General features: G+C 39.3%; 51 protein-coding genes, 3 pseudogenes and 1 other annotated feature (2 of these 55 cut by a window edge). Of the genes and pseudogenes, 38 read left to right on the plus strand and 16 right to left on the minus strand.

Features of this window, described 5'->3' with window-relative positions; all coding sequences use genetic code 11:
* Together hutG and F927_RS06095 are read left to right on the plus strand one after the other, a co-directional pair.
* Nucleotides 1–201, plus strand: the end of a protein-coding gene (hutG, locus tag F927_RS06090; protein WP_005082574.1) for a formimidoylglutamase. Its footprint begins 720 nt before the window's first position; 201 of the gene's 921 nt are visible here — the last part of the coding sequence; its start codon lies off the left edge, out of view; the stop codon is at nt 199–201.
* A 36-nt stretch (nt 202–237) separates the two neighbouring features.
* Nucleotides 238–1509 carry a Glu/Leu/Phe/Val family dehydrogenase gene (locus F927_RS06095; protein WP_004639559.1) on the plus strand — a complete coding sequence of 424 codons (1272 nt, stop codon included), beginning with the start codon at nt 238–240 and terminating at the stop codon, nt 1507–1509.
* A 68-nt stretch (nt 1510–1577) separates the two neighbouring features.
* Here the strand turns inward: F927_RS06095 and F927_RS06100 are convergent, their stop codons facing one another.
* Entirely contained in the window at nt 1578–2984 is a 1407-nt protein-coding gene (locus F927_RS06100) for an aminotransferase-like domain-containing protein (RefSeq protein WP_005082575.1), read from the minus strand.
* Between the two features lie 228 nt (nt 2985–3212).
* Here F927_RS06100 and F927_RS06105 point away from each other — a divergent pair.
* The 7 genes and pseudogenes from F927_RS06105 to F927_RS06135 form a co-directional block, all read left to right on the plus strand.
* Nucleotides 3213–3713: pseudogene (locus tag F927_RS06105) on the plus strand (hypothetical protein); the annotation flags it as partial.
* 50 nt (nt 3714–3763) lie between these two features.
* Nucleotides 3764–4983, plus strand: a protein-coding gene (locus tag F927_RS06115; protein WP_111841931.1) for an IS3 family transposase whose coding sequence is annotated in 2 segments (ribosomal slippage) — nt 3764–4040 and nt 4040–4983 — 1221 coding nt in all. Because the reading frame shifts where the segments join, the coding sequence is not laid out codon by codon here.
* Nucleotides 4039–4155: a sequence feature (AL1L pseudoknot), on the plus strand. (Overlaps the previous gene by 117 nt.)
* Nucleotides 4984–5021: 38 nt before the next feature.
* Nucleotides 5022–5360: pseudogene (locus tag F927_RS06120) on the plus strand (hypothetical protein); the annotation flags it as partial.
* Nucleotides 5361–5387: 27 nt separating this feature from the next.
* On the plus strand, nt 5388–5546 hold the full coding sequence (locus tag F927_RS17195) for a hypothetical protein (protein ID WP_005082583.1): 159 nt from the start codon (nt 5388–5390) through the stop codon (nt 5544–5546).
* An 88-nt stretch (nt 5547–5634) separates the two neighbouring features.
* Entirely contained in the window at nt 5635–8043 is a 2409-nt protein-coding gene (locus F927_RS06125) for an FdhF/YdeP family oxidoreductase (RefSeq protein ID WP_005082585.1), read from the plus strand.
* 48 nt (nt 8044–8091) lie between these two features.
* Nucleotides 8092–8883: a formate dehydrogenase accessory sulfurtransferase FdhD gene (gene fdhD / locus F927_RS06130; RefSeq protein WP_005082587.1), complete on the plus strand. Its 792-nt coding sequence runs from the start codon at nt 8092–8094 to the stop codon at nt 8881–8883.
* An 81-nt stretch (nt 8884–8964) separates the two neighbouring features.
* Nucleotides 8965–9906 (plus strand): Dyp-type peroxidase, encoded by a 942-nt coding sequence (locus tag F927_RS06135; protein WP_005082589.1) that lies wholly within the window; start codon nt 8965–8967, stop codon nt 9904–9906.
* 43 nt (nt 9907–9949) lie between these two features.
* Here F927_RS06135 and F927_RS06140 read toward each other — a convergent pair whose 3' ends face one another.
* The 4 genes from F927_RS06140 to F927_RS06155 form a co-directional block, all read right to left on the minus strand.
* Nucleotides 9950–10345 carry an acyl-CoA thioesterase gene (locus F927_RS06140; protein ID WP_005082591.1) on the minus strand — a complete coding sequence of 132 codons (396 nt, stop codon included), beginning with the start codon at nt 10343–10345 and terminating at the stop codon, nt 9950–9952.
* 85 nt (nt 10346–10430) lie between these two features.
* Nucleotides 10431–11834, minus strand: coding sequence for an AdeC/AdeK/OprM family multidrug efflux complex outer membrane factor (gene adeC / locus F927_RS06145; protein WP_005082594.1), 1404 nt, complete (start codon nt 11832–11834; stop codon nt 10431–10433).
* Between the two features lie 78 nt (nt 11835–11912).
* Complete coding sequence (locus tag F927_RS06150) at nt 11913–15038, minus strand: efflux RND transporter permease subunit (RefSeq protein WP_020846209.1); 3126 nt, start codon at nt 15036–15038, stop codon at nt 11913–11915.
* Complete coding sequence (locus F927_RS06155; RefSeq protein WP_005082598.1) at nt 15035–16177, minus strand: efflux RND transporter periplasmic adaptor subunit; 1143 nt, start codon at nt 16175–16177, stop codon at nt 15035–15037. Before F927_RS06155 ends, F927_RS06150 begins: the two co-directional genes overlap by 4 nt.
* Before the next feature lie 145 nt (nt 16178–16322).
* Between F927_RS06155 and adeR the strand changes: the two genes are divergently transcribed.
* From adeR to F927_RS06205, 10 genes are all read left to right on the plus strand, one after another.
* Nucleotides 16323–17054, plus strand: a complete 732-nt coding sequence (gene adeR, locus F927_RS06160) for an efflux system response regulator transcription factor AdeR (RefSeq protein WP_004639525.1) — start codon at nt 16323–16325, stop codon at nt 17052–17054.
* The gene (adeS, locus tag F927_RS06165; protein WP_005082600.1) at nt 17044–18129 is read left to right on the plus strand and encodes a two-component sensor histidine kinase AdeS; all 1086 of its coding nucleotides are present in this window, start codon (nt 17044–17046) and stop codon (nt 18127–18129) included. The genes adeR and adeS overlap by 11 nt, the downstream gene beginning before the upstream one ends.
* Before the next feature lie 92 nt (nt 18130–18221).
* Nucleotides 18222–18770 (plus strand): lipocalin family protein, encoded by a 549-nt coding sequence (locus F927_RS06170; RefSeq protein WP_005082602.1) that lies wholly within the window; start codon nt 18222–18224, stop codon nt 18768–18770.
* A gap of 195 nt (nt 18771–18965) precedes the next feature.
* Entirely contained in the window at nt 18966–19952 is a 987-nt protein-coding gene (locus F927_RS06175; RefSeq protein ID WP_005082604.1) for an acyl-CoA desaturase, read from the plus strand.
* Nucleotides 19949–21244 (plus strand): NAD(P)/FAD-dependent oxidoreductase, encoded by a 1296-nt coding sequence (locus F927_RS06180; RefSeq protein WP_005082606.1) that lies wholly within the window; start codon nt 19949–19951, stop codon nt 21242–21244. The genes F927_RS06175 and F927_RS06180 overlap by 4 nt, the downstream gene beginning before the upstream one ends.
* Complete coding sequence (locus F927_RS06185; RefSeq protein WP_005082608.1) at nt 21238–22053, plus strand: DUF1365 domain-containing protein; 816 nt, start codon at nt 21238–21240, stop codon at nt 22051–22053. Before F927_RS06180 ends, F927_RS06185 begins: the two co-directional genes overlap by 7 nt.
* Complete coding sequence (locus tag F927_RS06190) at nt 22031–23227, plus strand: SAM-dependent methyltransferase (protein WP_005082610.1); 1197 nt, start codon at nt 22031–22033, stop codon at nt 23225–23227. Before F927_RS06185 ends, F927_RS06190 begins: the two co-directional genes overlap by 23 nt.
* Before the next feature lie 30 nt (nt 23228–23257).
* Nucleotides 23258–24034: a DUF1295 domain-containing protein gene (locus F927_RS06195; RefSeq protein ID WP_005082613.1), complete on the plus strand. Its 777-nt coding sequence runs from the start codon at nt 23258–23260 to the stop codon at nt 24032–24034.
* Nucleotides 24035–24042: 8 nt separating this feature from the next.
* The gene (locus tag F927_RS06200) at nt 24043–25104 is read left to right on the plus strand and encodes an SAM-dependent methyltransferase (protein ID WP_005082615.1); all 1062 of its coding nucleotides are present in this window, start codon (nt 24043–24045) and stop codon (nt 25102–25104) included.
* A 22-nt stretch (nt 25105–25126) separates the two neighbouring features.
* Nucleotides 25127–26455 (plus strand): sensor histidine kinase, encoded by a 1329-nt coding sequence (locus F927_RS06205; protein WP_005082617.1) that lies wholly within the window; start codon nt 25127–25129, stop codon nt 26453–26455.
* Here the strand turns inward: F927_RS06205 and F927_RS06210 are convergent.
* The 4 genes from F927_RS06210 to F927_RS06225 all read right to left on the minus strand — a co-directional run bounded on the left by F927_RS06210 (nt 26452) and on the right by F927_RS06225 (nt 28947).
* On the minus strand, nt 26452–27147 hold the full coding sequence (locus F927_RS06210; RefSeq protein WP_017395079.1) for a response regulator transcription factor: 696 nt from the start codon (nt 27145–27147) through the stop codon (nt 26452–26454). The genes F927_RS06205 and F927_RS06210 overlap by 4 nt on opposite strands.
* A 10-nt stretch (nt 27148–27157) precedes the next feature.
* Nucleotides 27158–27658 (minus strand): chalcone isomerase family protein, encoded by a 501-nt coding sequence (locus F927_RS06215; protein WP_005082619.1) that lies wholly within the window; start codon nt 27656–27658, stop codon nt 27158–27160.
* A gap of 20 nt (nt 27659–27678) precedes the next feature.
* Nucleotides 27679–28251, minus strand: a complete 573-nt coding sequence (locus F927_RS06220) for a nuclear transport factor 2 family protein (protein ID WP_005082621.1) — start codon at nt 28249–28251, stop codon at nt 27679–27681.
* A gap of 78 nt (nt 28252–28329) precedes the next feature.
* Nucleotides 28330–28947 carry a TetR/AcrR family transcriptional regulator gene (locus F927_RS06225; RefSeq protein WP_005082622.1) on the minus strand — a complete coding sequence of 206 codons (618 nt, stop codon included), beginning with the start codon at nt 28945–28947 and terminating at the stop codon, nt 28330–28332.
* Nucleotides 28948–29414: 467 nt separating this feature from the next.
* Between F927_RS06225 and F927_RS06230 the strand changes: the two genes are divergently transcribed.
* From F927_RS06230 to F927_RS06270, 9 genes and pseudogenes are all read left to right on the plus strand, one after another.
* Nucleotides 29415–30374 carry a metal-dependent hydrolase gene (locus F927_RS06230; protein ID WP_004639504.1) on the plus strand — a complete coding sequence of 320 codons (960 nt, stop codon included), beginning with the start codon at nt 29415–29417 and terminating at the stop codon, nt 30372–30374.
* A 178-nt stretch (nt 30375–30552) separates the two neighbouring features.
* Nucleotides 30553–31527, plus strand: a complete 975-nt coding sequence (locus F927_RS06235; RefSeq protein ID WP_005082625.1) for a metal-dependent hydrolase — start codon at nt 30553–30555, stop codon at nt 31525–31527.
* A gap of 36 nt (nt 31528–31563) precedes the next feature.
* On the plus strand, nt 31564–32388 hold the full coding sequence (locus F927_RS06240) for an SDR family NAD(P)-dependent oxidoreductase (RefSeq protein WP_004639500.1): 825 nt from the start codon (nt 31564–31566) through the stop codon (nt 32386–32388).
* Between the two features lie 94 nt (nt 32389–32482).
* Entirely contained in the window at nt 32483–34003 is a 1521-nt protein-coding gene (locus F927_RS06245) for a flavin-containing monooxygenase (protein ID WP_005082627.1), read from the plus strand.
* Nucleotides 34004–34098: 95 nt separating this feature from the next.
* Complete coding sequence (locus F927_RS06250; RefSeq protein ID WP_005082629.1) at nt 34099–34971, plus strand: class I SAM-dependent methyltransferase; 873 nt, start codon at nt 34099–34101, stop codon at nt 34969–34971.
* 79 nt (nt 34972–35050) lie between these two features.
* Complete coding sequence (locus F927_RS06255; protein ID WP_005082631.1) at nt 35051–35980, plus strand: LpxL/LpxP family acyltransferase; 930 nt, start codon at nt 35051–35053, stop codon at nt 35978–35980.
* Nucleotides 35981–36064: 84 nt separating this feature from the next.
* Nucleotides 36065–36826: a LamB/YcsF family protein gene (locus tag F927_RS06260; protein ID WP_005082634.1), complete on the plus strand. Its 762-nt coding sequence runs from the start codon at nt 36065–36067 to the stop codon at nt 36824–36826.
* A gap of 32 nt (nt 36827–36858) precedes the next feature.
* The gene (locus F927_RS06265) at nt 36859–38451 is read left to right on the plus strand and encodes a 5-oxoprolinase subunit B/C family protein (RefSeq protein WP_005082636.1); all 1593 of its coding nucleotides are present in this window, start codon (nt 36859–36861) and stop codon (nt 38449–38451) included.
* Nucleotides 38435–40163: pseudogene (locus F927_RS06270) on the plus strand (ATP-binding protein). The gene F927_RS06265 and the pseudogene F927_RS06270 overlap by 17 nt, the downstream one beginning before the upstream one ends.
* Nucleotides 40164–40218: 55 nt before the next feature.
* On the opposite strand, the gene F927_RS06275 reads toward F927_RS06270, so the two are convergent.
* Nucleotides 40219–40998, minus strand: coding sequence for a M48 family metallopeptidase (locus F927_RS06275; protein WP_005082643.1), 780 nt, complete (start codon nt 40996–40998; stop codon nt 40219–40221).
* A 202-nt stretch (nt 40999–41200) separates the two neighbouring features.
* A complete protein-coding gene (gene crp, locus F927_RS06280; RefSeq protein WP_005082645.1) occupies nt 41201–41908 on the minus strand; it encodes a cAMP-activated global transcriptional regulator CRP in 708 nt (235 codons plus the stop codon).
* Between the two features lie 146 nt (nt 41909–42054).
* Between crp and F927_RS06285 the strand changes: the two genes are divergently transcribed.
* Nucleotides 42055–42477 (plus strand): OsmC family protein, encoded by a 423-nt coding sequence (locus F927_RS06285; RefSeq protein ID WP_005082647.1) that lies wholly within the window; start codon nt 42055–42057, stop codon nt 42475–42477.
* A 64-nt stretch (nt 42478–42541) separates the two neighbouring features.
* Here F927_RS06285 and F927_RS06290 read toward each other — a convergent pair whose 3' ends face one another.
* A complete protein-coding gene (locus tag F927_RS06290; RefSeq protein WP_020846212.1) occupies nt 42542–43342 on the minus strand; it encodes a peptidoglycan DD-metalloendopeptidase family protein in 801 nt (266 codons plus the stop codon).
* 263 nt (nt 43343–43605) lie between these two features.
* On the opposite strand from F927_RS06290, the gene clpB reads away from it, so the two are divergent.
* Together clpB and F927_RS06300 are read left to right on the plus strand one after the other, a co-directional pair.
* Nucleotides 43606–46185 carry an ATP-dependent chaperone ClpB gene (gene clpB / locus F927_RS06295; protein WP_004639477.1) on the plus strand — a complete coding sequence of 860 codons (2580 nt, stop codon included), beginning with the start codon at nt 43606–43608 and terminating at the stop codon, nt 46183–46185.
* 169 nt (nt 46186–46354) lie between these two features.
* Entirely contained in the window at nt 46355–46780 is a 426-nt protein-coding gene (locus tag F927_RS06300; protein ID WP_004639475.1) for a hypothetical protein, read from the plus strand.
* A gap of 31 nt (nt 46781–46811) precedes the next feature.
* On the opposite strand, the gene rlmKL is transcribed toward F927_RS06300, so the two are convergent.
* On the minus strand, nt 46812–49019 hold the full coding sequence (rlmKL, locus tag F927_RS06305) for a bifunctional 23S rRNA (guanine(2069)-N(7))-methyltransferase RlmK/23S rRNA (guanine(2445)-N(2))-methyltransferase RlmL (protein ID WP_004639473.1): 2208 nt from the start codon (nt 49017–49019) through the stop codon (nt 46812–46814).
* Nucleotides 49020–49283: 264 nt separating this feature from the next.
* Between rlmKL and F927_RS06310 the strand changes: the two genes are divergently transcribed.
* The 5 genes from F927_RS06310 (at nt 49284) to F927_RS06330 (ending at nt 53636) form a co-directional block, all read left to right on the plus strand.
* The gene (locus F927_RS06310) at nt 49284–49649 is read left to right on the plus strand and encodes a hypothetical protein (protein WP_017394579.1); all 366 of its coding nucleotides are present in this window, start codon (nt 49284–49286) and stop codon (nt 49647–49649) included.
* 120 nt (nt 49650–49769) lie between these two features.
* On the plus strand, nt 49770–50786 hold the full coding sequence (locus tag F927_RS06315; RefSeq protein ID WP_004639468.1) for an aspartate carbamoyltransferase catalytic subunit: 1017 nt from the start codon (nt 49770–49772) through the stop codon (nt 50784–50786).
* A 12-nt stretch (nt 50787–50798) separates the two neighbouring features.
* The gene (locus F927_RS06320) at nt 50799–52031 is read left to right on the plus strand and encodes a dihydroorotase (protein ID WP_004639467.1); all 1233 of its coding nucleotides are present in this window, start codon (nt 50799–50801) and stop codon (nt 52029–52031) included.
* A 206-nt stretch (nt 52032–52237) separates the two neighbouring features.
* On the plus strand, nt 52238–52804 hold the full coding sequence (locus F927_RS06325) for a hypothetical protein (protein ID WP_005082655.1): 567 nt from the start codon (nt 52238–52240) through the stop codon (nt 52802–52804).
* Between the two features lie 58 nt (nt 52805–52862).
* Nucleotides 52863–53636, plus strand: coding sequence for a Rossmann-like and DUF2520 domain-containing protein (locus F927_RS06330; RefSeq protein WP_005082657.1), 774 nt, complete (start codon nt 52863–52865; stop codon nt 53634–53636).
* Between the two features lie 16 nt (nt 53637–53652).
* Here F927_RS06330 and F927_RS06335 read toward each other — a convergent pair whose 3' ends face one another.
* Genes F927_RS06335 through F927_RS06345 form a run of 3 tightly spaced genes read right to left on the minus strand, consistent with a single transcriptional unit; the run spans nt 53653 to nt 56419 of the window.
* Nucleotides 53653–54375 (minus strand): AAA family ATPase, encoded by a 723-nt coding sequence (locus tag F927_RS06335; RefSeq protein WP_005082659.1) that lies wholly within the window; start codon nt 54373–54375, stop codon nt 53653–53655.
* A 49-nt stretch (nt 54376–54424) separates the two neighbouring features.
* The gene (gene thiM / locus F927_RS06340; RefSeq protein ID WP_005082661.1) at nt 54425–55240 is read right to left on the minus strand and encodes a hydroxyethylthiazole kinase; all 816 of its coding nucleotides are present in this window, start codon (nt 55238–55240) and stop codon (nt 54425–54427) included.
* Nucleotides 55241–55258: 18 nt separating this feature from the next.
* Nucleotides 55259–56419: a hypothetical protein gene (locus tag F927_RS06345; RefSeq protein WP_004639458.1), complete on the minus strand. Its 1161-nt coding sequence runs from the start codon at nt 56417–56419 to the stop codon at nt 55259–55261.
* A gap of 265 nt (nt 56420–56684) precedes the next feature.
* Between F927_RS06345 and F927_RS06350 the strand changes: the two genes are divergently transcribed.
* The gene (locus F927_RS06350; protein ID WP_005082663.1) at nt 56685–57161 is read left to right on the plus strand and encodes a DUF2147 domain-containing protein; all 477 of its coding nucleotides are present in this window, start codon (nt 56685–56687) and stop codon (nt 57159–57161) included.
* Between the two features lie 160 nt (nt 57162–57321).
* Nucleotides 57322–57671, plus strand: partial view of a DUF2147 domain-containing protein gene (locus tag F927_RS06355; RefSeq protein WP_004639455.1) — the 5' portion only. Its footprint extends 124 nt past the window's final position; the window shows 350 of its 474 coding nt (coding positions 1–350); it begins with the start codon at nt 57322–57324; the stop codon falls past the right edge of the window.

Consider the following 57671-nt stretch of genomic DNA (forward strand, 5'->3'; position numbering starts at 1 on the left):
AGTGCTAGCATTGCGCCGGGTGTAAGCGCACCAGCGGTAAAAGGAGTTGATTTATCGGTATTTGATCCATTATTAGAAGCCATAAAGGAAACTGGCAAAATTAAAGTTTTTGATGTGGCTGAATGTAATCCACGGTTCGATTTGGATAGCAGAACTGCCAAATTAGCCGCTTATATAATTTTTAACTATATATTTGATTGATGGTTCACGTGAACCTTTCAAAAGGATAAGGCAAAAATGTCTAATTTATCTTATGTCTCTCAAAATGACGGTCCATGGGCAACTTATCTCGAACAGATCGAGCGTGTTGCTCCATATCTAGAAGGTCTAGAAGGTTATGTGGATACATTGAAGCGCCCAAAACGTGCTTTGATCGTTGACGTGCCAATTGTTATGGACGATGGCACAATTCGTCATTTTGAGGGTTATCGTGTACAACACAACTTGTCACGTGGTCCGGGTAAAGGCGGTATTCGCTATCACCCAGATGTAGATTTAAATGAAGTAATGGCACTTTCAGCATGGATGACAATTAAGACTGCGGTGGTAAATCTACCATTTGGCGGTGCAAAAGGCGGTATCCGTGTTGACCCACGTCAACTTTCTCCACGGGAATTAGAACGCTTAACACGCCGTTATACCAGTGAAATCAGCCATATTATTGGTCCACAAAAAGATATTCCTGCACCAGACGTGGGAACTAATCCAAACGTTATGGGCTGGATCATGGATACTTATTCATCGGGTCAAGGTCATACCGTAACGGGTGTGGTAACAGGTAAACCTGTACATTTGGGCGGTTCTTTGGGGCGTATCAAAGCAACAGGTCGAGGTGTATTTATTACTGGTCAGCAAGTTGCTGAAAAAATCAAATTGCCTTTAGATGGCGCTAAAGTTGCGGTGCAAGGTTTTGGTAACGTAGGTAGTGAAGCTGCGTATTTATTTGTTGAATCAAAATCTAAAATCGTAACAATCCAGGACCATACAGGTACGATTTACAATCCTGACGGGATTGATCTTGCGGCATTAAAAACTCACATGGAAACTCATCAAGGTGTGGGTGGTTTTGCTGGTGCGCAAGCGATCAGCGATGAAGCGTTCTGGACTGTAGACATGGATATCTTGATCCCTGCTGCATTAGAAAGTCAGATCACGGTTGAACGTGCGAAAAATTTATCAGCAAAACTGGTACTTGAAGGCGCGAACGGCCCAACATATCCAGAAGCGGATGACATCCTCGTTGAACGTGGTATCACTGTTGTTCCAGACGTAATCTGTAATGCGGGTGGTGTAACCGTATCTTATTTCGAATGGGTTCAGGATATGTCGAGCTATTTCTGGTCAGAAGAAGAAATCAATGAACGTCTTGATAAACTCATGATTCAAGCGATTAATGATGTATGGCACAAATCAAGTGAGAAAGAATGTACTTTACGTACAGCTGCCTTCATTTTGGGTTGTGAGCGCATTTTAAAAGCACGTAAAGAGCGTGGTATTTTCCCTGGTTAGTTTATAACTCGGTGAATCAAAACGCTCTTAAGCTAAATGGCTTAAGGGCGTTTTTTTATGGGATTGAGCTAGATTGCATCCTGAACAGCTTGAATAAATTGATCTACTGCATATTGAATATGCATTGTCCATTCAAAAGAGCAATTCATTCGAATAAAGTGTTGATGTGAAGGTAGTACATTAAAGAGCGGACTTGGCGCGATTCCAATCTGTTGTTGGATCAGTTGTTCATAGATTTGCATACTGTTGACTTTGTCAGGCAGTTGAATCCATAGAAAATAGCCACTTGGATAGTTAAAGACTTTGCAGCCTTTGGGTAAATGTTGTTTGAGATATTGAAAAAATTGCTTTTTATTCTTTTCTAGAGCACGTCTAAGCGTTCTCAAATGTTTTTCATAATGATGATGTGATAAGAACTCAACCAATGCATTTTGAATCAGTGCATTCGCAGAAATGGTGCTCATCAATTGTAAATGTTGGATGTGTTCTGAGAACCTACCTGCATAAACCCAGCCTATACGAAAGCCAGAGCCTAGGGTCTTGGAGAAAGATGAACAGTGTAAGACAAAGTTTTGTTGATCAAAATATTTCATGGGCAGTGGTTTTTGAGCACCATAGAACAACTCTTCATAGACATCATCTTCGATTAAATGAATTTGGTGCTCGTGTAAAAGCTTGGCAATTTTATACTTAGTGTCCTTGCTGACTGTAAAGCCAATCGGGTTATGAGCATTGAGCATGAACCAACAGACTTTAATTGGATAATCTCGAATCACTTGCTCAAAAGCCTCAAGGTCAAAGCCATGTAGGGGATGTTCAGGCAGGGTGATGACCTTCAAACCTAAACGTTCAGCCGCTTGCCATGCACCATAGAAAATTGTCTGCTGCAACAAAATATAATCACCAGGTTGCGTGATGGTCTGTAGTGATAAATTTAAAGCTTCCAAGCCCCCAGATGTGATAACGATATCATCAGCATCGGTTGGTATGCCTTGCATACAATAGCGCTGAGCAATCAGTTTTCTTAAGGCAAAATTTCCCGGTGGTAGATTGGAGGTTTGATCATAACTTTGCCGATTGCGAGAAAGTTGTCCCATGATCTGAATTAACTTGGGTGGATAGAGCAATTGGCTGTCTGGAAACGCTGATCCTAAGGGGCAGATTTGATCCGACTGAATCGACTTTAAATATTTAAATACTAGCGAGTTGATTTCAATTTTGGAATTTAATGATACCACAGTGGAGGCTTGTGGAATATGTTGATGACTTTGTTCAGCAACGAAATAACCCGATTTTTCTTTTGAATAAATTAAGCCCTGTGCTTCTAGTTCTTGATAAGCATTCATTACTGTAATGAGACTAAAACCAGATCGTTGGACTTGTTCTCGTAAGGACGGCAATTTGCTATGGGGTTCCCATGATCCATTTTCGATGAGAAGTTTCAGCTGATGTGCTAACTGTTCTGATTTATACATAAAATACCCAGATCAAACTTTTCTGTTTATGAGTAATGCCTTTTATATAAATAATTTTATAACAGATAAATGAAAAAGAAATGATCTGTTATATTTTTTTAATAAAACTCTGTAGCTACTTATCAATTTGTATTCATTGCACAATAAAGCTATCAACCAAGCAGCTTGTTAGATTACTCAAAAATAAGTTGCTGGATCTTAAGCTACTGATTCGGCTGGATGGCATCAATGACGTTTGTAACCCCAGAACTCAATGCAATAACTCGGCTTTTTCCAGAGCAGCAACCTTCTGAATGGATACAGCACAAGTTATGTCTAGAATATGTCAATTTAGAAGCGACGCTACTCAGAGCGAAAGTACTAAGAAACTTTTCTAAAGCGCGTGTCGTGTATATTGCGCAAGCCCAAATTGTTAAAAATGACAATAATCTTGCGTACTTATTTGCGCCATTGATCATTGCCAACTTAAATCAATCTGTGATTTATACCACTTCATACTCACTGCCTGTATTTAAGATTCTGAATCAATATTATCAATCAGATCGAAGTATTCATTTAAAAATTGAAGAGGTTATACAAAGCCTCAACTTATATGTTGATCTGGTTGATCAGCCGAGAAATGAAGAAGATTTCTTGTATCGGAGTTTGATTAAGGCCTTGTGTAGAACCGACGTTTCAGAAGTGTTTTTAATTACATATTTGCGTATCGATGAAGTACAGCTTTGCATCTGAACCGTACCGGGTTTGTCGGAGACCAAGCTTTCTGAGAGAATGTCCCGATGAAAAAAGTAAAATATACCCCTGAAATCAGAGAAAGAGCGGTTCAATTATTGATTGAATCCGAGAAAGATTATCCATCGAATTGGGCTGCGATCACCGCTATTGCTCCCAAGATAGGTTGTACTCCTGAAACTCTACGTGTTTGGTATCAAAAATATTTAGATAAACAAAACCCAATTAAAGTACAGCAACTTTCAGATCAAGAACGTATTAAACAACTCGAACGTGAAAATAAAGAACTGCAACGTGCTAACGAAATTCTACGTAAAGCAGCCGCTTTTTTCGCCCAGGCGGAGCTCGACCGCCCACACAAATAATGGTAGATTTCATCCATAACAATAAGGCGTTATATGGTGTTGAGGCGATTTGCAGGATTTTACCGATCGCGGCTTCTACCTATTATCGAACACTAGATTTCGTTGAAAACCCAGAACATCGAGCAAAGCGAGATCTACATGACTTGCATCATGCTGAACAAATTAAACGAATTTGGAAGGAAAGTTCAGGTCGATATGGTGTGCGTAAAGTTTGGCAAAAATTGAAACGTGAAGGCTATGTTATTGCTCGCTGTACAGTTGCTCGATTGATGCAAAAACTAGGTATACAAGGTGTTTGGCGTGGTAAGAATAAACAAACTACCCGTAGCCGAGAGGATCAAAAACGAGCAGATGACTTGGTGAAACGCAATTTTAGTGCTGATCATCCTGACCAGCTATGGGTCGCTGACTTCACGTATATTCAAACAAATTCAGGCTGGGTTTATACTGCATTTATTATTGATGTCTTCTCACGAGCAATTGTTGGATGGAAAGTATCGACACGGATGAATACAGATATGGTGCTCGATGCACTTGAGCAAGCGTTACATGCTCGAGACATGCCAAAGAATGTGATTCACCATAGTGACAGAGGGGTTCAATATCTTTCCATTCGCTATACCAATCGTTTAGAAGCAGCAAATTTACGAGCATCAGTCGGTACGACCGGTGATTCATACGATAATGCTTTGGCTGAAACAGTGAATGGCTTATACAAAACAGAGGTGATTGAATATTTAAAAGCAGATTGGCAAGGTTTAGCGGATGTACAACTTGCGACATTAAATTGGGTAGATTGGTTCAATAAAGAGCGTGTACATAGTGCACTAGGTTATGTGCCACCTTTTGATTTTGAAGCAATGTACTATGATAAAATTAATCCGTTAGGTCAGGTGGCCTAACTTAAATAAAAAGTCTCCGACAAACCCGGTACGGTTCAATCTTACAAGATTATTTTGAAATTAAAATTCATGTGATCTATGCGGATAAACAGCGATCAGTTGTAAATGATGATTTGATTAATACTCGGAAATTATTGTTTAAACCCAAAGATGAGTTTCATCGAAATCTTTGTGTATTGTTTTCTCAATTAAATACGCCGCTGATTGCTCAGACTGGTCAATTTAGCCAGCAGCAAGCAATGCATCTCATTGAGGATATGTTTTATTCGGAACATATCTTTGAAAAATTATCAGTTTATGGCGAATACATGCAAACACGTATTCAAAATGGTGCCAACTTTAAAGTTTTATCTACAAATGAGTTGTCACATCGTTGAGTTTAGGATTTAAAGAGGAGAGATTATATGTCTCAAGCACAATCAAAATTTCCGTATCTTACTGTTGGAATTAGTATTTTTCTAGGTTGCTTATTCCTACTGTTCTTCTTTTTAGCAGTAAGCCATCAACCTGATTATATGCCTTCACAGCAGCAAAAAAATGTTGAAGTTCAACAGTTAAAATAATCAGACAAAACTTGAATAGTCAAGCAAGCTGCTTTCATGTTAATTCTACTTGTGTAGAAATGACAAAAGCTCACATGAGGGCAGCTAGATGGATAATTCAGAACAAACCATTCATAAGCAAGAAAATAATGGCTTTGCCAGAATTGAGCCGTATAACCAACCTGCGGGTGGTTGGGGAGCATTGCTCAGTGTTGCCCGTAACCTCAAAAGGCAAGATATTCTAAAGAAAGGTTCAATCACACTACTCAACATTAATCAACCAACGGGGTTTGATTGTCCGGGTTGTGCATGGCCTGAAAAAAAAGATGCACATGCATTTAATTTTTGCGAAAACGGTGCCAAAGCAGTTGCTTTTGAAGCAACCAGTAAAACAGTAACACCTGAGTTTTTTGCAGAGCATACGGTCAGTTGGTTGGCAGAGCAGAGTGATTTCTATCTAGAAGATCTTGGGCGTTTAACTGATCCGATGCGCTACGATCCTAGCTCAGATAAATATGTCCCAATTTCTTGGGATGAAGCTTTCCAGCTCATCGCCAAACATTTACAAGCTTTAGATCACCCAGACCAAGCCGCATTTTATACCTCTGGTCGTGCCAGTAACGAAGCCGCTTTTTTGTACCAACTTTTTGTAAGAAGTTTTGGAACCAATAATTTTCCTGATTGTTCCAATATGTGCCATGAGACGACGAGCGTTGGTTTAAAAGATTCAATTGGTTTGGGAAAAGGTACGGTTATCTTAGATGACTTTGATCAAGCAGATGCGATCTTTAGTTTTGGTCATAATCCGGGCACCAATCATCCACGAATGTTGGCAACACTGAGAGAGGTTTCAAAGCGTGGCGGCAATATTATTGCCATTAATCCCATCAAAGAACGTGGCTTGGAACGTTTTCAAGATCCTCAAGCACCGTTGGAAATGATGACCAATGGGAGTACGCCGATCAGTCGTTATTATTTCCAGCCCAAAATTGGGGGAGATTATGCACTACTATTTGGGGTGCTCAAGCATTTATCTGAATGGGACAAAAAGGCGATAGCGCAAGCAAAACCGAGTGTATTTGATCGTAGTTTTATTGCGATGAATACGATTGGTTTTGATGAAATGTTAGCTGAAGTTGATCGCACGGATTGGGAACAAATCCATAAATATACAGGGCTTTCACCTGAGCATTTAGAATCGATTGCAAAAATGTATTTAGATGCTAAAACCGCAATTTTCTGTTGGGGCATGGGCATCACTCAACATCGTCATGGGACTGCCAATATTCATATGCTTGCTAACTTAATGTTGGCTAGAGGGCATATTGGTCGCCCGGGCTCAGGTTTATGTCCTGTACGTGGTCACAGCAATGTACAAGGTGATCGCACGATGGGTATTAATGAAAATCCAAGCGATAAGTTGTTAGATAGCATTGACCGTGTGTTTGGGATCACATCTCCTCGTAAACATGGCTTTGGTGTGGTCGATACCATTAAAGCGATGTACGAAAATGAAGTAAAAGTCTTTATTGCTTTGGGTGGAAACTTTGCAGTTGCTACACCTGATACGCCTTATACCCAAGAGGCATTACGCCGTTGTAACTTAACGGTCAATATCACGACCAAGTTGAATCGTAGTCATCTGGTTTGTGGTAAAGAGGCTTTGATGCTGCCGTGTTTAGGGCGTACCGAAGTTGATATGCAAGTGCATGGTCCACAAGCAATCTCCGTCGAAGATTCTATGAGTAATGTCCATTTATCCGCAGGACGCAATCCACCAATCTCAGACAATATTTTGTCTGAACCTGACATTGTGGCGCGTATGGCAGCAGCCACTTTGCCTGACAGCCAAGTCAAATGGCGTTGGTATATCGAGAGTTATGATCGTATTCGTGATTCTATTGCTGATGTTTTTGATGAGTTCCATGACTTTAATCAGCGGGTTTACCAACCAGGTGGTTTTCACTTGGAGCATCCTGCCAATCAACATGTTTGGAATACACCAAGTGGTAAAGCCCAATTCTTGATTACGCCTTTGGCAGAAGTTTATGAAGATGCTGAGAATCAATATGCGGCGGCTTATAGCGAACAACAGGTTTATACCTTAATGACCACACGCTCGCATGATCAATACAATACGACTTTATATGGATTAGATGACCGTTATCGGGGTGTCTATGGACAACGTCGTGTGTTGTTTATGAATCAAGCAGATATAGATACGGCAGGTTTTGAAGCTGATCAATGGGTTGATATTGAAAGTGTATTCTCTGATGGGGTTAAGCGGATTGTGCATAGTTTCCGTATCGTACCCTATAACATTCCCCAAGGTAGCTTAGCGGCATACTATCCAGAAACCAATCCGTTAGTTGCATTAGGTAGCCACGATAAATACGCCAAGATTCCTGCATCAAAGAGTATTCCTGTCATTCTTCATGCTGGGCAAGCACCTGAACATTTTAATTTGGCAGTTGAAGTTGATCCAGAACACGCAAATCAACGGGTCAGTGGCGTATAACGTATTCGATTTTTAATATTCGAGTGAGAAATATCAAAGAGGTTATAGGTGGATACCAAAATACGCGGCTATGAAACGGTGCAAGTACACCGTTTCCATCAGGATTTGTCTGAAAATGAAATGGATTATATCGTTCAGGAATATCCGATTGCATTGATATATAACGGCATTTCTCATGCAGTTATGATGGCAACGCCGTCCGATATTGAGGTATTCGCCAAAGGCTTTAGCTTATCTGAAGGAATTGTGCAGAGTCTCAATGAATTATATTCGATTGAAATTAGTCAAAATGAACTGGGTGTGCAAGTCGAGATGACAATTGCATCGCGTGCATTTATGGCCCTCAAACAACATCGACGGATGATGGTTGGGCGAACAGGTTGTGGTTTATGCGGGATTGAGAGTTTAAAGCAACTCTATTCCGAGCTGCCATTGGTGAGCAGTCATGTTCCGTCCTCTTGGCTTAATCAAATTCCAAGTGCAATTGCTCAACTCAAAGCTAAACAAAAAATAAGTGAATTAACAGGTGGTGCACATGCCGCTGCTTGGGTGGTCAAAGGTCAGATCATTGCTTTGTTTGAAGATGTTGGGCGACACAATGCCTTAGATAAATTATTGGGTTATTTGGCTGAACAAAAGTTAAATGTTGCGGATGGTTTTGTGGTCATGACCAGTCGTGCCAGTTATGAGCTGATTCGCAAATGTGCGCAATTCAACATTGCTTTATTGGCAACGATTTCGGCACCGACTAGCATGGCAATCGAAATGGCAAAAAAATTGAACCTAACCTTAGCAAGTTTTTGTCGTGGAGATAGCTTCGTCGTTTATACGCAGGAATAGTAAAAATTTGTGTTTCTGTTGCTAAGTGATTCATCGATTTGTGTAGGATATACGCATTAACTTTTTTTATTCCTAAAAATTATGAATATACCGCTTAGACCACAGCCTGTGATTAATAATCTTTCAGGTGAAAATGCCTTATTTATCGTTCTAGGTATCAATGCTCAACCTGATTATTCTGGGGTGATTGATTTTCTCGCAAACTTTTCTGCTTTGGTTCGGAGTCTCAATCATCGATTTCCACAGAGTAATTTTAGTGCTTCTGTTGGGATTGGTTCAAATGCCTGGGACTTATTATTTCCACAGTTAAATAAACCGAAAGAGCTAACCCCATTTCAGGAAATAAAGGGAATAAAACATACTGCGGTAGCGACGGCAGGAGATTTATTTTTCCATATCCGAGCGGATCAGGTGGCGATCTGCTATGAACTTGCTGCGATTCTCCATGAACAACTTAAACAAGATACCTATCCCATCAGTGAAACCAAAGGTTTCAGATATTTTGATGGCCGTGCCATTTTAGGCTTTGTGGACGGTACTGAAAATCCTGAACATGAAATTACCAAAGAAATCGCCTATGTAGGTGCAGAAGATGCTGAGTTCCTTGGTGGTAGTTATGTATTCATTCAAAAATATTTACATAACATGGAAATGTGGAAAGGGCTAAGCACCGAAGAACAAGAAAAAGTGATTGGCAGAAAGAAATATGATGATGTTGAATTAGGTGATGATGTTAAGCCACAAAATGCACATAATGTGGTGAGTAAAGCACACGATGCTGATGGCAATGAATTGAAAATTCTCAGAGCTAATATGCCATTTTCAAACCCAACTGAAGGAGAGTACGGCACTTTCTTTATTGGGTATTCACGCTCATTCAATATCACCAAAACGATGTTAGAAAATATGTTTCTTGGCAAAGAAAATGGTCATGTAGATCGGTTATTAGATTTCAGTACACCTGTTTCTGGGAGCTTATTCTTTGTACCGACCTTTGACTTCCTCGAAGATTTAGGCGAGTAAGTTTAATTCGCTGAAATGAATCAGTTTATTTCAGCGAAAATGCTTATTGGCTAATCAGATATTTTTGTAACTGAGTACGGAATTGATCTGGAATACGATCTGATTTCTGCGCGCTGAAATCGAAATACACCTGAACAGCTTTACCTCGCGCAACACAGTGATCATTTTGCCAAGCTTCATGTGCGACAATGAATGAAGAATTCCCAATCTGTTTAATCCATGTTTTGATTTCGATATCAGCACCATAATAAATTTGGGCAACAAAATCGACTTCAACTCGTGCGAGAATCAAAGGTAGGTTTTTGATTTCCATACTTGGGTTGAATAAACGAAAAACAGGTTCACGTGCGGTTTCAAACCAACCTGTGATTACAGTATTGTTGATATGTCCGAAAGCATCTGTTTCATAAAATCTTGGTGTGAGCGAAAGTGTAAACATAGATTAACGGTTATTTTCTGATTTAAACTTAAACACTATAAGGGCTGAGTCTTTAAAAATCAGCCCGAATAACAGACTTAAGCGTTTACGAATGTCGAGATAATCCACCTCCTAAAGCCTTATAGAGTTCGATCTGATTATTCAATTTAGTTTGTTCAAGTATCAATAAGCCTTGTTGAGCTGCATAAGCTGAACGTTGTGCATCCAATACGGTCAGATAACTATCAATACCAGCTCTAAAACGAGCACTAGATAGCTTATAAGTCGTATCTGTTGCCGAGACTAAGCGGCGTTGAGCATCAAGACGTTCATCAATATGTGCATGGGCAGCAAGAGCATCATTCACCTCACGAAAAGCAGCTTGAATTGATTTTTCATATTCAGAGAGTGCTATCTTTTGGTCTGTTTCTGAGATTTTAACATTCGCCTTTCGAGTGCCCCAGTCAAAAATAGGGAGGTCTATACTTGGGCCGATTGACCAAGAGAAACCACCAGACTTAAATAAATCATTCAGTTCAGTTGAAGCATATCCAGCAGAACCAGTTAGGCTAATAGTCGGAAACATTCGTGCTTTTGCTGCACCAATATTTGCACCTGCAGCACGCAGTTGATATTCGGCAGCTTTTAAATCTGGACGATTATTCAATAAGTCACTACTTAAACCCGTTGCAAAGGTCTTTTCTTGAGTGATATTGGAGATCGCTTGGTGAGGCAGTAAGTCCTGTGGAATGGTTTGCCCAGCCAATAGATTCAATAAATTCTGTGCTTGCAAGACTTGGGTTTTATAATTTGCCACATCATTACGAGCAGTCTCTACAGAGATTTGTGCTTGTCGTAATGGTACTTCACTATCAATCCCAACGTGGAAGCGCTTTTTATTCAGCTCGTATGAATCAATTTGAGCTTTTAAGGTTTGTTCAGCTAGGCTGAGATTCTCTTTCGCAAATGCATAATTTAACCATGCTTGTGTGATTTGACTCACGAGGCTAATTTGTGTGGCGTCGCGTGCGCTTTGCGTGGCTAAGTATTGATTTAAAGCGGTATCTTTGAGACTTTTCACTCGTCCCCAAAAATCCAATTCATAGGCTGTTACACCTAAACCAACTTGAAAGGTCGAGTAGGGATTATTGGGATTTATCGAGGGATTTACTTGTCGTACTGCGCTGCCTGTGGCTCCTATCATTGGTCGTTGGTCATTTCGAGTGATTTGGTACTGTTGCTGAGCACGTTGAATATTGAGCGTTGCAGTGCGCAAATCTCGATTGTTCTCTAAACTGATCTCAATGACTTGCAATAAACGAGGATCAGAAAAAAAATCTTTATAACCTTGTTCTGCAATTGAGGTTCCACCATTAGCATGACTAAAGCTTTGCGGAATATCAGAGCGAATGACTGGTGAAGGGGCTTGCATACTGACACAAGCAGTCAGGGCGATAGTAAGGGTAGAGAGGACGATTCCACGTGATAAAAGTACAGTCGATCTAGACATGGTACGCTCCAAATAGAAATGAATATGGTTTAGGCCTGCTGTATCAGAGGAAAGGTGACTTTCCTCTGATTTTTCAGTTTAGGAGGTAGTTTCTTGCTTCGTGGATGTTCGCTTTGATTTAAACAGTTTCTCTACGCCGCCAAGGATAAAGACGAAGAAAACAGGAACGAAGAAAATTGCAAGAATAGTGGCTGATATCATGCCGCCAAATACACCTGTACCTAATGCGTGTTGGGTTTCTGAACTTGCACCAGAGGCAATCACTAAGGGAATGACACCATAGGTAAAGGCAAGTGAGGTCATCAAAATCGGACGTAAACGCAGTTTCGCTGCTTGTACTGTTGCCTCGATCAAACTCATCCCTTCTTCTTTAAGCATTTTTGCGAATTCAACGATCAAAATGGCGTTCTTGGCAGAGAGTCCAATGATGGTAATCAAACCAATTTTAAAGAATACGTCATTCATCATTCCTCTCGTCATAATCGCAACTATGGCACCGAAGATACCCAATGGAACAACTAACATGACAGAAAGTGGAATCGCCCAACTTTCATATAATGCAGCCAGCACAAGGAAGACCACTAACATTGATAGAACCAATAAGAATGCCATTTGCGATTCAGACTGTTTCTCTTGCAGTGAAATTCCTGTCCATTCATAGCCAATTCCTTTCGGCAATTGAGCGATCAGATTTTCCATTTCACGCATTGCATCACCAGAAGAGGTATCAAAATTAGGGATACCCGCAATGCTTAATGAAGGACGACCATTGTATCGGTTATATTGTTGGGGAGCTTTGTTCCATTCAGGTGCAACCACCTCAGACAAAGAGACTAATTGACCGCTTGCACCTGCGACTTTGAGATTCAAAATATCTTTTAAGTGCATACGTGACTTTGCTTCCACTTGGACAATCACTTGTTGCATACGACCCTGATTTGGAAAATCATTGATATACATTGAACCCATAGAAGTCGAAATAATATCGGAGACATCAGCAAATCTCACACCTAGAGCATTCAGTTTTTCACGGTCAATTTTTAAAGAAATATTGTCACCTTGTGGTAAACCTTCATTCCAAACCATGTAAAACTTTTTGTTTTTAGCTGCCATTGCCATCAATTGGTCTTGTGCGGCTAACAATGCAGGCATACCTAAGTTGGCACGGTCTTGTAAGCGGAGACTGAAACCTGAGAAAGTACCTAACTCATCAATTGCGGGTGGAAGCACAGCCATCGTTGCGCCTTCCTTGCTATTTGCCATTTCGGCATTGACAGCGTTGGTCATTTCGGATGCGCTAGAAGTACGATCTTTAAAATCCTTCAATGTAGTAAATGAAACAGCCACGTTTTGTCCAGAACCGCTAAAGCCCCAACCGAGAATCGTGGTGTTATTCTTAACATTTGGATTGTCTTTAAGGCTATCCTCAAACTGATTTACGATGTTTTTTGTACGCTCAGTGGTTGCATCGGATGGCAGTTGGAAGGAGGTTAGGAACCAACCTTGGTCTTCTTCGGGCATAAATGCAGTTGGCCAGTACTTCATTCCCGCAAAGGTTAAACCTGTAATCACAACAAAGATCACCATCATTGGAATACTATGTTTAATCACTTTAAGTAGGATGCGTTCATATTTTTTCGTTACTTTATCAAAGCTACGATCAAACCATGCAAAAAAACCTTTCTTCTGATGATGCCCGTCAATTGGTTTGAGAATCGTGGCACAGAGTGCAGGCGTTAAAATCAGTGCCAATAGTGCTGAGAATAAAATAGACACCGACATAGTCAGGGTAAATTGCTGATAAATGATGCCCACTGAACCACTGGCAAATGCCATGGGTAAAAATACCGCTGCCAGTACGAGTGTAATCCCGATAATTGGACTGGTGATTTCCTTCATGGCTTTAGAGGTTGCCTCTTTAGGGGGTAAACCTTCGGTTGCCATAATCCGCTCAACGTTTTCCACCACGACGATCGCATCATCTACGATGATCCCGATGGCGAGCACCATACCAAACATCGTCAGTACGTTAATGGAAAACCCAGCAACCAACATCACAGCAAAGGTGCCAAGTAGTGCAATCGGTGCGACAATCGCAGGTATCAGCGTATATCGAACGTTATGTAAGAATAAGTACATCACGATGAAAACCAGAACCATCGCTTCTAATAAAGTATGGATGACTTTCTCAATGGAAATTTTAACGAACGGCGCCGTGTCATAAGGAATACTAAATTGCATACCCTCGGGTAAATTGACTTTTAACTCTTCGATTTTTTCACGGACTGCATCTGCTGTTTTTACTGCATTGGCACCTGGGCTGAGTTGAATTGCAGCAGCAGTAGACGGTTTACCATCCTCCAAGATCGCAAAGTTGTAGGCTTGAGAGCCAATTTCAACATTGGCGACGTCAGAAAGTCGAATTACACTACCACTGGTTTTGCTTTTCAAACTGATATTTTTGAATTGCTCTATACTATCAAGTTGCCCTTGTGCAGATAAAGGAATGGTGATGAGCTGACCCTGTTCGGCAGGCATATCGCCAAGACGACCGGGTGCGATTTCAACATTATTTTCACGAATAGCTGCATTTACATCACTAATTGATAGACCATAAGACACGAGTTTGTTTGGATCGACCCATATTCGCATGGCTTTTTCTGCACCAAAGGATTGAACTTTTCCGACTCCTTCGACACGCTTTAATTCTTCCACCACATTGCGGACAAGATAATCACTCAAATCAATTTCAGAATATTGACCATTGGGTGATTTGATACCGACTAACATCAAGAAGCCTGATGACGAAGACTCAACTTGTAAGCCTTGTTGGCGGACAATTTGAGGCAAACGTGCTTCGATGGCTTTGATTTTGTTTTGTACATCCACTTGTGCCATATCCACATCTGTACCTGGTTTAAAGGTCGCAGAAATCTCGGCTGTACCAGACGTATCTGTGGTTGAGCTGTAATACAACAGGTTTTTTACACCAGATAATTCCCGTTCAATCAGTGTAACTACACTATCATTAATGGTTTTAGGTGTTGCACCAGGATAGACCGCACTAATATTGACTTGTGGAGGGGCTACGCTTGGAAAGCGGGCAATCGGTAATTTAGGAATACTCAGTAACCCAAATAAGATAATAAAAATCGCGATCACCCACGCAAAAATGGGGCGACGAATGAAGAATTGGGACATCATTGGGCTCCTTGGGTGGCAGGGATTTTCCACGCTGTCATTTCAAGTTTTTGATCTGGTTGAATGCGGTCAATCCCTTCAATAACCACCTTTTCACCAGTTTTAAGCCCTTTATTGACTAGGTAATATTGTTCATATTGCTGCCCTAATTCGATTGGACGAATTTCAGCAGTGCCTTTGGCATTGATGACATAAACCTGAGGCTCTCCAGAGATATTGCGTTGAATCGCTTGTGCTGGGATCAACAAGGCTTGTGGGACAGAAGCACGATCAATATTTACACGGACATACATGCCTGGAAGTAACTTTCTCTCTGGATTGTTGACCTCAATACGAATGGTGACATCACCTGTTTCTGGATCAACATTAATGTCTTCAAACAACATTCGTGCAGTCACGTTATAAGGCTGACCATGACTGTTAAAAATTCGAACAGTTTTTTGATTATTTGCAGATAATTCACCGCTTTGTAATGCTGCTTGTAAACGTTCAAAGTCTCCAATGGATTGCTTCACATCGACATAAACTTTATCGATTTGCTGGATGGTCGCCATGGTATTTGCATCACCTTGGCTAACTAAAGCACCTTCAGTTACGAACGACTGTCCAATACGCCCTGAAATCGGTGCTCGAACTGTTGCATATTGAAGATTTAAATTTTGTCGTGTAAGCAAGGCTTTCATTTGAGCAACATCCGCCAAAGCTTGGCGATATTCAGCTTGAACATTACTGACTTCTTGTTTACTAATTGCATTACTCGGAAGTAATTGCTCGTAACGTTCCAGTTGAACTTTTAGACGTGTAACCTCAGCTTCTGCTTTATTAAGTGAAGCTTTATTACTATTTACATCAGCTTGGAAAGTTTCAGAATTAATTTTATATAAAGCTTGTCCTGCCTTTACCTCACTCCCTTGAGTAAATAGCACTTTTTCGATAATGCCACCGACTTGAGGACGAATTTCAGCCGTACGAAATGCTTGTACGCGTGCGGGTAGGTTTTCGCTAAAATTTACAGATTGAGCTTGAACGTTGATCACACTCACTTTTGCAGGAGGTGCTTCAGGTTGTTCTACTTCGGAACTACAACCGTGTAGAACCAGTCCAATGGATAAAACTAATGGGAGTAAAAGATGCTTTTGCATACTGCCAAATCTCAGGAGTTTTTGATGTTGACAGTATTTTCTGATTTTGTGTAACCACCGTCCGTAAAGTGTGGAAAAAGTGTGGAGATCAATTGATAAATCGTCGTATTATGAAGATTGACTGATTTTTCTATGATTGATCTCTATGTTGGAAGCTTCATTTTCATTCGATTGTCGTGACAAATTTATTCTTGTCGTTGAGGATGAGTATGATATTGGCGATATTATCGAGCACTATTTAAAACGCGAAGGAATGCGTGTAATTCGTGCCATGAATGGGAAGCAGGCGATTGAAATGCATGCATCGCAACCGATTGATTTAATTCTTTTAGATATTAAACTTCCTGAGTTAAATGGTTGGGAGGTACTTAACAAAATCCGTCAAAAAGCTCAGACGCCTGTAATCATGTTAACTGCACTGGATCAAGATATTGATAAAGTCATGGCGTTACGTATAGGCGCTGATGACTTTGTCGTGAAGCCATTCAATCCAAATGAAGTGGTGGCTCGTGTGCAAGCTGTTCTCAGACGGACTCAGCAAAACACTCAAGCTTTAAATAAAAATATAATTTATAAAAATATCGAGATTAATACAGATATTCATAGTGTGTATGTACATCGAGATACTCAGAAAGTTTTGCTCAATTTGACTTTAACTGAGTACAAAATTTTACTCCTTATGATTGATCATCCACACAAAGTTTTTACCCGTAGCGAACTTATGAATCACTGTTTACCAGATAGTGATGCTTTAGAGCGTACCGTTGATAGTCATGTCAGTAAATTGAGGAAGAAACTAGAAGAACAGGGGCTGCAACATATGTTGATCAATGTACGTGGTGTTGGCTATCGCTTGGATCATCCACATGAAAAATAAATCAGGTATTAGCAAACAACTCTTTATCGCGCTGAGTATTGTGAACTTAAGTGTGACGCTATTTTCTGTTTTTATAGGCTATGTAATCTACAATTATGCAATTGAAACGGGGTGGATTACGCTGGGTTCATTGGAAGAGGATTGGACCGAATTTCATGTCGTTGATTGGGTTTGGCTATTCACGGTGATATTTTGTGGTACGGTGATCTCCTTAATTATTGGTTTACTGCTGGCGAAACGTTTTATTGTTCCAATTAACTCTCTAGCCAATGCCGCAAAAGAAATTAGCTTAGGTAATCTTTCTGCAAGAGCTGAAGATACGAAAATACATTCAACAGAAATATCAGAGTTGATGCATAACTTTAATAATATGGCTCAAAAACTTGAAGATTCTGTGAAAATGGCACAAGTCTGGAATGCTGCAATTGCGCATGAGTTACGTACGCCAATCACGATTTTACAGGGGCGTTTACAGGGGATTGTTGATGGTGTATTTGAGCCTAAACCTGAACTCATGAAAAGTTTATTGAACCAAGTTGAAGGACTCTCGTACTTAGTTGAAGATCTAAGAACATTGAGTTTGGTCGAAAACCAACAGCTCCGATTAAATATTGAAGCTGTGAATTTTCAGTTGTGTGTAGATAAAGTCATTTCGATGTTTGGCGAAAGGCTCAAACAAGCTCGCCTCACGATTGAAACAGAAGTTTCAAAAGATATTGTGCATTGTGATCGACAACGTATGGAGCAAGTGCTCATTGCTCTGGTCGATAATGCTGTTCGATATGCGAATGCGGGATTGCTAACAATAAGATCAAGAATAAATGCCAATGATTGGATTTTACAAATAGAAGATGAAGGGCCTGGGATTGCTTCAGAATACCAACATGATTTATTTGATCCTTTTTTTCGTTTAGAGGAGTCTCGTAATAAAGAATTTGGTGGAACGGGGCTAGGTTTAGCCGTTGTCCATGCGATAGTCGTTGCGCATCAGGGTTCGATTCAATACCAAAATAAAAAACCAAATAGTGTGTTTACTATTCGTATTCCGATGACAACTGACTTAGACCGTGTTTAGACGAACCATGATCTTTCGGAAATTTCACATCACAGAATGTTCACATAGGATTGATTAGGCTTATTGCTATTCAAAGCAAATGGATAGGTCTTATGTATCAAAAATTATTGTTTAGTAGTTGTTTAGCCCTGTTTTCAAGTTTTGCATTTGCTCAATCACAAACACCCAAAAATCAAGCTGTTGAACGTATTGATATTCAACAATATGCTGGAAAATGGTATGAAATTGCTCATCTGCCTATGTTTTTTCAACGTAATTGCGTAGGGGATACGACTGCCGAGTATCAACTCAATTCTGACAATACAGTTAAGGTGGTTAATCGTTGTCGCAATAAACAAAATCAAATCGATCAGGCTGAGGGTATCGCTTACCCCCAAAATGAAGGCAAAAGTAAATTAAAGGTAAGTTTTCTACCAAAAGGTTTACGCTGGGTACCCTTCACTAAGGGGGATTATTGGGTGTTACGAGTTGATCCAGATTACCAAGTGGCATTGGTGGGTGGACCAAGCCAGAAATATCTTTGGATTTTGTCTAGAACACCAAAGCTGAATGAGCAGATTTATAATGATTATGTCGAAACAGCACGTCAGTATGGCTACGATGTAGAACATTTGGTCAAAACATCGCACAAGACACCATAACTTTCAATTAATTAAATCATTTTATTAAGCAGAGTTATGAGGTATAAGTGCTTCATAACTTGCTAAAAATATGAAATAAAATGAATGTAGAATTGAGTCTGATGCAGCATCTAGTGAAATGGCTTCACGTAAAATTCATATCAATATTATTAACATCATAAAAAGAATATTTATGATCCGAACTAGGATGCCAAAATGCTTAAATTTTTTCTGCAATGGATCGATAGTTGGTCATCGACTGCCAGTTTAAGTACAAACGTTGATTCTACAAATACAGTTAAAGACAGTAACATCCAATGGTTTAGAATTTTACCGTTCATTCTGCTGCACGTCGCTTGCTTGGCGGTGTTTTGGGTTGGTGTGTCTTGGTTTGCTGTTGTTTTTATGTTGTTCTTTTATCTGATTCGCATGTTTGCAATCACAGCTTTCTTTCATCGTTACTTATCCCATAAGACCTTTCAAACTTCTCGTATAGTTCAGTTTATCTTTATCCTAATTGGAACAATGAGCGCTCAACGAGGACCTTTGTGGTGGGCAGCTCACCATCGCTACCACCATCGCTATACGGATACAGCACAAGATCCCCATTCTTCGACACATGGATTCTGGTACAGCCACATTGGATGGTTTCTCAATGATCAGAATTTTGCGATCCGCAAAGAAGTCGTGAGAGATTGGCTTAAATATCCAGAACTTGTTTGGCTAGATCGTTTTAGTTTACCTGTTGTTTTGCTTACAGCTGCTTCTATTTATGGTCTGGGAGAATGGTTGGCTGTTGCATATCCGCATTTGGCAACATCCGGGTTACAGCTTTTGGTATGGGGATTTGTGATTTCTACAGTGTTATTGATTCACGCGACTTTATGCATTAACTCGATGGCTCATTTATATGGTCGCCGTGATTTTGAAACCTCAGATAATAGTCGGAATAATTTTATTTTATCAATTATCACCTTAGGTGAGGGCTGGCATAACAATCATCATTTTTATGCGGGCAGCGTACGTCAAGGTTTTTACTGGTGGCAAATAGACATTACTTATTATTTATTAAAAATGATGAGTTATTTAGGGTTGGTTTGGGGGATGAAACCTGTTCCTCAGCGGGTATATGAGGCAAAAAAATACTACTCTCAGCAAATAAATATGAATAAACAGAAAGTTGGACAAGGGGAGTCTTCATGAAAATCGCAATTATTGGATCGGGAATTTCTGGACTCTATGCCGCATGGAAACTTTCATCGCGCCATCAGGTCACTATATTTGAAAAGAATGATTATTTTGGTGGCCATACGGACACGCATCGTTTTTGCATCGAAGGGCAGTCACTGGCTGTAGATAGTGGTTTTATCGTATTCAATGAATACAACTATCCTTTGTTTAGTGAGATGCTTGCTGAGTTAGGGGTCGAGTCGCAAAGTAGTGATATGAGTTTTTCGGTGAACAACCTCGTAACCGGCTTACAGTACAACCCGTCAAAAAAATGGTCATTATTTGCCAAGCCACAGAATTTTTTTAAAAAAGATTTTCTACACATGTTGGCAGATTTAATACGTTTTTATGACAACAATAAAGATGTGGTTGTTGCAGATTGTGATTCGCAATTAACACTTGATCAGTATTTAAATCGACACGCATATTCAGAGGCTTTTAGACATGAACACTTGTATCCAATGTGTGGCGCATTATGGTCTAGTCCAGTCGATCAAGTTGGAAAAATTCCTTATAAATTTGTCGTAAGTTTTTTTCAGCATCATCGTATGTTACAGCTCAAGCAACGACCGCAATGGCAAACGGTGCAAGGTGGTTCAGCTTCCTATATAGAGGCGATCCGAAAATCGTGTGCAAATATCCAATGGCGAGCTATGGCAGTGAGTGCTGTGACACGTCACTCAGATCAAGTTAGTGTGAGAACTCAGCATGGTGTAGAACAGTATGATTGGGTGATTTTTGCTAGTCATGCAGATGATACTTTAGCGCTATTAACTGATGCGACGCAGTTGGAGCAAAATGTGTTAGGGCAGTTTGGTTATCAAGATAACCATATGGTAGTTCATCACGATCAGTCCATCATGCCGAAGCGTCGATCTCAGTGGGCGAGCTGGCATGTTCATGTAACGAAAAATCAAAATACAATTTCGTCGCAACATTTGCATTACGGTTTTAGTTATTGGATGAATAAGTTGCAAAACCTATCCTGTAAAACTCAAATTTTTGCAACACTGAATCCAAATTTGAACATTGCTGCGGATAAAATTTTAGTTGAACGACATTATCGACATCCCGTATTTAATGCTGAAGCGATTGACGCACAAAAACGTTGGCGCGAAATCAATGGACAACATCGTAGCTCCTTTTGCGGTGCGTATTGGGGATGGGGTTTTCATGAGGATGGAGCAAGCAGTGCTGCACGTGTTGTGGCTCAGATTGAACAGGTATCTTCAGTCGCCGAACAGCAAGGGGTTGAGCTATGCTAGACAGTTCATTTGCCATCGCTTCTGCTCAGATACGGCATCGGCGTTTTCAACCCAAGTCACATGAGTTCTCAACTGATCTCAAATATCTTTGGTTTGATCCAGAGCAACTCTCTGATTTACTCAGTCAATCAAAATTATGCTCTGAACGCCATTGGAGTTTGTTAAATCTATATCCTGAGGATTTTCTGACAGAACAATCAGGTTCAATCCGAGAAAAGATTAAGCGAATCATTCTTCAGCAGACTGATAGCATATTACCTAGTTACACGAATATCCGAATACTGGCATTGCCAAGAAGTTTAGGATTTCGTTTTAACTCTGTTGTGTTCTATTTCATTTTCGATGCACAGCAGCAGCCTTTATTCATTTTAAGTGAGATTACCAATACCCCTTGGAATGAGCGTAAGGTGTATGTGCATGATTGTCGGTTACAGGCTCAACAGCGTGCAGATTTTCAAGGTTATCAATTTGACTTTGAAAAATCTTTCCATGTTTCACCTTTCATGCCGATGCAGCTTGATTATCGCTGGCGATTTCATTTTTCAATGCAGCAGCACGTGATCTATATGCAGCTTTATCAACAAGAACAAAAGATATTTGATGCAAATATGCGCTTTACGCTATCGGACATCACGCAGCCTTCACAACTACGTCGATATGCTATTTATCATGTCTTTGAACCTTTCAAAATGTTAGCGCAAATTTATCTACAAGCGTTTCGTTTATGGAAGAAAAAAGTTCCATTTTATCGACACCCAAATAAAGAGAAGGATAGAAAAGAACATTATGAAAACTCTCATTTTCGGTGAACAAAATTCGCTCCCTTGGGTACTCAAAAGCTTATTTAAGCTTCGCCATGGTCAAATTACATTTCGTGGTTTATGGAATGGTACCGTGGGTGAGCAGGCTGATTTACATGTTGAGGTTGACGTTCACGACAAACAATTATTCGATCTCATTTTAAAGAACGGTGTACTCGGCGCTGCTGAAGGCTATATTCGTGGCTATTGGCATTGTGAAGATTTAGTTGGTTTGATACAGCTTCTGTCTCGAAATCGTCATTTGCTTGATAAAATTAATCAAAATGTGATCTCTCAAGCCAGCCAGTTTTTACTGAAAGTTTGGTATAAAACGCGTCATAATTCAATTTCTGGAAGCCGTAAAAATATTGCAGAGCATTATGATCTTAGTAATGATTTTTTTAAATTATTCTTAGATGAATCAATGATGTACTCGAGTGCAGTATTTCAAAATGAACAGATGAGCTTGGAGCAAGCATCTGATTATAAAAAGGAATTGATCTGCCAAAAGCTGAAATTACAACCCATGGACCATTTAGTTGAGATTGGTAGTGGCTGGGGTGGCTTTGCCATATATGCGGCACAAAACTATGGTTGTAAAGTCACAACGATTACGATTTCTGAAGCTCAATATCAAGAAGCAAAGCAACGTATCGAGTCTGCAGGGCTATCTCATCGTGTGGATATCCAACTTAAAGATTATCGTTTACTTGAAGGAAAGTACGATAAGTTAGTTTCGATCGAGATGGTTGAAGCTGTTGGTGAGGCCTATTTATCTACCTACTTTCAACAATGCCGTCAATTATTAAAGCCAAATGGCTTGGCTTTGATTCAAGCCATTACTATCGAAGATGCTCGATATTTAAAAGCCTTAACTACAGTGGACTATATTAAGCGATATATTTTCCCAGGTAGTTTTATTCCTTGCATCAGTGTGTTGACCCAGACGGCTTCCGAACAAAAACTGACACTGAAGCATCTTGAGGATATTGGACAAAGTTACGCTATAACGATTCATCATTGGCGTGAACGCTTTTTAGCAGCCCGTGAGCAAGTCTTAGCTTTAGGGTTTGATGATAATTTTATACGGATGTGGGATTTCTATCTTTGTTACTGCGAAGGTGGATTCAAAGAGGGCGTGATCAGTGATGTACATATGCTCTTTCAAGCAAACCCATATTAGGTCATTTTGTTGAATGCCTGAGGTAAATCCATGTTGACACTACTTCTGATCAATGTCTCGATCATGATTTGCTGCTGGTTATGGGCAAGTTTGAACTCCCGTGCTGGAATTGTTGATGCGGCGTGGAGTTTCTGTATCGCGCTCAACATTGGATTAACTGCGTTCATTCAAGATCAAGCACCGCTTTCGGTTCGATACTTTCTTGGAATCCTGAGTTCGATTTGGTTTTTGCGTCTAGCTGGACATTTATTGCGACGTTATCTCGATGAGCAAGTTGAAGATCGTCGTTATGCCAATATGCGTCGTGCGATGGGCAAATATCAGCATTTGGGCTTTTTTGCATTTTTTATGTTTCAAGCGGGTTTGGCGATTTTATTCTCATTACCCATGATGATTTTACTCAATACCCCTGCAGCTCAATGGAATGATTTGACCAGTTTGTCTTTATGGATTGCTGGGGCTGTGATGTTAATCGCATTTTGTGGTGAAGTGATTGCAGATCAACAACTGTATCGATTCAAGCAGAATCCTAACAATCATGCCAAAACAATGGATCAGGGTTTATGGCGTTACTCACGTCATCCTAATTATTTTTTTGAATGGTTACATTGGTTTGCTTATCCAATCATTGGTTTGGCGGCAGGACAATATTTGCTGTGGATTTACCCTGTATTGATGTGGTTATTTTTATATTACATCACGGGTATACCTTTCAGTGAACAACAAGCCCTGAGAAATAGAGGGCAGAATTATCTCGACTATCAACAACGGACTTCTATATTTATTCCGTGGAAACCCAAAAAGTAGGTGCGCACATGGACTTTATTATTCAACAATCTTTAAAATTGGTAGAAACGGGGATTGTCCCTGATCAAGCTATTCGCGCGGCAATTCGTGCACTCAGTAAAAAACGCTTAATTCAGGAAGGGCGTTATGATCCTGAACAGTCAGCACAACGATATATGGATGTGTTGGCTATGCTGAAGCAAAGCGATATTGCAATTGCTACAGACATTGCCAATGAACAGCATTATGAATTGCCGACAGCTTTTTTCCAGGCTGTACTTGGCAAACGTTTAAAATACAGCGCGTGTTATTTCCCGCATGAGAAAACCAGTTTAAATGATGCGGAAGAATTTGCATTGCAGCTATATTGTGAGCGTGCACAATTACATGATGGACAAGATATTTTAGAGTTAGGCTGTGGTTGGGGTTCACTCACCTTATGGATGGCAGAGCGTTATCCAAATGCCAAAATTACTGCTGTCTCAAACTCTGCAACACAACGTGAACATATTTTATCGCAAGCATCGACTAGAAAATTGAATAATATAGAAGTGCTTACTTGTGATGTGAATGTACTTGAATTGGATTCAGATCGTTTCGACCGAGTGGTTTCAGTGGAAATGTTTGAACATGTTCGAAACTATGAAAAATTGTTTGAAAAAATCCACAGATGGTTAAAAGCAGATGGTTTATTGTGGTGTCATATTTTCTGTCATCGTTTTATGCATTATCCTTTTGAGATAAAAAGTGAATATGATTGGATGTCAAAATACTTTTTTACTGGTGGTTTAATGCCAGCGACATCAACATTTTTACATTTCCAACAACATTTAGAATTATCTCAGCAATGGCAATGGGCGGGTAGTCATTATGAAAAGACCGCAAATGCATGGCTAGAAAATATGGATCGACAACAGCAATATTTAAAACCAATCTTTGAACGTGTTTATGGACAAGATGCAGCCGCTTGGTGGCAACGTTGGCGTATATTCTTTATGGCTTGCGCTGAGCTATTCGGTTTTGAACAAGGACAGGAATGGGTGATTGGTCACTTTTTATTTAAAAATAATAAGCGATTAAAAACATCCTAATCCCTTAAATAATCGAGTTGATATGATAATAAAAACCACTGCAACCAAGAAATCGCACGCTTTAGGCGAGATATTCAGCCGTCATTATTGGTTGCAGATTGGTCTAATTGCACTATCAATTGTGATCGGGATTTCATGCAGTGCGTGGGTAATTAAAGGATCACTGCTTAAAACAGCTCTAGAGCAGGAAATGGAACATTATTGGATGCGTATAGAGCGTAATCCGAATGCAGATTTACCTGACACCAAAAATCTGTATGGTTATCGCTGGATGACTGATATTCCACCGCAACCATTTAGACAAATGTCGCTCCAATCTGGTGTGCATCGTATCTTCATTGATGGTAAAGAACGCATGACTGTTTATGGTGAACGCAATGGTCAACATGTGTTATTAGTCTTTGGCGAAAGTAATGTGAATAAACTAGTGTGGCTATTTGGTCTTGCGCCACTTATGTTTAGCTTATTTATTCTTTATAGTTTTTTATGGTGGTCGAATCGTCGCGCACGTCGCTATTTTTCACCGATTACTCGTTTGGCAAATGCACTTGAGCAAATAGATTGGGAGCATCAGAGTAAAGAGGCTTCACCATTTCAAGATATTTCAACAAATGGCAATATGGAGGCACAGTATTTAAAGCAAGCTTTGGAAAAATATCATGTGGTTTTGAGGGAGTTTATCCAGCGAGAGCGTGAGTTTACTGGAGATGTTAGTCATGAGCTGCGTACCCCGCTTACGATTTTAAAAGGTAACGTGCAACTGTGTCAGGCACGTTATGGACAAGATAAAGCGCTTACTCGTCTGCAAAATACCATTGAGGATATGCAGCTTTTAGTTGATACCCTATTAGCGATAGCAAGAAATACGACGAATACCTTGACGATAGAGCAAGCTAAACTCTCAGAAATCGTGCAAGATTTGGTATTTGATTTGGAGCCTGTTAGTCATTCCAAAGGAATGCAAATCCATGTAATCCAAGAACATGCTGAGCAGTTACGTTGGTTATATCCTTCGATGACTAAAATGGTACTCAGTAACATATTGCGTAATGCGCTTAACTATTCTGAAGGTTCAGATATTCATATCATTCAACAGAAGAATAGTATTTTGATTGCAGATAATGGCATTGGAATCAAATTGCCGGATGATTTAAAAGTACAACAACTCTCGGATCGACAATTGCAACTCAAAGCCAAAGGACACGGCATCGGATTGCAGCTTGTACAGAAGTTATGCAAACAATTGGGTTGGCGAGTAGAGTTATACGATCGTCAATTTTATCTCTTGACTCATCCACAACTGGACTTGGCTTTAACTACAGGGTTGATTGTCGTGGTGTATTTAAACTAATCAGAAGCAACAGCAACTTTAAGACCGACCCCAGATACCGTATGAATGAGTTTTTGCTCAAAGGGTTTATCAACCATTTTGCGTAAGTTATAAATATGGCTTCTTAAGGCATCACTTTCAGGTTCTTCATCTCCCCAAAGTTCCATGACAATTTCTTGTTTACTAATCACTTTAGGTGAGTTTCGCATCAGGATTTTTAATAATTTAAACTGAATTGGGGGTAAATCGATGATTTTACCAGCACGAGTAATTTGTTGAGTGGCACTATCAAGGACAAGGTCATGTATTTGAAGTTTACTATTGGATACTTCACCCATTGCACGTTTGATTAAGGCTCGTATGCGTACGACTAATTCATTAAAATCAAAAGGTTTAACTAAATAATCATCTGTTCCAGAGGCAAAACCTTTGAGTTTATCGTCCAAGGTATCACGTGCTGTTAGCATAAGTACCGGAATATCCAAACCACGTTCTGTTCTTAACCACTCGCATAGTTCATAGCCAGACCCATCAGGTAAGTTGATATCTAACAATAATAGGTGATAGGGCTGTTGTTTTAGGAATTGGCGAGCAGCATCTAGATTACGTGCGTGATCAATAACGAAACCGTGGTCTTCTAAAAATTCACAGACGGTTGAAGCCAGCTCGTAATGATCTTCAACCATCAAGATGAAATAACTTGTATTCGGCATTGTATTTGATTTATTCATTTAAAAGTTGTTGTTTTAATTTAGCACTAAATGGAGATTGCCCAAACCAAATTTTAAAATATTGGTTGGCTTGGGCATCCTGAATTGAGCCTAAAACTCTTTGGTTTAGACTTAGTGCAAGTGTTTTTGAGGAGGCGGTGTATTCAAGACGATAAAGATCACCTTTCCGTACAGGCCGATAAAGTTGGGTAATGCGATTGAGTGGAGAATCTGAACTATAACGATCAACATTCTTTTTGAGGAAGTGTTGAGCTGCTCGCTTAAAGGCCCATTCAGGAATGTCGTGAGTGTAGTTGAAATCTAGGCGAATACTTTGATCTTGCCAATTTTTACTACAATCTTCGGCGAGGTAACTCACAGTTCCCACATTTTTTTTGGTCACAATTAAAGGTGCTGAACCACATGATTGTAAAGAGGCATGACTTATTGTTGTTGTTACCAGTGTAAACACCCCAAATGACAATAGTGCCAAATGTCTTTTTAAGATCAGCATATCAACTCCTTAAGATTCTGTTAGGTAACTTTCTTAAACGGTGTTAACCAAGCGTAGATCCCACTGACGTATGGAAGTGAGCGATACAAACCATTGGCAGGATCCCAATAATCTTGTTGGAAGACAATTTGTTTTGCCGGATTTATTTTAATTTCACTGATTCCATAAGATGACATGGTTTTGTTACGACCTAAAAATTTGAAGTCGTATGTCATATGCCAGTGCACGTATGCAGAGTCTTGTTGATAAGTAGTATTTAATAACTTAACCGAGACATTACTAACGCGTTGATTCATTCCATTGAAGTGCTTTATTAAGTCTTGCTTAGATGAAAACTGAGCCAGTGTGTCATTTATAAATAATTGCTCAGCATAGAGTTGACCAGCTGTGTCAACAAACTGTGGGGTACCAAGCGTATTGAAAGCTGCAACAAATCGTTGACCTACTTCCAACGCTTGTTGATCATTCAAATTAATCCCTGCGATTTGCTGACGAGCTTGACTATAATCAGGAGTATAGCTAGGGATACTTTTGCAGGCAGACAAAGAAATGATGCTGAGTGCAGCAATCGAAAGCTTTATAACGGTAGACATCATCATTCTCCTATATTCATTGTATCCAGCTTATAGTTGGTTACGTGAAGATGTTGTGAATGATGAATACTATGGTTTTTAGGCTTCTGCTTTGGCCAATTCAGCTTCAATATAGCTAATAATCATCGTGCTTAGGCCTTTGATCATTTCATCGAAAGTGATTTGTGGATTTGGTAATATCAGATGACGAGCTACATTAAAGATACTGCTATTAATACTGATATAGGCTGTGACGCTCAAATTATTTACTTTTAAATATTTTGGATGGCGCATCATGTATTTCATCAGCACTTCCATGAGTGCCATTTCGATCTGACCAATATAACGCTCATATTTGAGCTCGGTTGCATATCGCAGACATATCAAATAACGATCATTGTCACGAGTAAGCAGATCACGAAATGTATAGAAAATCATTTCAAATAAAGGCTCTAACTCCATTTCAACAATAATAGGGGTGAGCTCTTTCACCATGTCGAGAACTTCTTTGACAAAAGTTTTGGCCATGGCATCGTAAATTTCTTCTTTATTTTTAAAATACTCATATAAAGAACCGACACTTACTCCTGCTATATCAGCAATATGACGTGTGGTTGTGCCACTTGTACCATTGGTTGCAATAGCGATAAATCCTGCCTCAATAATCGTATCTACAGTAACTTTTGAGCGAGATTGACGGGGTTTGCGAGTAACCATAATGCATTATTATTAAAATCCGAACATATTGTCAGATTAGCATGCTGCGATCTGAAGTTAAAGACTGAATAAAATAACCCGAACAGATAAAATTACAGTTTTTAAAATTTATGTTTCATATCTGTAATATAAAATAGACTATTTGAATTTATTGAAATCTTATAAAAATTAAAATGATTTTAAGGTATTGTTATTAAACAGTTTATTCTAATTTGGTGTTTTGGATTTTTGATGTTTTTAAACTTTATAAGTAAGTGATTTAAGATCAAAAACCAAACGATTTTACCCGAATTGAATCCGAACATAAGATCGGTTTACATTGGTTCTAGTAGGGAACTAGGTTCAATAAAATCTCCCGAATCTTTTTTCGTAACTTAAAAAAGAATGAGTGTGGCGAAAAGAGATGAACCTAATCCAAAGAATATTAAAGGGCAAATGACGCTCAAGTGAAGTAGGTAGGTGTAGCCATGATTAGCAGCACGTTGAACAAAGGTTTGAGTTTATTTAAATCTAACCCAATAACTGAGCAAATCGATTTTGCGAGTAAAAAAAGCATACCCATTCGACACTTGGCAATCGGATTTGAAGGTAAACAGATTGATTTATCATTCTATATGAATAACCAGTTTGCAACGATTTTCTTTGCAACGCTTTCTGTTTTCTTAACTTATGGTGAAGACTTAGTGATTGAAACAGCACGTCACCATCGTGATTTGCTCAAAGATCCTATTTTAAAACAACGTGTAACATCTTTGATTGGTCAAGAAGCAATTCATTCGAAATTACACAATGAATTTAATGATGCAATTGTTGAACTAGATTATCCAGTACGTTTATACCGCTTTCTGGGTGAAAAGTTCTTTGATTATATTTTCTTGAAATTCCCACAACCATTAAAACTTTCTCTAATGGCAGGAATCGAGCATTTCACGGCTGTTCTAGCTGAATACATGATGGCACATGAGCAGAATTTCTATTTCTCGGATGATGCCAAGACACGTGCTTTGTGGATGTGGCACATGCTTGAAGAATCTGAACATAAAGATGTCGCTTATGATGTTTATCAAACGCTGAATGGTAATTATCCATTACGTGCTACAGGATTCTTCCTTGCTTATTTCACGATTCTTGGGTTGATTCCATTCTCTGCAACATTGGTTCCAGTTCTGCGTAAACCTCAAGAAATGTTAACTGCGAAATTTTGGAAAGATGCTCGACGTGGCGTGAAACTGATCTTTAGTCCAAAAGATGGCGTATTTGGTAGCACACAAGGTCGAATCTTTGATTATCTGCGTCGTGACTTTCACCCAAATGACCATGATGCCTCACATTATTTTGAATACTACGAGAAGAAATTGTTGTCAGAAGGCGGTGCCTTACATCCGTTCTTTGTGAAGGAATTTACACCGAAGATTCAAGCTGCTTAATTTAGAGTTTGAACTGAGTTGCAGTAAGTAGTGCAGGACGGATTTTATGAGTTTAGTTGGCAGAATAGCTCATTGTTATATGAGCAGTTTGGTTCTAGTCATATTTTATTCGTCCACTATGCTGTCAAGATCTTCAAGGTGTTTTTGATTTTTTACTCTTTATATGAGGGGATCAGTTATGGTCGCTCAAGTTATCCGAAATGTATTTTCAGAAAAATTAAGCACTAAATATCAAGGCATTGTTCAAAATTTAGCGAACAAGGCTCCAATTCCTATTCGTCATTTTGATTTCAAATTTAATCCAGCTGAGTTGGATCAGAAGTTCTTCTTAAATAAAGAGCTGGCGACTTCTTATTTTCATGCTTTATCGATTTTCTTAACCTTTGGTGAGGATGTGGTCATTGAGACAGCTCGTCATCATCGTGAATTTATTAATGATCCGATTTTGAAACAAAGATTGACTTCATTAATTGGTCAAGAAGCAATTCACTCAAAAATTCATAATCAATTTAATGATGAAGTTCTCAAAGAGAATGGTTATCCAGTTGAATTGCTCCGTGCGATTGCAGATAAAGTGTTTGAGTACGGAATTTATAAACTACCGCACTCTATGCAGCTATCTTTGATGGCAGGTATTGAGCATTACACCGCTGTACTCGCTGAATTTATGATGCAGCATGAAGAATATTTGCTTGGTTCGCAAGATGAAAGACAACGTGCGATGTGGATGTGGCACATGCTCGAAGAATCAGAGCATAAAGATATTGCTTATGATGTGTTTCTAGAGTTATCAGGCGATTACTGGGTTCGTATTACTGGATTCTTACTTGCAAGTTTAACCATTTTAGGTGGTGTTTCTTTAGGTGGTTACTTGATGCCATTTATTCGTAAGCCAAGTAATTTAATCAATCCACGCTATATGAAAGATGTATTAGAAAGTACCGCATTGTTATTTGGTAGTGAACGAGGCGTATTTGGTAGTAGCTTTATGCATATCTTGGAATATTTACGTCCAAGCTTCCACCCAAACGACCATGATACGACCAAGTACATGGAATATTACAAAGAGCGTTTATTAAATCCAGAAACAGGTTTGTTATCACCTTATTTCTTAAAAGAATTTGTACCACCTGTTCGTGCAGCATCTGCATAACTTGGTCAAGCTGAAACAATAATTTGGAATACAAATATGAAATTATTTGGAAAGAAAGCCAAACCAAGCCAAAACGCATATGCAGTGGTAACTGGTGCGGGAAGTGGGATTGGTCGTAGTTTTGCACTTGAACTGGCAAAGCGTGGCGGGACTGTGGTTTGCTCCGATATTAACTTGGAAGCAGCAAAAGAAACGGTTGCCTTAATCGAGCAATTGGGTTCAAAAGCTTTTGCAGTAAAGTGCGATGTTGGAAATGCTAAACAAGTTGAAAAGCTTGCTGACCAAGCAGAACAACTTATGCAACACCCAACAACACTTGTGATCAACAATGCTGGTGTTGGATTGGGTGGTAAGTTTGATGAAACCTCTCTGGAAGATTGGAAATGGGTTTCAGATATTAACTTATGGGGCGTGATTCATGGTTGTCACTATTTTGTACCAAAGTTTAAACAACTTGGTCGCGGTGCAATTATCAATGTTGCTTCAGCAGCGTCTTATACTGCGGCACCTGAAATGACAGCGTATAACGTGACTAAAGCTGGGGTACGTGCTTTGTCTGAAACGCTTTCAGCTGAATTGAGAAAACATAACATCAAAGTTAATGTGTTATGTCCAACATTGGTGCCGACCAATATCATCAAAAACGGAAAAGTACCGCACAAGGGTATCTTGGACTATGCACTGACAAACTTGGCCTTCACGACCAGTGACAAAGTTGCCAAACTGACATTAGACCGTTTGGATAAAGATCAGCTTTATACCATCCCTCAGATTGACGCAAAACTATTCTGGTTAATGAAACGTACTGCTCCGAATTTATATGCAAAATTCTTGGGTACATCATACCGATTGATGAAATAAAACCTGTTTAGGAAAAAGATTTTAATTACTGAAATAAGCTTTCTTTAGGTTAATGAATGCTTATTTCAGTTAAATAAATGAAAGGATATTTTGAATGACAGCTCAAGCAAAAAAATTAAATTCTGCTGACAAAAAAGCACTCCCACAGCATATTTACGATACGTTTATCGTAGGCGCAGGGATTTCAGGTATTGCGACAGCAATTCGTCTTGATCAAGTTGGTTATAGCAACTATAAGATCATTGAAAAGGCGACACGCGTTGGTGGTACTTGGCGTGAAAACACTTATCCAGGTTGTGGCTGTGACGTACCGTCAGCTTTGTATTCATATTCATTTGCACCAAGTGCAAAATGGAGTCACTTATTTGCTCGTCAACCTGAAATTTTAAACTACCTTGAAGAAGTGAGTGAAAATTTTGGCGTAAGTTCAAAAATTGAATTTGGTACAGAGTTACTCAATGCAAAATGGGATAATGAGCGTAATTTATGGGTGATGGATACCAATAAAGGTCAATTCTTATCACGTTCGGCGATCTTCGCAACTGGCCCAATTACCGAAGCTCAAATTCCAAAATTAGATGGTTTAGAGACTTTTACAGGTGAAATGTTCCATTCAGCAAGATGGAATCATGATTATGATTTGACGGGTAAACGTATTGCGGTCATTGGAACGGGCGCATCAGCTATTCAGTTTGTGCCACAAATTCAACCTAAAGCTAAAGAATTGTATGTATTACAGCGTACCGCGCCGTGGGTTGTCCCAAAACCTGATACGGATTTAGGCTATGTAAGTAAAAAGTTAATCGAAAAATATCCATTGATCCAAAAAACTTGGCGTCAAGCGGTTGCTCAATCATTGAATGCGATTAACTTTGGTTTACGTAATCCAGCTGTGTTAAAGCCAGTCGGTGAGTTAGCTAAACTGATTTTACGCTTCCAAGTTGAAGATCCAGAATTGCGTAAAAACGTGACGCCAAACTTCACTATCGGATGTAAGCGTTTATTGTTCGCAAACAATTATTATCCAGCTTTACAGCAACCAAATACTAAACTCATCCCTCATGGTTTAGTCAAGGTTGAAGGTAATACTGTTGTTGCTGCAAATGGTGAGCGTCATGAAGTTGATGTGATCATTTGGGGTACAGGTTTTGAAGTCTCTCATCCACCGATTGGCAAGCGTGTTGCGAATGAAAAAGGTGAGATTTTAAATGACCTTTGGAAAAGCAGTTCTCCAGAAGCGTATTTAGGTACAAGCATTGAAAACGTACCAAATGCTTTCTTGGTTTTGGGTCCGAACGTTCTGGTTTATGACTCTTTTATTGGTCTAGCAGAAGCTCAACTTGATTATATCGTTGATGGTTTATTGAAAATTAGAGATCAAGGTATTGCCAAGTTAAACATCAAACCTGAAGTGATTAAAAAGCACAATGAGTTAGTACAAAAGCATCTTAAAACAACTGTTTTCAATGCTGGTGGATGTAAGAGCTACTATTTAGATGCAAATGGTCGAAACTTTGCTGCTTGGCCTTGGTCATTGAAGAAGTTAAAACAACGTTTAAAACAGATGGATTTAAACGATTATCAAGTGACGTATCAAACTGAAAAGACCAACTAATTTTTTAGTCGAGTGATATAAGGGCAGTAAATTTTATCTTAGGGTGGAGTTTGCTGCTTATTTTTTGCAAGGTAGAAATAAATTAGGAAATAAAGATGAAAGATGGACAATCAAGCCGAACGGCTGAAGCGGCTGCTGCATTACGTGCAAATCATTTCAAAAATGCCGAAAATCCTGTTTTTTCTGATCCATTTGCATTTGAGCTAACCAGTAAAGGTTGGCAAAAATTATTAAAAACTCCACTGACCGTTAAAGTGATGAATTCTACTGTATTTAACCGAACGTTAGGTTTACTGACAGGGCAAGTTGTTGGTCGTTCGCGTTATGCAGAAGACTTATTGCAGCAAGCGATTCAGCAAGGAACTCAGCAATATGTCTTGGTGGGTGCAGGTTTAGATTCGTTCACGTTGAGACAAGCACAGCGCTATCCTAATTTAAAAATTTTTGAAGTTGATCATCCTGATACCCAAGCGGCAAAACAGTTGAAACTCAAAGAATTTGGTGACATTCCAGCTAATGTTGAATTTGTATCAATTGATTTTGAAAAAGAGTCGATTGCAGATGCTTTGGCGAGAAGTACCTTTCAACAAGACCAAAAAGCATTTTTTTCTTGGTTAGGCACAACCCATTATCTCGAACCACAAACGACATTACATACCTTATCCAGTATTGCTCAAATCGCGAGCGAGGGCAGTGAAGTGGTTTTAGATTATTCGATTGATTATCGTGAGTTGGATGGTGTTGAGCGTTTCGGGAGTTTGTTCGTTTCACAATTTACACGGTTTTTGAAAGAACCATTAAAAGGTCAGTTTCGGCCGAAAGACTTACATCACGCTGTAAATAAACTTGGTTATCAGGTCATAGAGGATTTATCAGGTGATGGTCTAAGTCATCGGTATTTTCATCAGCGTCCAGACCATATTCGACATACCATAGCAACGCATATGCTGCATTTGTGTTTAAAATAGATTGAGAAGAACACAATTAAGAACATTAAAAAAACTAGATATGCTACGCTGGTGAGTTTTATTTAAGAAACTTGTCGCTATGAGCGCTGAACAACAACTTGAGGCCAGTAAATTTCAATGGTCTTTTTTACTGCCTAAGTATTGGGGAATATGGATTGCTTTACTGATCTTGATGGTATTCGCAATTTTACCTTGGGCAATCCAATGGCGTTTAGCGGATCTTTTATCTAAAGTTGCATGGAAAGCTTTGAAATCTCGCAGAAAAACCACAATTAGGAATCTAGAGGTTTGTTTCCCTAATAAAAGTGAGTTAGAAATACAAAAGGATGCACAACAAGTTTTCTTGAATATGATGCTTGGTTTGTTTGAAGCATTAAATGCTTGGTATAAGCCAAGTTGGTTTAAAAACCGAATTCATATCCATGGATTACAACATATTGAAAATGCACAACAGCAAGGGGTGCTATTGTTAGGAACACATACTACACTTTTAGATGCAGGTGGTTTTGTAAGTAGTCGTTTCTTTGATTTTGATGTGGTTTATCGTCCACAGAACAATCCTCTACTTGATATGTTGATTCGTAGATGTCGAGCCACGATTTATAAGAATCAAATAGGCAAAGATGATATGAAAGGCTTAATTCACAGCCTGAGAAATGGGCATGCTATTTGGTACAGTCCTGATCAAGATTTTGGATTGAAGCAAGGTGTTATGGCGCCATTTTTTGGTGTTCAGGCTGCGACATTAACAGCGCATCGACGATTGATGAAAATTACCAAAGCATTGGCTATTCCTTTATTTTTTTATCGTGAAGGTGATATAACAAATCCGCAATATCATATTTTATTAGAACCACCTTTAGAAAATTTTCCAAGTCTTGATGAGATCGAAGATGCGACGCGAGTGAATTTGATTATCGAAAATCAGATCAGAATGCAGCCAACGCAATATATGTGGTTTCATCGTAGATTTAAAACAAGAATCGAAGGACAAGCAAAAATTTATTAATTGAACACCCTTAAGTTTACTGGAATGGTCGAAACTATAGTGTAATAATTAAGCGGATTACTTTTTGGATTTTGATATAAGGCCATGATTCAGATTGATTTAAATAGCGACTTAGGTGAAAGCTATGGTGCATGGAAAATGGGCAATGATGATCAAATCCTTTCTGTGGTCAGTAGTGCTAACATTGCCTGTGGTTTTCATGCAGGTGATCCACAGAATATTTTAAAAACGTTAAAACAAGCAGCTCAACGCAACGTCGCTGTTGGTGCACATGTTTCTTATCCTGATTTGGTTGGCTTTGGCCGCCGAAACATGGATTTGTCTTATGATGAATTATTTGCAGATGTGCTGTATCAGATTTCAGCTTTACAAGGTTTGGCCCAAGTTGCGGGAACATGCGTTAAGTATGTAAAGCCACATGGGGCGTTATATAACACCATTGCTACAGATTTAGAACAAGCCCAAGCCGTGATTGATGCGATTCAACAATATGACGCCAATCTCGTGTTGGTTGGGTTGGCTGGATCACCGTTGATTCCCTTTGCCCGTAAGCAAGGTTTAGCAGTGGTTTCAGAAGCGTTTGCGGATCGTGCTTATCACAACAATGGTACTTTGGTCTCTCGTCGTCTAGACAATGCTGTGATTCATGATACTGGGCTGATTGCGCAGCGGGTATTAGATATGGTGTTAAAAGGTGGAGTGGAATCGATTGAGGGCGAGTTCACCAAGATTCAAGCCGATACTATATGTGTGCATGGCGATACGATGGGGGCTGTACAAATGGCACAAGAGATTCGACAAACACTGTTAGCACAGCATATTCAAATACGTAATTTTGTGGGTTAAGCCTTTTTGATCATAATAAAAAGAGTGATGAGATGCGGTTTTTATCAGTTAATTTGGATTGTGTGTTAATTGAATTTCCGAGTTTAGAAGAAACAATTGCAACGTATCATTTTTTACAACATAGCCAGCATCCTCATATTCAGGAAATGATACCCGCAGCCCGAACGATATTGGTTTATTTTGATTGTTTGTGTATTGATGTAAAGAAATTAACCCAGTGGATTTCAGCGCAAAAAATAAAACAAGACTTTTTCAATACAGGCAAAGAAGTTGTTCTACAGGTTGATTATCAAGGTGCTGATTTAACCCATGTTGCTGAGTATTTGGGAATCAGTGTTGATGAGGTTATCTATAAGCATACTCATAGTCATTGGCAGGTTGCATTTATTGGTTTTGCCCCAGGTTTTGCGTATTTGGTCTGTCCTGATCATCCATTCACCAGTATCCCGCGTTTGGCCTCGCCACGAAAGAAGATTCGGGCTGGATCTGTGGGTTTAGCGGGTGAATATAGTGGTGTTTATCCTAAAGATAGCCCTGGAGGCTGGCAACTAATTGGCCAAACCGATGAAAAAATGTGGGATATTCATCGTGCTCAACCTGCTTTATTGTTACCCAGTGATCAGGTTATTTTTAAAGATGTTCGTAATCATCCAACACAGACTTCTGTCCCAAACAAACCCGTTTCTACTCCAAAAAGGAATGAAAAGTCAGCAGTATTCGAAGTTAAAAGTGTTGGTTTACAAGTCTTAGTACAAGATGATGGGCGTAGAAATATGTCCAAACTGGGTATAGGACGAGCAGGGGCGATGGATTATCGTGCTTTTAAAAGTGCGAATCTAATTGTAGGCAACCCTTCTGATGCGGCTGTCTTTGAAATATTGAATGGTGGATTGCGATTGAAAGTATTGCAATCAACAGTGATTGCAGTGACAGGTGCAGCAGCAGCGCTTTGGATAACTTATGCGAACTCGAACAAAGTTCAAGAGTCATTATACCAACCGATTGCTTTAGACGATGGTGATGAAGTTTATATCTCGCCACCTCAAGCAGGACTTCGTAACTATTTGGCTATTCGTGGTGGGTTTGCTGTTGAGCGTGTGCTAGAAAGTGCAAGTTATGATGTTTTGGCTGAGTTGGGACCATTACCGATTAAAGTTGGTGATCAAATTTATGCTGATCAATTAAAAACACAAGCTGTAAACTTAGATCAATCGGCTATTACTCTACCAAGCAAGGGTGAGACGGTTGTGGTTGATGTCATACTCGGACCTCGAGCGGATTGGTTTAATCCACAGAGTGTGGATCTATTATTTAGTCAAGCTTGGTTAGTCACCACAGAAAGTAATCGAATTGGTCTAAGACTATTGGGTGAGCAGCCGCTACAAAGACAAATAAACCAAGAGTTACCTAGTGAAGGATGTTGTACGGGTGCAATTCAAGTTCCAGCAAATGGTCAACCAGTTTTGTTTATGAATGACCATCCATTAACAGGGGGGTATCCAGTGATTGCCGCGGTAGCACCGTATCATCTGGGGCTGATTGCTCAACTTGCAGCAGGGTGTTTCATTCAATTTAGAAAAATTTCAGATTTTATGGATATCGCATCACATGAATACACAGCATAAACTTTTAATCGCTAATCGTGGGGAAATTGCGGTTCGTATTATTCAGGCTTGTCAAGATTTAGATATTCGTTCAGTTGCAGTGTATGCAGATGATGATATTGATAGTTTATATGTCCAATATGCGGATGAAGCATGGGCGCTGTCGGGGGTGACTGCCAAAGAAACCTACTTAGACATTGATAAAATTTTATCGATTGCGCGACAGGCACAGGTAACGATGATCCATCCAGGATATGGTTTTCTGTCGGAGCGTGCGGATTTTGCTCAAGCTGTCATTGATGCTGGATTGATCTGGATTGGACCATCGCCAGAAAGCATTGAGAAACTAGGTGATAAAATACAAGCGCGTAAAATTGCTCAATCTGTTGGTGCACCTTTAGTTTATGGGACGGAACAACCGCTTAACTCTGCGGCTGAAGCAGTCACTTTTGCTCAACAATATGGATTACCGATCGCAATCAAAGCTGCTTATGGTGGTGGAGGGCGTGGTTTAAAGGTGGCTTGGTGGTTAGATGAAGTTGCTCATTTATATGCGTCTGCGGTACGTGAAGCGCAAGCTGCATTTGGGCGAGGTGAATGCTTTGTAGAGCAGTATTTAGAAAAACCTAGGCATATCGAAGCACAAATCATTGCCGATCAACATGGTCAAGTGGTGGTCGTTGGTACCCGTGATTGTTCTTTACAGCGTCGTAATCAAAAGTTAGTCGAAGAAGCGCCTGCACCTTTTATCAGTGAACAAATTTATCAGCAAATCATTCAGTCATCAGTCAATATCTGTCGAATGGCAAAATATGTGGGTGCAGGAACAGTTGAATATTTATTGAGTCAAGATAACAAACTTTCGTTTCTTGAAGTGAATACACGATTACAGGTTGAACATCCTGTGACAGAACAAACTACAGGCATCGATTTGGTTGTAGAGCAAATCAGAATCGCCTTGGGTCAACCACTTTCGATTCAGACAACTCCTGAGCCTCAGGGGCATGCAATTGAGTTTAGAATTAATGCAGAAGATCCTGCACGTGGTTTTATACCTGCGTTTGGTCAAATCACTCAGTTCGATCCACCATCCGGAATCGGTATCCGTTTAGATCGAGGTGTAGGAAATGGAAGTCTGGTGTCCAGCCATTTTGATTCTTTGATGGCAAAATTGATTGTGACTGGAGCTACACGGGAAATAGCGATTCAACGTGCTAAGAGAGCGCTTGCTCATTTTAAATTAGAAGGGATTGCTTCTGTATTGCCATTCCATCAGGCGATTTTAACTGAACCTGATTTTGTGGATGAGTTTAAAATTCATACGCGTTGGATTGAGCAGGATTGTTCACATGATTTTGCAGTACAGCCTCGCAGTCAAAGATCGGATCAAATGACATTGCAGCGCTATCATATTGAGATTGACGGTAAACTATGAGATTGGGTTGCCTTTAGCGTTCTTTCAAATGGAGAACAAGCACAGCCCAGATGTCCATAACAATGTTAAACAAGTTTCTAAAAACGAAAAAGCTGTACTTGCACCGATCAATGGTGTCATCAGTGCTTGGAAAATTAAAGAGAATGATCAAGTGCAACAAGGTGATGTGATTGCCATGATGGAGGCGATGAAAATGGAGGTTCCTGTAATTGCTCACTGCACAGGAAGGATTCAGCATTTAAGAGGTATAAATTTGACCATAAATGCAGATGAGGAAATTGCAAGAATAGAAGGATAACAAGTGAGTTATGTAAGCCATTAAATCTACTTGAGATTTAATGGCTGTAAACAGATTAACGACGGCTGTTATTATAAATCGCCATTGCAGCAGGTAAGTTCTTACGCATATCTGCAATACGTTGTGTATTTGATGGGTGAGTGGATAAGAAAGCAGAGCCGCCTTTACCATCTAAGCGGTTCATTTTTTCCCATAAAGTAATAGCCGCATTAGGATTGTAGCCCGCTTGTGCCATCAGCATTAAACCGCCGTAGTCAGCACGGCTTTCTAGGTTACGAGAGTAAGGTAAGCCGATACCAATTTGGCTACCTAGATTGATTGCTGCATTACCCGCTTCACCAATGTTTGCACCTGCATAAGAGGTACCAATACCAATTGCTAAGTTAGTCAATGCTTGAGCGCCAATTTTACTTTTTGCATGTTCTTCTAAAGCATGCGTCATCTCATGGCCCATGATTGCAGCGATTTCATCATTGGTGAGATTAAGCTTATTTACAATGCCTGTATAGAAGACGACTTTACCACCTGGAGCGACATAAGCATTGACGGTATCTGATTTCAATACAGCGAGCTGCCAGTCAAAACGTTGACCTGTTTGGTTAAGTTTATCTGCATGTGGTTTTAGACGATTAAATACCGTGTTGATTCGTTGGTAAGTTGCAGAACTTGTATCAAGTTGATTTTTTGCACGGGCTTCTTGAGTCATTTGTGCAAAGCCCTGTGCTGATTGTGCATTGAGGGTTGCAGTATCGCCACCAGCCATTTCAGCAAACGATGCGCAGCCAGAAATGGTCATCACAGTGATTGCACAAAGGCTTAAAGCGAACTTCTTCATACTTATTCTCTCCAAATCAGTATCTTATCAATATCAATATACTTAAGCCGAATTATAAAAAAAGTTGACCATTCTTTACATTCTGATTATCTCTATAATCATAGTAATTATGTAATCAAAAGCCTATTGATTTTGTTCTTTTTATTCAAAAAATAAAGCCAGTGTGAACACTGGCTTTTTATATGACGGTGATCTAAATTAATCAATCTTCATCATCATATTCATCTTCAGGAAAGGTATTTTCCTCTAAAGACGCATCAAAAATTAAAATTGCTTTACCATCAGTTTGGATCATGCCTTGGTCTTCAAGTGTTTTGAGGACACGACCAACCATTTCACGAGAGCAACCGACAATACGACCAATCTCTTGACGAGTGATACGAATCTGACGACCATTCGGTAAAATCATTGCCTCTGGTTGAGCAGATAAGTCGATTAAGCAACGTGCAATACGACCTGAAACGTCGATAAAGGCAAGGTCAGTTACTTTACGAGTTGTGTTTTTAAGACGACGCACCAGTTGAGCAAATACTGCGTAACTTAAATCAGGATACTGTTTACTTAATTCATGGAAATTGTCATAAGAAATCTCTGCAATTTCGCATACATCTCGAGTGCGTACTTCAGCAGTACGTTGAGGGTTCTTTTCAAAAAGACCCATCTCACCAAAGAAGTCCCCAGGGTTCAAATAAGCAACAACGATTTCACGTTCATCATCTTCACGTAAAATAATTGATACTGAACCTTTTAAAATTAAATACAGTGATCTTGATTCCGTTCCAGCGTCAACAATCGTGGTGCGTTTAGGGTATCTGTTAATATGAGCACGTTTTAGCAAAGCTTTTACTGATTCAGGTAGTTGGCCTGGAGACAAAGCATCAGTGCTAAGATGTGAAAAATTTGAAGTCATGCTTAAAATTTCCGAATTTGGATGAAACCGATCGCACAGGCTCGTTTGAGCTTTTTCTACACAGAAGAGATGAAATTCCTTATCAACTCATTTTATGTTAGTGTACAAGAACAGAGTAAATTTATAACGTTTTTCGGGTAGTTGCAATGCAAACAAGTGTACATTGGTTAGAGAATGTTGCTTTTGAGGCGAAATCAGAAAGTGGTCACAGTTTAGTGATGGATGGTTCTGCTGAATATGGTGGTGAAAACCGTGGCCCACGTCCTATGGAGTTGATTTTAATGGGACTTGGTGGGTGTGCTTCGTTTGATATTGTGACTATATTAAAGAAATCTCGCCAAGATGTGACAGGGGTCATATGTCAGCTAAAAGCTGAGAGGGCGGACACAATTCCAGCAGTATTCACCAAAATCCACTTACACTTTGTGGTCACAGGGAAAGCGGTGAAAACCAAGCAAGTCGAAAAAGCCGTGGAATTATCAGCAGAAAAATATTGTTCAGCAAGTAAAATGTTGTCTGATGGTGGTGTAGAAATTACACATGATTTTGAAATTGTTGAAGCAGAATAGACGGAAAACTATTAAGTTTATCTAAAAGGTGATCTATTTAACATAGATCACTTTTTTATTGGCTTTATTTTAGAAACAACTGAGGATCAACACGTGCATTGTTAAGACTCATTCCCCAATGCAAATGTGCACCTGTGACTCGCCCAGTTTTACCCACTAAGCCGAGTACCTCACCTTGGCGAATAGATTGCCCTTTTTCTACATTAATTTTACTAAGGTGACAGAACATGCTGATTAAACCTTGACCATGATCAATCAGTACGGTTTTTCCATTAAAAAAATAATCACCAGTCTGAACAACAATACCATCAGCAGGTGCTACCACTTTTTGTCCAACTGGTGCAGGAATATCTAAACCGGAGTGAGGTGCACGTTCTTCGCCATTAAAGAATCGCTTGCGACCGAAAGAGTTACTGAATTTCCCAGCTGTTGGTCGAATAAAATTTGGTATGCTTTGCCATGTACTGGTTGTAAATGATTCATAAACGCTATTCTGTTCTTTCGCTTCCTGAGCATAACGATCTAACTGTGCTTGACTAGGGTTGACATAGTCTTGATTTTTAATGGTAAGCCGTTGTTCAGCATATGTATAAGGTCGGATTTCGATTTGAATCGGTTTGCTGTTTGTGGTGAGCTGTAATTGACCAACAGGTGTAGAAAGAGGGATACCTAGCACAGCATAACGTTGTGTACCTTCTTGCGTGATTAACACAGGCTTTTGTTGATAAAAGACTTCTGTGGTTTCTGCAGTTAAAGGAATAACAGCAACTCCACCGGCGCGACGAGAATCTTGTGGAAGTTGTGCAAATGCCGAATGAATAGAGACAAGACAAGCTGCGCCAAGCAATATTGTTTTTAAATACATGAGAGCCATTTTTGATTCAAGTAAAGTGTTAAGCTAAAACGTCGGATTAAGAATCACAATAAGGATTTTGTTCAAAATGCGATAGATCGAAAAATTAAACAAAATATACTTGAAATAGATTGTTTATACACCCATATTATGACTGAGTTTTATTCATTGTTGTTTTAATAAAATATTGAAAAATATATAAATTTTATTTGAAATTTTAAAAAACGTTCCCATCTAAGTGATAAGTTAAAAATTTGTTGTGAGGAATAACAAGAATGCGTTTTGAAAAATTTACAAACCGCTTACAGCAAGCGCTCTCAGATGCACAATCTTTGGCAATGGGTAAGGATCATACTGCTATCGCAGGGATTCATATCTTGACAACTTTATTAGAAGAGCCAGCCAATTTAAGTTTACTGCAACAGGCGGGCGCTCGTTTGCCAGAATTAAAGCAAAAACTTGAGCAAGCTATACAAAATGCACCGACACTGGCAAATCCAACGGGTGATATTAATCTTAATCCCGAAGCAGTAAAGGCATTAAATCTAGCTGATCGCTATGCTCAGAAAGCAGGTGATGAGTTCTTATCAACCGATTGGGTGTTACTTGGTTTAGCTGAGACAGGAGAAACCAAGACGATTCTCAATAGTGTCGGTGTAACCTCAGAAAGCTTGCGTAAAGTTATTGAAAATATTAGAGGAAATGACAAAGTCATGAGCAATAATCACGAAGATCAACGGGACTCACTGAATAAATACACCATTGATTTAACTGAACGAGCATTAGCGGGCAAACTTGATCCTGTGATTGGTCGTGACGATGAAATTCGCCGTACGATTCAGGTGTTATCTCGCCGTACCAAAAATAATCCTGTATTGATTGGTGAACCGGGGGTAGGTAAAACTGCAATTGTTGAAGGTTTAGCCCAACGTATCGTAAATGGCGAAGTGCCAGAAGGATTGAAGAATAAACGTGTCCTTTCACTGGATTTGGGTTCTCTCCTTGCTGGTGCAAAATACCGTGGTGAATTCGAAGAGCGTTTAAAAGCAGTACTTAAAGACCTAGCTAAACATGAAGGTGAAATCATCCTGTTTATCGATGAGCTACATACACTCGTGGGTGCTGGAAAGGGTGATGGCGCAATGGATGCAGGGAATATGTTAAAACCTGCTTTGGCACGCGGTGAGTTACGCTGTGTAGGTGCAACGACTTTAGATGAATATCGTCAATATATTGAGAAGGATGCTGCACTTGAACGTCGCTTCCAAAAAGTATTGGTGGATGAACCAAGTGTTGAGGATACCATTGCGATTTTACGTGGTCTAAAAGAGAAGTATGCAACTCACCATGGCGTGCAAATTTTAGATTCTGCGATTATTGCTGCAGCGAAAATGTCGCATCGTTATATTACTGATCGTCAATTACCAGATAAGGCGATTGATTTAATTGACGAAGCAGCATCGCGTATCAAAATGGAGATTGATTCAAAGCCTGAAGCTTTAGATAAACTTGATCGTCGTTTAATCCAGTTGAAAATGCAATTGGAAGCCGTGAAAAAAGATCAAGATGATGGTAGTAAAGCTGAAGTCAACCATCTTGAACAGCAAATTGCTGAAAAGCAAAAAGAGTACAATGATCTTGAAGAGATTTGGAAAGCTGAAAAAACACTGGTTGAAGGTGATAAGAAAGCGCAAGTAGAATTGGACCAAGCTCGAGTTGCTTTAGAAAAAGCAAAACGTGAAGGTGACTTAGCTGAAGCGGCACGCTTGCAATATGGTGTGATTCCAGAGTTGCAGAAACGACTAGAGCAGGCTGAGATTGCTGAGGAAAACGAAGAACCAAAACTTATTCGTACCAAAGTGACTGAGAACGAAATTGCGGAAGTCGTAAGTGCGGCAACAGGTATTCCAGTAGCGAAAATGTTGCAAGGTGAACGTGAAAAACTTCTCCATATGGAATCATTTTTACATAACCGTGTGGTTGGTCAAGATGAGGCTGTGGTGGCTGTTTCCAATGCAGTACGTCGCTCACGTGCAGGTCTATCAGACCCGAATCGCCCTAGTGGTTCTTTCTTATTCCTTGGTCCAACAGGTGTGGGTAAAACCGAGTTAACCAAAGCGCTAGCAAATTTCTTGTTTGATAGTGATGATGCCATGATTCGAATTGATATGTCCGAATTTATGGAAAAACACTCAGTCAGTCGTTTGGTTGGTGCACCTCCAGGCTATGTCGGTTATGAAGAAGGTGGTGTTTTAACTGAAGCTGTACGCCGTAAACCTTATAGCGTCGTACTGTTTGATGAGGTGGAGAAAGCACACCCAGATGTATTCAATATCTTATTACAAGTGTTGGATGATGGTCGCTTAACAGATTCACAAGGTCGTGTGGTGGACTTCAAAAATACAGTGATTGTGATGACCTCTAATCTCGGTTCACAAGATGTACGTGAATTAGGTGAAACGGCGACAGATGATGAGGTTCGAGCTGTGGTGATGAGTGCTGTAAGCCAACATTTCCGCCCAGAGTTTATCAACCGTATTGATGAGCTGGTGATTTTCCATTCACTGAAAAAAGCTCAGATCCGCGGCATTGCCGATATTCAGTTGGATCGTTTACGTTCTCGTTTGGCCGAGCGTGACATGCGATTAACTGTGGACGATACTGCATTTGACCTATTGATAGATGCTGGTTTTGATCCTGTTTATGGTGCTCGTCCATTGAAACGAGCAATCCAACAACAGGTAGAAAATAATTTAGCTCAGAAAATTTTATCTGGCGAGTTTCAAGCAGGTGATAACATCTTGATTAAAGGTGAAAATAGTCAGCTTGTATTTGATAAGGTCAAATTGAGTTAAGCTTAAAATTTTATCAATTGAACAAAAAGATGGTGATGAAAATTGCCATCTTTTTTTGTTTATATGCTATTGATCAGTTTTTTTTAGGAATATGCTGAATAAGATTGCAGCTTGATGAAAAACTTGATAGTTTCAGAACAAATAAGAAAAAGATTCAGGATGAATTGCAATGAAAAACAAGCAACATTATTACGCAGGTATTTGTGTAATTTTGTGCATGGGTATTTTGCCTTCTTCATTTGGGTGGAGTGCTCAACCGATGCCAGAATCAACCTTAGCACTACAAACAGGATTGGCAACGAGTACCTTGCCGAATATTATTTTCAAAGCCAACCAAGATGCTTTGCAACCTGAGCAAGAGCGTTGGCGTATTCAACGTGCGTTAAGTGATCGTTTCTTACGTGAAGTGAGGATCAGTATGCTGGAAGATGGTTCACTATCACCTTACGAAGAGCAAAAGAAAAATACGGTTTCAGATAGCCGTGATAAAAAGAGGGCAACCTTGAAACCACATAAAGAGTCTCCTGATCGATTTATGGTCTATGAGTTTGAATCGACGAATATACATGGTGAAATCACGATTACTGTAAAGTAATCGTGATCTGAAATGTTAACGACTTGATCATTTATTTTATTGAGGGATGCATAATTTTCCACGCTCTGTGGATCTTATGATTTCGTTTAAAATCTAAACCAATGGTTTCATTTGTAATTTCTTCAATGTCATACATGGCTTCGATTTCTTCATCCAATTCAAAACCACGATAGTTATTGGAGAAATACAACGTTCCATCGCTGGTTAAGCGGTTCATTGCACGTTTAATCAGCGATACATGGTCACGTTGAACGTCAAAGGTTCCATAAAACTTTTTCGAGTTTGAGAACGTTGGAGGATCAATAAAGATTAAATCGTATTGCTCATGTCCTTCTTTTAACCATTCAAAACAATCGCTTGCAAAGAACATATGCTGTTCATCAGCGTGATCTACAGTTAAACCATTCAGCACAAAGTTTTCTTTAGACCAGCTCAGGTAGGTATTAGATAAATCTACACTAGTTGTACTCGCTGCACCGCCCAAAGCAGCATGTAAACTTGCTGTTGAGGTGTAGCTATAAAGATTGAGGAAATGCTTTCCACGAGCTTCTTTAGCAATTCTCAAACGCATTTGGCGATGATCTAAGAATAAACCTGTGTCTAAGTAATCGGTCAAGTTAACCAAGATACGAGCATTGCCTTCTTGAACAATAAAGCGTTTAGATGCGGTACTTTGCTTTGTATATTGGTTTGATCCAGCTTGTCGTGCACGAGTTTTAATAAAGATTGCATCGCGACCTAAGCCTGTCACAGCACGTATCGCAGCAAGGGCTAAATTAAAACGTTTTTTTGCTTTTTCTGGATCAATACTTTTAGGTGGAGCATATTCTTGTACATGCAATCGATCGCCATACAGATCAACTGCAACATTGAAGTCTGGCAAGTCTGCATCATATAAACGCAAGCAGTAGACATTTTCTTTTACAGCCCATTTTTTTAGGTTCTGCATGTTCTTTTGCAAGCGGTTGGTAAAGTCTTCTGCACCTTCAATTTTTTCAAATTGTTGTGGTTGCCATGTTGCTAAAAATGGCTGTGTGACTGTGGCTGGCTTCACCGTACCAAATCGCACATAAATCGGTAATTTACCATTCATCAAGCGGAGTGTTTGAGGCTCAAGAAAAGCCAGTACATCAGCTTGTTCAACTTGTGCGGCAATAATGGCTGCACGTTGATTTGGGAAATTCTTTTGTAATAGCGCTGATAAACCAAGATATAAAGAACGGTTAGATGCTTTATCGCCTAAACGCTCACCATACGGTGGGTTAGTTACAATAAAGGCTTTTTTTCCTTCAGCATGGAAGTTGTCCCAATCCGCTAAAGTACGTTCTTCAATTTGGATTTGATCGAGTAGTTTTTCAAAACCAGCAGCGATGATGTTTTGACGCGTTGCTTTAACAGCTTCCCAGTCAGCATCATAAGCATATAGTTTTGGTAAGGGTTGTTCTAAAGCCTGTTCATGGCGTTCCGCAGCCTCGGCTTTTAGTGATAACCAAAGTTCACGGTCATGTCCATGCCAGCCGTTGAAACCGAAACGTCTTACAAGTCCAGGCGCACGATCAGTCAAGATCATCAGGGCTTCGATGATAAATGTACCCGAACCACACATAGGATCAAGGATAATATCAGGTTGATATTCGGCTAATTCTGCTTTTTGTAAAATTGCTGCTGCAAGATTTTCTTTAATAGGAGCATCGGTCATAAAGCGACGATAGCCACGTTTATGTAGTGAATCGCCAGATAAATCTAAGCAGTAAGTGTGTTCTGTCTTACCAGCCAAAACATAGAGCGTAATTTCTGGTTGTTTAATATCAATGCTTGGCCGTTTACCCACAGCTTCCATAAATGAATCGACAACACCATCTTTAACACGTAAGGTTGCGAATTGAGTATTGACCTTAATTTCACGTTCGACATGTAGGCGTACTGCAAATGTGCTTTGTGGCGCAAAGATAAGCGACCAGTCAAAGCTGATCGCACCTTCATAAAGTTCTTCAGCCACATCACGTGCGTCATGGGTATGTTCAAGCTCATGAGTATGAATCGGTAAAAGTACGCGAGAAGCAAGACGTGACCACATGCAAATACGGTATGCATTTTCAAGTGTGCCTTTAAATACCAAACGTCCAGCGAAGCGTTGAATGTTTTGAATCCCTAAATTTTCCAATTCTTGTTGTAATAAGGTTTCAAGTCCATCCGCACAGGTCACCCAATAGTTTGTCAGACGTTGTGTAGAATTCATGCACATTTCCAAAAAAGCAGTTCAGCAATCGGCTATTTTAACTGATTTTTATCAATTCTGTCGGTGCTTATTTGTTTGATTGTCAGCTTTATCATCGATTAACGACTTTTTTGAATATCTGATAGCTGAGCGAGCTATCAGTTAGAAAAGCATTTTGGATAATAATTTTAATAGTTGGTACATATTTTGCTAACAGTAACATTGTTCATCAGAAAATTATTTTTCTTAAAGTTGATGAAATTAAAGAAATTTAGTGGGGGAATTATGAAAGATAATCTGAATAATGATGTGGTTGTCAATGCAGATGCTTTTGCGATCGCAACTCAAATGTATGTTCGTATGCGACGTGTATCAGGTCGAGTTATTGATGTGATGTATTTAGTGCATAATAAAGATTACGCTCGACATATTGCAGACCTTGCTTTGGCAACTGAAGATCAGGAATTAGAGCGATATGTTGCTCGCTTAAGTTCATTAATTGATTTGTTGCCTGAAAACAGTGTAGAAAAAGCAGCAAAAACCGAAAAAGTCGAACAGCCAGAGGTGTCAGAGCTCTATTCAACAGAGGTTACAGAAGAAGAGATTTATCAAGCTCAAGTGCATCATCACTATATTGGTGCATTACGATAGCGGAATTTTGTTGCAAAGCTCTAATTTATTGCAACATATCGATGAAAAGTTGTGCTACTAAAATAAAAGAATTGGGCTACACTATGCAAGTTTTGGTGATTCGACCCATAGGAATCCATTATGCATATTGCAGCCCTGCATCAACCGAGTCAGGTTCAATTGAATCAACAAGGAAATTTAAAACACTTTTTAACAATTGAGGGTCTTTCCAAGGAAAGCCTGACCAAAATTTTAGATACTGCGCAAAGCTTTTTAGATGAAAATAATAATTTGATTAACCGTCCCTTACTGGAGGGATTAACGGTAATGAATCTGTTTTTTGAAAACTCTACTCGTACTCGTACTACATTTGAAGCAGCAGCAAAACGTTTGTCTGCCAATGTCTTGAATATCGATATTGCACGTTCCAGCACATCCAAAGGTGAAACCTTACGAGATACACTTTGGAACTTGGAAGCGATGGCTGCTGATATTTTTGTGGTACGCCACTCGTCATCTGGTGCAGCGCATTTTATTGCCAAAGATGTTTGTCCCAATGTTGCGATTATCAATGCTGGGGATGGTCGTCACGCACATCCAACTCAAGCGATGTTGGATATGTTGACGATTCGTCGTGAAACTAAAAAACCTTTTGAAGCGTTATCGGTTGCCATTATTGGTGATATTAAACATTCACGTGTCGCACGCTCAAATGTTGCAGCACTACAAACTCTCGGCTGTAAGGATATTCGTGTGATTGCGCCGAATACATTATTGCCAGTGGGCTTTGATGAATACGGTGAACATGTTCGTTTGTTTAATAAAATGGATCAGGGCGTGAAAGACTGTGATGTGATTATCGCATTGCGTATTCAAAATGAACGCATTGACTCGCCAGCCTTATCATCACAAGCTGAATTTTATAAAATGTATGGCTTAAACAAAGAGCGTTTAGCATTGGCTAAACCTGATTGTATCGTGATGCATCCTGGCCCTATGAATCGTGGTGTGGAGATAGATTCGAGTGTCGCTGATGGAGATCAATCGGTGATTTTAAAACAAGTGACCAATGGTATTGCAGTTCGAATGGCGGTACTTGCACTTGCGATGCAAGGGCAGTTACAAGAACAAGGTTTAATTGAAGCGATTGCACTGTAAAGGATAGATCACATGAGTATTGTAAAAATTGAAAATGTCCGTGTGCTCGATCCAATTCAAAAAACTGATCAAGTCAAAACGGTTTATATCGAAAACGGCAAATTAATCGATGCTGTCGAGCATGTTGATGAAGTTATCAATGGTCAGGGTAAATGGTTAATGCCGACCATGGTTGATCTTTGTGCACGTCTACGTGAACCAGGACAACAACAACACGGTACCTTAAAATCTGAAGGTAAAGCAGCTCGTGCCAATGGTATTCTTCACGTTATTACTCCACCAGATTCTAAGCCAATTGTTCAAGACAATGGCGCCTTGATTCATGGTTTAATCGAAAAAGCATGGTTGGATGGCGGCATTTATATGCAAATCATCGGTGCGCAAACCCAAGCCTTGAATGGCAAACAACCTGCAAATATGGCTGGTCTAAAAAAAGGTGGTTGTACCGCAGTTTCCAATGCCAATGCCGCTTTTGAAAATGATGATGTCGTGATCCGTACACTCGAATATGCTGCTGGTTTGGGTCTGACAGTTGTGTTTTATGCGGAAGAGGCTCAAATTGCGAAAGATGGCTGTGTACATGAAGGCTTTATTGCATCACGCCAAGGCTTACCAATGATTCCTGCAATTGCAGAAACAGTTGCGATTGCTAAATATCTTTTGATGATTGAAGCCACTGGGGTGAAAGCTCATTTTGGTCTATTGTCATGTGGCGCGTCAGTTGAGTTGATTCGTATGGCAAAAGCCAAAGGTTTGCCTGTTACAGCGGATGTTGCTATGCATCAATTACATTTAACAGAACATTTAATTGATGGCTTTAATTCATTAGCGCATGTACGTCCACCTTTGCGTTCAGAACAGGATAAAGCATTACTGCGCCAAGGTTTAAAAGAAGGCGTAATTGATGCGATTTGTACCCATCATGAACCATTAAGCAGCTCTGCTAAAATCGCCCCATTTGAAGAAACGCAACCAGGAATTACAGCATTTGATACCTATGTTGCTCTGGGTGTTCAACTGATTCAAGAAGGTGTATTTGAGCCTTTGGAATGGGTTGAAAAAGTGACCATCATTCCTGCTGAGGTTGCTAATATGCGTGAGCGTTGGTTGCAAGAGGCGGGATGGGTGTTGCTTGATCCAGAACAACAATGGACGGTATCGAAAGAGAGCATCCTTTCTCAAGGCAAAAATACGCCATTATTGGGACAACAGCTTACCGGTAAGGTTGTTCATACATTTGCCTAAGATTTAGCCAAGTTGTTGAGTGGAATAGAGTTTTGGTTTAAAGCTCTATTCCACAGTCTGTAGCTGATATGTTTATATTGTATTGAATTTTTTAAAAACCCATGAAAACGATAAAAAATAGATTAAAGTATCAATGAAATGAGATTTACTTTGCATAAAATTATAAAAAAGAGATATAAGTCATTTGAGTTGTTGGAGTTAATACAATGTCTACAAATCCAATGGAGTTACTTAAACAAAAAGTATCAGCGGTGATCGTCAATGATCAAACCAGCTTGGTAAATGAAAAAAATGATATCTTGTCTAGATTTTACCCAATTCTTTTGTCTCAATTTTTAGTTAAACCTGATCTTGTTGATCAATTAAAGGAAAAATTAACGCCTTCGGTTTATGATTTGTTTGAAAAAAATAATCAGGTAAAAAATGCATTATTGTTACGTTTGGCTGCAGGGCGAGTTTCGGTTGCTGAAGTGGAAAAAACTTTAAATCGAGCCATTCCAAAGAGTTTAGCGGTCCTTTCAAATGAGATCGGCAATGATACCATCAGTATTATTTATTATCTTCGTGATCATAAAGAATCTATACATGCATTGCTACCAAATTGGACTCCTGAGGTTTTGAGCTTGGGGCAAACGACAGAAAAAACCTTGATGCCACCTATTTTGACCATACCAGTTACACCACAAGACTCAAAGCAACCCAAAGCTTTTCCTTTCTTTGCTTTGGTTTTTGCTAGTTTCTCACTACTTTGGTTATATCAGATAAGTAAATAATTGATTTAGATCGCGGTTCTTGGCATGCTGCCAATTAAACAACATTTAGATTGAGTTTATGCGTATTACATTTATTGGTGCTGGTCGGGTTGCTACTCATTTAGCCAAAGTTTTACATCAGCAGCATCATATTGTTCAGGTTTTTAGTCGTGATTTAGCAAATGCGGAAAATCTAGCCTCTCAAGTAAATGCTCAAGCAATTGATCAATTCGCGCAATTAGATTCACGAACCGATTTAGTGGTGATTGCTGTCAGTGATCAAGTGATTGCTGAAATTATGAATTCAATTACATCACTCGTACCTCAGAGTTTAATTGTACATACTTCGGGCAGTACGAGCTTAATCACGATAGAGCAAGCATCACAGCGAACAGGGGTGTTTTATCCACTACAAACTTTTAGTTTGGATCGCGATATCGATTGGATTGAAACACCAATTTTTGTAGAAGCATCAACACAAGCCGATTTAGAAATACTGACAGGGCTTGCTAATAGCCTAAGTAATAGAGTCTATCAATATAGTTCTAAACAACGTCAAACACTGCATTTAGCGGCAGTATTTGCATGCAATTTTAGTAATTATTGCTATGACATGGCGCAGCAAATCGTTGCTGCTGAACAGGTCGATTTTAGCTTGTTATATCCTTTGATAACTGAAACGGCCAGTAAAGCTGTTGTTAATCAACCCAAGCTTATGCAAACAGGTCCAGCAATGCGCGGTGATCAAAATATTTTAAAAATGCATCAACAATTGCTTGCGCAATCTGAGAGGACTGATTTAGAAAGAATTTATACATTAATGAGTGATGGGATTTTCAAGCGCCATCATTAGTGAATTGGTAATAACTCTATTCAATATCAATGATTTGATTTAGAAAATCACCATTTGAGTTGATAATTTCCTTATACATATAATAGATATGTGTGTCTGTAAAATTCACTTCGCGCAGGCTATTTTCATTTAATTGAAGCAATTGGATATCTGGCATCAGCATTAAAATAGGTGAGTGTGTTGCAATGATAAATTGTGCACCTTGCTTACTCAGTTGAATTACTTTTTCCACAAAGTTAATTTGATTATTGACTGAAAGTGCGGATTCTGGCTCATCAAGAATATATAGACCTTCGGCGCGAAAACGGTGATCAATAAGTGCTTTCATTGCTTCACCATGTGATAGCGTATGTAAATCTTTCCCGCCGTAGAAATTTCGAATGGGTGGTCCGAAACTTGGTGCATTATCGAGTTGACGCATTTCGGTTAGAAAGTTGTAGTAAGTTTCAGAGCGATAAAAAAAGATATCTCTTATTCGACGTGGAGATTTTTGGATACGCAAATGTGAGCTATAGTCTAAATGGGTATCTTCAGTCTTATAATTAAAATTGACCGTTCCTCCTTCAGCCGAGCAGCCGAATTTTAAAGCTAAAGCTTCTAAAATCGTTGATTTTCCACTGCCGTTCTCACCAGTAATTACAGTGATATTTTTTCTAAACTCAAGTGGATAGAGATGAAGAAATGGAAAATCATCTGGGATGGTATTTAGTAATTCAACTTTAGTAAGTAAAGGTTTCATTAATCAATCATTTAAGTCAAAGCAGCATTGATTGTTTATGTATAAAGAATCATAAACAATCAATGCTGTAATATTGATGAATTAAATTATCATCTAACATATGTAGATAGTCTAAAAACATAATATTAAAACTACCGACTGTTTGTGCTTGGTCATAAGCAAGTTTACCAGCAATTGCAAAGTGTAAGTGCGAAGCAAGTGCGGCAATTGCGGGCGAAGCAACCGCACTATAAGCTGCTGTTAAGGCACCTAGCGCGCATCCTGTAGCAGTGATTTTCGGTTGTAGATGACAGCCACCATTGACTTGAATCACCATATCAAATTGCTTTGAAATAATATAATCAGAAACACCAGAAATGGCGACACAATCTGTATGCTGCAATAAACGCCGAGCTTGCTCATAAACATCTTGGCTATTGAGTGTACTGTCTACGCCTTTAGATTGAACATGATTACCTGCTAATGCACTAATTTCTGAGGCATTTCCACGAATGATCGTTGGATGGTATTGCAATAATTGATCTACGGTTTCACTGCGCCATTTTAAGATTGGACCGTAGCCGACTGGATCGAGAACCCATGGTATTTGATGCTGTTGCGCCGTTTGAGCAGAAATCAACATCGCTTGGGTTTGTTCTGTGGTCGGTGTGCCAACATTAATACTTAAAGCAGCACTAATTTTGGTAAACTCTTCGGCTTCATATGGATTATCAATCATCGCAGGAGATGCGCCAGCTGCCAGCAGTATATTGGCGACATAGTTGTTGGCAACACTGTTGGTCATACACTGAATCAATGGTGTTTTTTGTTGCAACGCATGCCAAGCTTGAATGACTTGATCAATCAATTGTTGTTTTGATGACATGATAAGAATCCTGAAGCTTTAACGGGTGAAGTAGTGGTCTTGATGTTTGCACTGACGACAAATGAGGGAAACATAATCTGTAGCATCGTACTCAACCACGAGGTCATTAGAACCACAATACATGCAGCGTTTTACCGAATAAAAATTTAAGCGAGGCTCTATTTTTCGCCATGATTTCCAAATTGGTTGTATAAAGATCTTTTCATCGTAGCCAAGAAATTTAAACAGTAAAATTTCACTCATTTTACTTAAAGGAATATTATGTGGTCTGGGTAATGTTGATGTTTCCCATCGTTCAGTCACTGAACGTTCGCGGTATTGTTCCAATGTTTTCTTTAATAAATTTGTGTTAATAAATTTATCATTTCTTGGTTGTAGAGCTTTTTGTTTGTACAAATATTCGAGTGCTGTTTGAATTAGATAATAGATCTGACCGATGGCTAAACTATCCATAAGTCGAAAGCAAAAACTTTGAAAAGGGCGACTACCTGCAATTTGAATCCCCCATGTTCGGCAATAAAATTGCATAAACTGAACAATCTCTTGGTACAAAACCAAATACATTGCATCTTTTACTTCGTCAGTTGTTTTAAAGGGAATGCCTAAACTAAGATTTTCATAAAACCAGTTACGTAGTTGTTGAGCAACACTATATAAACTAGGATCTGAATAACCATCCAAACGAATATTTAAATAGTAATGTCCTGTTTCAATACCTGAATCTTGTGGTTTTAAAACACCGAGTTTGAGCAAGCTTTGAAGTAAATGGTTTTGGAATAAATAGTTGGGCGTAAAATGATGGAATTTAATATTTTCCCAATGAATGATTTCATCATGTTGTACATCTTCACGCGCATAATGGTCGAGTAAACTCAGTAAAAATAATTTATGTAAAAAACTGAGCTGATTAAGGCTATAAATGACTTCATCTTTGGTACTGTATTTACGTTGTTCTTGTAGGCGAGTTTGTTGTGTTTGTTTCTTTCTTGCAGCAGTACATTGAGCACAATGGCAATTCAGTTTACTTTCTTGCTGAAAAACGCGGTGTTGGCAGTGACTGCATTCGTGAAATTGTAGCTCTTGAGTATATTGTTCAGCTTCAACCCAATACATTGATGCTTGACACAATGGGCAATGGCTACTTTCATCTAACTGTTTTTGTAGAATCTGTAAATCCATTGATTAAGTCGTCTTAGAAAAAATATATTATACATTGCTGGCACATGAAGTGGTGCAAAGAATCGTTGAGAATGAGTCTAGATGTTTAAATTTTAAGGTGGCTGATTGTGAATGTAAACCTTGTTTTGGTAATGTTTAAATATGTGATTTAATTCAAATTTATAAAGAATAAAACTGTGAAATATACATGTTTTTTTATTGACCATATTGATGCATTGTAATAAAAATGTAGGCCCAAAGGATTGCTAGGGATAAAGGAGCCAATATGCAAAAAAAAATCCTCATGAATGGAGTCGTGGGAATCTCTCTAGGTTTATTAACTACACTTACGATTGCGTCAACACCAGAAGGCTATTGGAAGAGTATTGATGACCGTACAGGTGAACAGCTTTCAATTGTTGAAGTGAAAAAAAAGACTGACGGAACTTATACAGGTACGATTGTTTATCGATATCCTGTGCCTGGTGGTGGTACGTTGTTGACCAATTGTGTTAAATGTCCTGAACCATTTAAGAATAAACCAATTTTAGGTCTGCAAATCGCGTGGGGTTTGAAACAAGATCTTCAAAATCCAAATCAGTATATTGATGGTCGTGTTCTTGAACCAAAAACAGGAAATATTTACAAAGGTAAAGCACAACTCAGTGCAGATGGTAAACGTATGCGGATGCGCGGTTATATGGGAATTTCTGCCTTAGGACGTACGCAAGTCTGGATTCGTACTGATAGTCCAAATCCTTAAATTAAAATTTATGAATTACACTGTACGTATTTGATTGTTAAAAATTTTATAGAGTCAAGTACTGGGGCGTACAGTGTAACTGCGCTATAAATATGCTATTTTTTTAATATTAAATCTATAAAACATGACTAAGTAATTTTTTAACGGGGAAAATATAAAGATGTCGAATCATGTATTCATGAAAGGAATCATGGGGCTTTCTATTGCATTTTTAACGGCGACAGCTTCTGCTGCATCGATCGAAGGATACTGGAAAAGTATTGAAGAGCGCACAGGTGAACAACTCTCCATTGTCGAAATTCGAAAAGGTGATGATGGGCGGTTTAATGGGAAAATTGTTTATCGCTATCCAAATGCACATGGTATCGCTTTGACCAACTGTACCAAATGCCCAGCACCGCATACCAATAAACCTTTACTTGGATTGGAAATATTGTCTGGATTTAGACAAGATCCGAATAATTCTAATGCCTATATTGACGGTACAGTTTTAGAGGCGACCAGTGGTCG

Origin of the sequence: Acinetobacter haemolyticus CIP 64.3 = MTCC 9819, from assembly GCF_000369065.1 — a bacterium.
Taxonomy (GTDB): Bacteria; Pseudomonadota; Gammaproteobacteria; order Pseudomonadales; family Moraxellaceae; genus Acinetobacter; species Acinetobacter haemolyticus.

Excerpts from the sequence above, each read along its gene's own strand:
- F927_RS06095 (WP_004639559.1), top strand. The coding sequence starts at position 238 with ATGTCTAATTTATCTTATGTCTCTCAAAATGACGGTCCATGGGCAACT.
- F927_RS06100 (WP_005082575.1), bottom strand. The coding sequence starts at position 2,984 with ATGTATAAATCAGAACAGTTAGCACATCAGCTGAAACTTCTCATCGAA.
- F927_RS17195 (WP_005082583.1), top strand. The coding sequence starts at position 5,388 with ATGTCTCAAGCACAATCAAAATTTCCGTATCTTACTGTTGGAATTAGT.
- F927_RS06125 (WP_005082585.1), top strand. The coding sequence starts at position 5,635 with ATGGATAATTCAGAACAAACCATTCATAAGCAAGAAAATAATGGCTTT.
- F927_RS06135 (WP_005082589.1), top strand. The coding sequence starts at position 8,965 with ATGAATATACCGCTTAGACCACAGCCTGTGATTAATAATCTTTCAGGT.
- F927_RS06140 (WP_005082591.1), bottom strand. The coding sequence starts at position 10,345 with ATGTTTACACTTTCGCTCACACCAAGATTTTATGAAACAGATGCTTTC.
- adeC (WP_005082594.1), bottom strand. The coding sequence starts at position 11,834 with ATGTCTAGATCGACTGTACTTTTATCACGTGGAATCGTCCTCTCTACC.
- F927_RS06150 (WP_020846209.1), bottom strand. The coding sequence starts at position 15,038 with ATGATGTCCCAATTCTTCATTCGTCGCCCCATTTTTGCGTGGGTGATC.
- F927_RS06155 (WP_005082598.1), bottom strand. The coding sequence starts at position 16,177 with ATGCAAAAGCATCTTTTACTCCCATTAGTTTTATCCATTGGACTGGTT.
- adeR (WP_004639525.1), top strand. The coding sequence starts at position 16,323 with ATGTTGGAAGCTTCATTTTCATTCGATTGTCGTGACAAATTTATTCTT.
- adeS (WP_005082600.1), top strand. The coding sequence starts at position 17,044 with ATGAAAAATAAATCAGGTATTAGCAAACAACTCTTTATCGCGCTGAGT.
- F927_RS06170 (WP_005082602.1), top strand. The coding sequence starts at position 18,222 with ATGTATCAAAAATTATTGTTTAGTAGTTGTTTAGCCCTGTTTTCAAGT.
- F927_RS06175 (WP_005082604.1), top strand. The coding sequence starts at position 18,966 with ATGCTTAAATTTTTTCTGCAATGGATCGATAGTTGGTCATCGACTGCC.
- F927_RS06180 (WP_005082606.1), top strand. The coding sequence starts at position 19,949 with ATGAAAATCGCAATTATTGGATCGGGAATTTCTGGACTCTATGCCGCA.
- F927_RS06185 (WP_005082608.1), top strand. The coding sequence starts at position 21,238 with ATGCTAGACAGTTCATTTGCCATCGCTTCTGCTCAGATACGGCATCGG.
- F927_RS06190 (WP_005082610.1), top strand. The coding sequence starts at position 22,031 with ATGAAAACTCTCATTTTCGGTGAACAAAATTCGCTCCCTTGGGTACTC.
- F927_RS06195 (WP_005082613.1), top strand. The coding sequence starts at position 23,258 with ATGTTGACACTACTTCTGATCAATGTCTCGATCATGATTTGCTGCTGG.
- F927_RS06200 (WP_005082615.1), top strand. The coding sequence starts at position 24,043 with ATGGACTTTATTATTCAACAATCTTTAAAATTGGTAGAAACGGGGATT.
- F927_RS06205 (WP_005082617.1), top strand. The coding sequence starts at position 25,127 with ATGATAATAAAAACCACTGCAACCAAGAAATCGCACGCTTTAGGCGAG.
- F927_RS06210 (WP_017395079.1), bottom strand. The coding sequence starts at position 27,147 with ATGCCGAATACAAGTTATTTCATCTTGATGGTTGAAGATCATTACGAG.
- F927_RS06215 (WP_005082619.1), bottom strand. The coding sequence starts at position 27,658 with ATGCTGATCTTAAAAAGACATTTGGCACTATTGTCATTTGGGGTGTTT.
- F927_RS06220 (WP_005082621.1), bottom strand. The coding sequence starts at position 28,251 with ATGTCTACCGTTATAAAGCTTTCGATTGCTGCACTCAGCATCATTTCT.
- F927_RS06225 (WP_005082622.1), bottom strand. The coding sequence starts at position 28,947 with ATGGTTACTCGCAAACCCCGTCAATCTCGCTCAAAAGTTACTGTAGAT.
- F927_RS06230 (WP_004639504.1), top strand. The coding sequence starts at position 29,415 with ATGATTAGCAGCACGTTGAACAAAGGTTTGAGTTTATTTAAATCTAAC.
- F927_RS06235 (WP_005082625.1), top strand. The coding sequence starts at position 30,553 with ATGGTCGCTCAAGTTATCCGAAATGTATTTTCAGAAAAATTAAGCACT.
- F927_RS06240 (WP_004639500.1), top strand. The coding sequence starts at position 31,564 with ATGAAATTATTTGGAAAGAAAGCCAAACCAAGCCAAAACGCATATGCA.
- F927_RS06245 (WP_005082627.1), top strand. The coding sequence starts at position 32,483 with ATGACAGCTCAAGCAAAAAAATTAAATTCTGCTGACAAAAAAGCACTC.
- F927_RS06250 (WP_005082629.1), top strand. The coding sequence starts at position 34,099 with ATGAAAGATGGACAATCAAGCCGAACGGCTGAAGCGGCTGCTGCATTA.
- F927_RS06255 (WP_005082631.1), top strand. The coding sequence starts at position 35,051 with ATGAGCGCTGAACAACAACTTGAGGCCAGTAAATTTCAATGGTCTTTT.
- F927_RS06260 (WP_005082634.1), top strand. The coding sequence starts at position 36,065 with ATGATTCAGATTGATTTAAATAGCGACTTAGGTGAAAGCTATGGTGCA.
- F927_RS06265 (WP_005082636.1), top strand. The coding sequence starts at position 36,859 with ATGCGGTTTTTATCAGTTAATTTGGATTGTGTGTTAATTGAATTTCCG.
- F927_RS06275 (WP_005082643.1), bottom strand. The coding sequence starts at position 40,998 with ATGAAGAAGTTCGCTTTAAGCCTTTGTGCAATCACTGTGATGACCATT.
- crp (WP_005082645.1), bottom strand. The coding sequence starts at position 41,908 with ATGACTTCAAATTTTTCACATCTTAGCACTGATGCTTTGTCTCCAGGC.
- F927_RS06285 (WP_005082647.1), top strand. The coding sequence starts at position 42,055 with ATGCAAACAAGTGTACATTGGTTAGAGAATGTTGCTTTTGAGGCGAAA.
- F927_RS06290 (WP_020846212.1), bottom strand. The coding sequence starts at position 43,342 with ATGTATTTAAAAACAATATTGCTTGGCGCAGCTTGTCTTGTCTCTATT.
- clpB (WP_004639477.1), top strand. The coding sequence starts at position 43,606 with ATGCGTTTTGAAAAATTTACAAACCGCTTACAGCAAGCGCTCTCAGAT.
- F927_RS06300 (WP_004639475.1), top strand. The coding sequence starts at position 46,355 with ATGAAAAACAAGCAACATTATTACGCAGGTATTTGTGTAATTTTGTGC.
- rlmKL (WP_004639473.1), bottom strand. The coding sequence starts at position 49,019 with ATGAATTCTACACAACGTCTGACAAACTATTGGGTGACCTGTGCGGAT.
- F927_RS06310 (WP_017394579.1), top strand. The coding sequence starts at position 49,284 with ATGAAAGATAATCTGAATAATGATGTGGTTGTCAATGCAGATGCTTTT.
- F927_RS06315 (WP_004639468.1), top strand. The coding sequence starts at position 49,770 with ATGCATATTGCAGCCCTGCATCAACCGAGTCAGGTTCAATTGAATCAA.
- F927_RS06320 (WP_004639467.1), top strand. The coding sequence starts at position 50,799 with ATGAGTATTGTAAAAATTGAAAATGTCCGTGTGCTCGATCCAATTCAA.
- F927_RS06325 (WP_005082655.1), top strand. The coding sequence starts at position 52,238 with ATGTCTACAAATCCAATGGAGTTACTTAAACAAAAAGTATCAGCGGTG.
- F927_RS06330 (WP_005082657.1), top strand. The coding sequence starts at position 52,863 with ATGCGTATTACATTTATTGGTGCTGGTCGGGTTGCTACTCATTTAGCC.
- F927_RS06335 (WP_005082659.1), bottom strand. The coding sequence starts at position 54,375 with ATGAAACCTTTACTTACTAAAGTTGAATTACTAAATACCATCCCAGAT.
- thiM (WP_005082661.1), bottom strand. The coding sequence starts at position 55,240 with ATGTCATCAAAACAACAATTGATTGATCAAGTCATTCAAGCTTGGCAT.
- F927_RS06345 (WP_004639458.1), bottom strand. The coding sequence starts at position 56,419 with ATGGATTTACAGATTCTACAAAAACAGTTAGATGAAAGTAGCCATTGC.
- F927_RS06350 (WP_005082663.1), top strand. The coding sequence starts at position 56,685 with ATGCAAAAAAAAATCCTCATGAATGGAGTCGTGGGAATCTCTCTAGGT.